At 72.9% G+C, this 56,225-nt stretch carries 50 protein-coding genes (2 of these 50 cut by a window edge); 25 read left to right on the top strand and 25 right to left on the bottom strand.

All coding sequences use genetic code 11. From position 1 onward, the window contains the following. The 3 genes from ABZ883_RS28500 to ABZ883_RS28490 all read right to left on the bottom strand — a co-directional run. Window positions 1-538 carry the start of a DUF5719 family protein gene (locus ABZ883_RS28500; RefSeq protein WP_360910997.1) on the bottom strand. The gene continues 944 nt to the left of window position 1, outside the view, so 538 of the gene's 1,482 nt are visible here — the first part of the coding sequence; the start codon lies at window positions 536-538; its stop codon lies off the left edge, out of view. Continuing rightward, entirely contained in the window at window positions 535-4,344 is a 3,810-nt protein-coding gene (locus tag ABZ883_RS28495; RefSeq protein WP_360910996.1) for a glycosyltransferase family 2 protein, read from the bottom strand. Before ABZ883_RS28495 ends, ABZ883_RS28500 begins: the two co-directional genes overlap by 4 nt. 140 nt (window positions 4,345-4,484) lie before the next feature. After that, window positions 4,485-4,748: a WhiB family transcriptional regulator gene (locus ABZ883_RS28490; RefSeq protein ID WP_018559705.1), complete on the bottom strand. Its 264-nt coding sequence runs from the start codon at window positions 4,746-4,748 to the stop codon at window positions 4,485-4,487. 593 nt (window positions 4,749-5,341) lie between these two features. On the opposite strand from ABZ883_RS28490, the gene ABZ883_RS28485 reads away from it, so the two are divergent. From ABZ883_RS28485 to ABZ883_RS28475, 3 genes are read left to right on the top strand one after another with little or no spacing between them, the layout of a single operon-like run. Beyond that, complete coding sequence (locus ABZ883_RS28485) at window positions 5,342-5,851, top strand: cysteine dioxygenase family protein (RefSeq protein ID WP_360910993.1); 510 nt, start codon at window positions 5,342-5,344, stop codon at window positions 5,849-5,851. A 25-nt stretch (window positions 5,852-5,876) separates the two neighbouring features. Continuing rightward, window positions 5,877-6,842, top strand: coding sequence for a 2-phospho-L-lactate transferase (cofD, locus tag ABZ883_RS28480; protein ID WP_360910991.1), 966 nt, complete (start codon window positions 5,877-5,879; stop codon window positions 6,840-6,842). Then, complete coding sequence (locus ABZ883_RS28475; protein ID WP_360910989.1) at window positions 6,839-8,149, top strand: coenzyme F420-0:L-glutamate ligase; 1,311 nt, start codon at window positions 6,839-6,841, stop codon at window positions 8,147-8,149. The genes cofD and ABZ883_RS28475 overlap by 4 nt, the downstream gene beginning before the upstream one ends. Here the strand turns inward: ABZ883_RS28475 and ABZ883_RS28470 are convergent. After that, window positions 8,146-8,541, bottom strand: coding sequence for a hypothetical protein (locus ABZ883_RS28470; RefSeq protein WP_360910987.1), 396 nt, complete (start codon window positions 8,539-8,541; stop codon window positions 8,146-8,148). The two genes, ABZ883_RS28475 and ABZ883_RS28470, sit on opposite strands and share 4 nt — an antisense overlap. A 110-nt stretch (window positions 8,542-8,651) precedes the next feature. Between ABZ883_RS28470 and ABZ883_RS28465 the strand changes: the two genes are divergently transcribed. Then, window positions 8,652-9,323: a GNAT family protein gene (locus ABZ883_RS28465; protein ID WP_360910985.1), complete on the top strand. Its 672-nt coding sequence runs from the start codon at window positions 8,652-8,654 to the stop codon at window positions 9,321-9,323. A gap of 12 nt (window positions 9,324-9,335) precedes the next feature. Here the strand turns inward: ABZ883_RS28465 and ABZ883_RS28460 are convergent, their stop codons facing one another. Further along, on the bottom strand, window positions 9,336-9,767 hold the full coding sequence (locus tag ABZ883_RS28460) for an ATP-binding protein (protein ID WP_360910983.1): 432 nt from the start codon (window positions 9,765-9,767) through the stop codon (window positions 9,336-9,338). A 112-nt stretch (window positions 9,768-9,879) separates the two neighbouring features. On the opposite strand from ABZ883_RS28460, the gene ABZ883_RS28455 reads away from it, so the two are divergent. Next, entirely contained in the window at window positions 9,880-10,746 is an 867-nt protein-coding gene (locus ABZ883_RS28455) for a helix-turn-helix transcriptional regulator (protein WP_360910982.1), read from the top strand. Continuing rightward, entirely contained in the window at window positions 10,743-10,928 is a 186-nt protein-coding gene (locus ABZ883_RS28450) for a DUF397 domain-containing protein (protein WP_360910980.1), read from the top strand. Before ABZ883_RS28455 ends, ABZ883_RS28450 begins: the two co-directional genes overlap by 4 nt. On the opposite strand, the gene ABZ883_RS28445 is transcribed toward ABZ883_RS28450, so the two are convergent. After that, window positions 10,925-11,536: a hypothetical protein gene (locus tag ABZ883_RS28445; RefSeq protein ID WP_360910978.1), complete on the bottom strand. Its 612-nt coding sequence runs from the start codon at window positions 11,534-11,536 to the stop codon at window positions 10,925-10,927. The two genes, ABZ883_RS28450 and ABZ883_RS28445, sit on opposite strands and share 4 nt — an antisense overlap. A 103-nt stretch (window positions 11,537-11,639) precedes the next feature. Between ABZ883_RS28445 and ABZ883_RS28440 the strand changes: the two genes are divergently transcribed. Beyond that, window positions 11,640-12,419 (top strand): hypothetical protein, encoded by a 780-nt coding sequence (locus tag ABZ883_RS28440; RefSeq protein WP_360910976.1) that lies wholly within the window; start codon window positions 11,640-11,642, stop codon window positions 12,417-12,419. A 79-nt stretch (window positions 12,420-12,498) separates the two neighbouring features. Here the strand turns inward: ABZ883_RS28440 and ABZ883_RS28435 are convergent, their stop codons facing one another. The 3 genes from ABZ883_RS28435 to ABZ883_RS28425 all read right to left on the bottom strand — a co-directional run bounded on the left by ABZ883_RS28435 (window position 12,499) and on the right by ABZ883_RS28425 (window position 16,139). Next, window positions 12,499-13,431, bottom strand: a complete 933-nt coding sequence (locus ABZ883_RS28435; RefSeq protein WP_360911041.1) for a DNA-3-methyladenine glycosylase 2 family protein — start codon at window positions 13,429-13,431, stop codon at window positions 12,499-12,501. An 86-nt stretch (window positions 13,432-13,517) separates the two neighbouring features. Further along, window positions 13,518-14,600: an NDP-sugar synthase gene (locus ABZ883_RS28430; RefSeq protein WP_360910974.1), complete on the bottom strand. Its 1,083-nt coding sequence runs from the start codon at window positions 14,598-14,600 to the stop codon at window positions 13,518-13,520. Between the two features lie 75 nt (window positions 14,601-14,675). Beyond that, window positions 14,676-16,139: an N-acetylmuramoyl-L-alanine amidase gene (locus ABZ883_RS28425; protein WP_360910973.1), complete on the bottom strand. Its 1,464-nt coding sequence runs from the start codon at window positions 16,137-16,139 to the stop codon at window positions 14,676-14,678. Between the two features lie 167 nt (window positions 16,140-16,306). On the opposite strand from ABZ883_RS28425, the gene ABZ883_RS28420 reads away from it, so the two are divergent. The 4 genes from ABZ883_RS28420 to ABZ883_RS28405 all read left to right on the top strand — a co-directional run bounded on the left by ABZ883_RS28420 (window position 16,307) and on the right by ABZ883_RS28405 (window position 22,678). Beyond that, a complete protein-coding gene (locus ABZ883_RS28420; RefSeq protein WP_360910971.1) occupies window positions 16,307-17,059 on the top strand; it encodes a TIGR03089 family protein in 753 nt (250 codons plus the stop codon). 159 nt (window positions 17,060-17,218) lie between these two features. After that, entirely contained in the window at window positions 17,219-18,469 is a 1,251-nt protein-coding gene (locus ABZ883_RS28415) for an LCP family protein (RefSeq protein ID WP_360910969.1), read from the top strand. 119 nt (window positions 18,470-18,588) lie between these two features. Beyond that, entirely contained in the window at window positions 18,589-20,349 is a 1,761-nt protein-coding gene (locus ABZ883_RS28410; protein ID WP_360910967.1) for an LCP family protein, read from the top strand. Window positions 20,350-20,821: 472 nt separating this feature from the next. Continuing rightward, window positions 20,822-22,678 (top strand): LCP family protein, encoded by a 1,857-nt coding sequence (locus ABZ883_RS28405; RefSeq protein WP_360910965.1) that lies wholly within the window; start codon window positions 20,822-20,824, stop codon window positions 22,676-22,678. 39 nt (window positions 22,679-22,717) lie between these two features. Here the strand turns inward: ABZ883_RS28405 and ABZ883_RS28400 are convergent, their stop codons facing one another. Next, window positions 22,718-23,758, bottom strand: coding sequence for a glycosyltransferase family 2 protein (locus ABZ883_RS28400; protein WP_360910963.1), 1,041 nt, complete (start codon window positions 23,756-23,758; stop codon window positions 22,718-22,720). A gap of 92 nt (window positions 23,759-23,850) precedes the next feature. On the opposite strand from ABZ883_RS28400, the gene ABZ883_RS28395 reads away from it, so the two are divergent. Further along, window positions 23,851-25,290, top strand: coding sequence for an LCP family protein (locus tag ABZ883_RS28395; RefSeq protein WP_360910961.1), 1,440 nt, complete (start codon window positions 23,851-23,853; stop codon window positions 25,288-25,290). Window positions 25,291-25,296: 6 nt separating this feature from the next. Here the strand turns inward: ABZ883_RS28395 and ABZ883_RS28390 are convergent, their stop codons facing one another. Next, the gene (locus tag ABZ883_RS28390) at window positions 25,297-25,839 is read right to left on the bottom strand and encodes an acyl-CoA thioesterase (RefSeq protein WP_360910959.1); all 543 of its coding nucleotides are present in this window, start codon (window positions 25,837-25,839) and stop codon (window positions 25,297-25,299) included. 136 nt (window positions 25,840-25,975) lie between these two features. Between ABZ883_RS28390 and ABZ883_RS28385 the strand changes: the two genes are divergently transcribed. Both ABZ883_RS28385 and ABZ883_RS28380 read left to right on the top strand, forming a co-directional pair. Further along, window positions 25,976-26,239: a DUF1876 domain-containing protein gene (locus ABZ883_RS28385; protein WP_360910957.1), complete on the top strand. Its 264-nt coding sequence runs from the start codon at window positions 25,976-25,978 to the stop codon at window positions 26,237-26,239. 118 nt (window positions 26,240-26,357) lie between these two features. Further along, on the top strand, window positions 26,358-27,590 hold the full coding sequence (locus ABZ883_RS28380; protein ID WP_360910955.1) for an LCP family protein: 1,233 nt from the start codon (window positions 26,358-26,360) through the stop codon (window positions 27,588-27,590). Window positions 27,591-27,642: 52 nt separating this feature from the next. Here the strand turns inward: ABZ883_RS28380 and ABZ883_RS28375 are convergent, their stop codons facing one another. Further along, window positions 27,643-28,695: an LCP family protein gene (locus ABZ883_RS28375; protein WP_360910953.1), complete on the bottom strand. Its 1,053-nt coding sequence runs from the start codon at window positions 28,693-28,695 to the stop codon at window positions 27,643-27,645. Window positions 28,696-28,907: 212 nt separating this feature from the next. Between ABZ883_RS28375 and ABZ883_RS28370 the strand changes: the two genes are divergently transcribed. Next, a complete protein-coding gene (locus tag ABZ883_RS28370; RefSeq protein ID WP_360910951.1) occupies window positions 28,908-30,251 on the top strand; it encodes a UDP-glucose/GDP-mannose dehydrogenase family protein in 1,344 nt (447 codons plus the stop codon). Window positions 30,252-30,850: 599 nt separating this feature from the next. On the opposite strand, the gene ABZ883_RS28365 is transcribed toward ABZ883_RS28370, so the two are convergent. Next, window positions 30,851-32,350, bottom strand: coding sequence for an oligopeptide:H+ symporter (locus ABZ883_RS28365; protein WP_360910949.1), 1,500 nt, complete (start codon window positions 32,348-32,350; stop codon window positions 30,851-30,853). Between the two features lie 345 nt (window positions 32,351-32,695). On the opposite strand from ABZ883_RS28365, the gene ABZ883_RS28360 reads away from it, so the two are divergent. Together ABZ883_RS28360 and ABZ883_RS28355 are read left to right on the top strand one after the other, a co-directional pair. Then, window positions 32,696-33,370, top strand: coding sequence for a response regulator transcription factor (locus ABZ883_RS28360; RefSeq protein ID WP_018559726.1), 675 nt, complete (start codon window positions 32,696-32,698; stop codon window positions 33,368-33,370). Between the two features lie 59 nt (window positions 33,371-33,429). Beyond that, entirely contained in the window at window positions 33,430-34,671 is a 1,242-nt protein-coding gene (locus tag ABZ883_RS28355) for an ATP-binding protein (protein WP_360910947.1), read from the top strand. A 13-nt stretch (window positions 34,672-34,684) separates the two neighbouring features. Here ABZ883_RS28355 and ABZ883_RS28350 read toward each other — a convergent pair whose 3' ends face one another. Further along, window positions 34,685-35,236, bottom strand: coding sequence for a GtrA family protein (locus tag ABZ883_RS28350; protein WP_360910945.1), 552 nt, complete (start codon window positions 35,234-35,236; stop codon window positions 34,685-34,687). Window positions 35,237-35,342: 106 nt separating this feature from the next. On the opposite strand from ABZ883_RS28350, the gene ABZ883_RS28345 reads away from it, so the two are divergent. The 3 genes from ABZ883_RS28345 to ABZ883_RS28335 are packed head-to-tail and all read left to right on the top strand — an operon-like array spanning window position 35,343 to window position 38,224. Next, window positions 35,343-36,482 carry a 5-(carboxyamino)imidazole ribonucleotide synthase gene (locus tag ABZ883_RS28345; RefSeq protein ID WP_360910943.1) on the top strand — a complete coding sequence of 380 codons (1,140 nt, stop codon included), beginning with the start codon at window positions 35,343-35,345 and terminating at the stop codon, window positions 36,480-36,482. Then, entirely contained in the window at window positions 36,479-37,009 is a 531-nt protein-coding gene (gene purE, locus ABZ883_RS28340) for a 5-(carboxyamino)imidazole ribonucleotide mutase (protein WP_360910941.1), read from the top strand. Before ABZ883_RS28345 ends, purE begins: the two co-directional genes overlap by 4 nt. Continuing rightward, window positions 37,010-38,224: a dipeptidase gene (locus tag ABZ883_RS28335; RefSeq protein WP_360910939.1), complete on the top strand. Its 1,215-nt coding sequence runs from the start codon at window positions 37,010-37,012 to the stop codon at window positions 38,222-38,224. A gap of 269 nt (window positions 38,225-38,493) precedes the next feature. On the opposite strand, the gene ABZ883_RS28330 is transcribed toward ABZ883_RS28335, so the two are convergent. Then, on the bottom strand, window positions 38,494-38,982 hold the full coding sequence (locus ABZ883_RS28330; RefSeq protein WP_360910937.1) for an ATP-binding protein: 489 nt from the start codon (window positions 38,980-38,982) through the stop codon (window positions 38,494-38,496). A gap of 142 nt (window positions 38,983-39,124) precedes the next feature. Continuing rightward, window positions 39,125-39,493 (bottom strand): STAS domain-containing protein, encoded by a 369-nt coding sequence (locus ABZ883_RS28325; RefSeq protein ID WP_360910935.1) that lies wholly within the window; start codon window positions 39,491-39,493, stop codon window positions 39,125-39,127. Window positions 39,494-39,712: 219 nt separating this feature from the next. Between ABZ883_RS28325 and ABZ883_RS28320 the strand changes: the two genes are divergently transcribed. Further along, a complete protein-coding gene (locus ABZ883_RS28320) occupies window positions 39,713-40,597 on the top strand; it encodes an RNA polymerase sigma factor SigF (protein ID WP_360910933.1) in 885 nt (294 codons plus the stop codon). A 354-nt stretch (window positions 40,598-40,951) separates the two neighbouring features. Here ABZ883_RS28320 and hutI read toward each other — a convergent pair whose 3' ends face one another. Genes hutI through hutU form a run of 4 tightly spaced genes read right to left on the bottom strand, consistent with a single transcriptional unit; the run spans window position 40,952 to window position 46,357 of the window. Continuing rightward, window positions 40,952-42,124, bottom strand: coding sequence for an imidazolonepropionase (gene hutI / locus ABZ883_RS28315; RefSeq protein WP_360910931.1), 1,173 nt, complete (start codon window positions 42,122-42,124; stop codon window positions 40,952-40,954). Further along, window positions 42,121-43,485, bottom strand: a complete 1,365-nt coding sequence (locus tag ABZ883_RS28310; protein ID WP_360910929.1) for a formimidoylglutamate deiminase — start codon at window positions 43,483-43,485, stop codon at window positions 42,121-42,123. Before ABZ883_RS28310 ends, hutI begins: the two co-directional genes overlap by 4 nt. Next, window positions 43,476-44,663: an allantoate amidohydrolase gene (locus ABZ883_RS28305; protein WP_360911039.1), complete on the bottom strand. Its 1,188-nt coding sequence runs from the start codon at window positions 44,661-44,663 to the stop codon at window positions 43,476-43,478. The genes ABZ883_RS28310 and ABZ883_RS28305 overlap by 10 nt, the downstream gene beginning before the upstream one ends. A 17-nt stretch (window positions 44,664-44,680) precedes the next feature. Continuing rightward, entirely contained in the window at window positions 44,681-46,357 is a 1,677-nt protein-coding gene (gene hutU / locus ABZ883_RS28300) for a urocanate hydratase (RefSeq protein ID WP_360910927.1), read from the bottom strand. 114 nt (window positions 46,358-46,471) lie between these two features. Between hutU and ABZ883_RS28295 the strand changes: the two genes are divergently transcribed. Beyond that, the gene (locus ABZ883_RS28295; protein WP_360910925.1) at window positions 46,472-47,743 is read left to right on the top strand and encodes a diaminopimelate decarboxylase; all 1,272 of its coding nucleotides are present in this window, start codon (window positions 46,472-46,474) and stop codon (window positions 47,741-47,743) included. Window positions 47,744-48,892: 1,149 nt separating this feature from the next. Here ABZ883_RS28295 and ABZ883_RS28290 read toward each other — a convergent pair. From ABZ883_RS28290 to ABZ883_RS28280, 3 genes are all read right to left on the bottom strand, one after another. Further along, the gene (locus ABZ883_RS28290; protein ID WP_360910923.1) at window positions 48,893-49,450 is read right to left on the bottom strand and encodes a hypothetical protein; all 558 of its coding nucleotides are present in this window, start codon (window positions 49,448-49,450) and stop codon (window positions 48,893-48,895) included. A 101-nt stretch (window positions 49,451-49,551) separates the two neighbouring features. Then, a complete protein-coding gene (locus ABZ883_RS28285; RefSeq protein WP_360910921.1) occupies window positions 49,552-50,406 on the bottom strand; it encodes a MurR/RpiR family transcriptional regulator in 855 nt (284 codons plus the stop codon). Window positions 50,407-50,469: 63 nt separating this feature from the next. Then, window positions 50,470-51,819 (bottom strand): acyl-CoA synthetase, encoded by a 1,350-nt coding sequence (locus ABZ883_RS28280; protein ID WP_360910919.1) that lies wholly within the window; start codon window positions 51,817-51,819, stop codon window positions 50,470-50,472. Window positions 51,820-51,912: 93 nt separating this feature from the next. On the opposite strand from ABZ883_RS28280, the gene ABZ883_RS28275 reads away from it, so the two are divergent. Further along, the gene (locus ABZ883_RS28275) at window positions 51,913-52,356 is read left to right on the top strand and encodes a hypothetical protein (RefSeq protein ID WP_360910916.1); all 444 of its coding nucleotides are present in this window, start codon (window positions 51,913-51,915) and stop codon (window positions 52,354-52,356) included. Window positions 52,357-52,368: 12 nt separating this feature from the next. On the opposite strand, the gene ABZ883_RS28270 is transcribed toward ABZ883_RS28275, so the two are convergent. Together ABZ883_RS28270 and ABZ883_RS28265 are read right to left on the bottom strand one after the other, a co-directional pair. Further along, on the bottom strand, window positions 52,369-53,187 hold the full coding sequence (locus tag ABZ883_RS28270; RefSeq protein ID WP_360910914.1) for an inositol monophosphatase family protein: 819 nt from the start codon (window positions 53,185-53,187) through the stop codon (window positions 52,369-52,371). A gap of 366 nt (window positions 53,188-53,553) precedes the next feature. Next, window positions 53,554-54,939 carry a cystathionine beta-synthase gene (locus ABZ883_RS28265; protein WP_360911037.1) on the bottom strand — a complete coding sequence of 462 codons (1,386 nt, stop codon included), beginning with the start codon at window positions 54,937-54,939 and terminating at the stop codon, window positions 53,554-53,556. Window positions 54,940-55,141: 202 nt separating this feature from the next. On the opposite strand from ABZ883_RS28265, the gene ABZ883_RS28260 reads away from it, so the two are divergent. Together ABZ883_RS28260 and ABZ883_RS28255 are read left to right on the top strand one after the other, a co-directional pair. Then, window positions 55,142-55,975 (top strand): LuxR C-terminal-related transcriptional regulator, encoded by an 834-nt coding sequence (locus ABZ883_RS28260; protein ID WP_360910912.1) that lies wholly within the window; start codon window positions 55,142-55,144, stop codon window positions 55,973-55,975. A gap of 106 nt (window positions 55,976-56,081) precedes the next feature. Further along, window positions 56,082-56,225 carry the 5' portion of an SGNH/GDSL hydrolase family protein gene (locus tag ABZ883_RS28255; protein ID WP_360911035.1) on the top strand. 906 nt of this gene lie beyond the right edge of the window, so only the first 144 of its 1,050 coding nucleotides appear in the window; the start codon lies at window positions 56,082-56,084; the stop codon falls past the right edge of the window.

The following is a 56,225-nucleotide window of genomic DNA, read 5'->3' as shown; positions in this document are numbered from 1 at the left end:
TGGTCAGGTGGACGTAGTCCTGCCGGTTCGCGGCCGTGCTGACGGCCGGGAACCAGAACTCGCTGTCCGGCACCGCGCAGGAGGTGCCGAGCACCGCGCGCGCCGGGCCGGCGTCGATGACGGTGGTCTGCTGCACGGTCCAGCCGGGGGCCAGGGCCCCGTCCGCGGTGCCGATGAGGGCCGGGGCGTCGGTGCGCTCGGTGGTCGCGGTGACGGGCTTGCCCGCCTCCTTGAGCGGGGCGACCGGCTTGGGCTTGCCTGCGGGCGCCTTGCCGTTCTGGCCCGCGGCGGGCAGCAGGGCGGCGGTGCCGGCGCCGCCGGCCGCGCCGCCCTTCGGCGTGAACGACGTGTACGTCGTCGTCGCGAAGTCCGAGTCGGACGGCGCGGGGCAGGTCAGCGTCGACCGTTCGACGGGCAGCCGGGCCGCGCTCGCGGCGGGCGCGGCCTCCGGGGTGCCCGCGCCGGTCAGGGTGGCGATGCCGGTGACGGCGGCGAGCGCGGCGGTGACGCCGATCAGGGAGAGGGCGCTGCGGTTCACTGCTGGTTTCTCCCGTCGCGGCGGTAGCCGTCCGTGTCGTACGCCGGGTCGTAGGGGGTGTAGGAGGGGTCGTAGGGCTGCTGCTCATAGCCCTGTTGCTGGTCGTAACCCTGCTGCCCGTAGCCCTGCTGCTGGTCGTAACCCGGCTGCTGCTGCTCGTAGCCCTGCTGCCCGTAGCCGTGCTGGGGCTGCGGCTGCTCCTGCTGCTCGCCGTAGCCGTAGGGGTCGTAGACGGGCGGCTGCTGCTCCTGCGGCTGCTGGGCGGGCTGCTCGTAGCCGTAGGTGCTCTGGTAGTCGGCGGCCCACTGCTCCTGGCCGTACGGGTCGTCCTGCTGGGGCGCGGCGGCGTAGGGGTCGTACTCCGGGTACTCGGTGTACTCGGCCGCCTGCTCCTCGGGGCCGTCGTGGCCGGTCGCGTCCGGGTCGGTGTCCTCGCCCTCGGCCTCGGCGGCGGCGCGCAGCCTGCGGGCGCGACGGCCGTCGCCGGTGGCCTGGGCGGGGATGTCGGCGACCGCGGCGGCGCCGGCGGGGACGGGTTCGGTCTCCGGCAGGTCGTCGTCGATCTCCCGGCGACGTCCGGGCAGGGCCATGACGACCAGGACCAGGGCGAGGAAGCCCTGGGCCCACACCCACACGACGTGGGTGAAGGGGTCGTCGTAGGTGAGGTCCAAGTGGCCGCCGGTGGCGGGGAGTTCGAAGCCCTGGGCCCAGCCGTCGACGGTGGTCGCGGTGAGCGCGCGGCCGTCGAGGGTGGCGTTCCAGCCGGGAGCGACGCTGTCCGCGAGGCGCAGGACGCGTCCCTCGGGGCCGGTGGGGATCGTGGTGTGCGCCTCGACCTTGCCGGAGGCGACCATGACCGGCTGGGTGCTCGCGGCGTCCGCCGGCTGCGTGCCCGTCGTGTCACCGGAAGCCGCGGGCTTGGGGACGATGACGAGGCGTGCCACATCGTTGTCGACCCGCCACAGCGCGCTGCCGTCGGCCTGGCTGAGCCGGGACAGGCCCGGGGTGCTGTCGAGGGTGCGGCTCATCTCGCGCGGTGCGCCCTGCTGGACGAGGACGTAGCGCACGGCGTAGCCGCCGAGTTGTGTCGCCTGGTCGGCGCCGGAACCGGCGACGAGGTTGGAGACGATCTTGTCCAGCCGGGTGTCGCCGCCCGCGGAGGCCGCGATCTCGGCGTCGCCGAGGCGCGCTCCGGCGCCCCGCACCAGGGCGTACGAGACACGGGCGGGCGTGCCCGACAGCACCAGGGTGCGGGCCTGGTCGCGGGTGGAGCCCTCCTCGGCGACGAACGCCGGGACCTGCGTCGGATCGCGGCGCTCCAGGGGGCCGTCGGCGCCGCCGGCCATCCAGCCGACCGCGGCGGACAGCGGGGCGAGGACGGCGGCGAGGGCGACGAGCGCGGCGGCGGGCTGGCGCCAGCCGAAGCCGGAGGCGGCGAGCCGTTCCTGTGCGTTCTCGGCGCCGACCGCGGCGGCGGCGAGCAGGGCGAGGCCGTACACCAGGGTGGCGGGTCCCGCCCACGCGGAGTTGTTGGCCGCGACCGCGAAGACCAGTCCGGTCAGGGCGGCCGCCCAGGCGCTGATGATGCTCAGCCGGCGCTCGCCGCGCAGCAGGGCGGCCAGCGCCGCCAGCACGATGCCGGCGAGCAGGAGGCCGCCGGCCGCGCCGGGGCCGCCGGGGTTGACCAGGACGAGGTCGGTGGCGGAGGCGGCGCGGGGGCCGTAGGGCAGGCCGGCCTCGAACAGGAACCGCTTGGGCTCGGTGAGCAGGTCCAGCGACCAGGGCGCGAGCACCACCATGGGGGCGCCGAGGATCGCGACGGCCCGCATCGCCAGCGGCACGACGAGGTGTCCCTGCCCGCGCACGAGGCGCAGCGCGACGGCGACACCGATGAGCACCAGCGCGATGGGCCAGGTGACCGGGGTGAAGGCGGTGGTGAGCGTCAGCAGCAGCGCGAAGGCCCAGGCGGCACGCCAGCCGGGGCGCACACCGCGGTCGACGGCGTCGCGGGACAGCCGCAGGCCCGCGGCGGAGACGGCGGCTCGTGCCATCAGCGGCAGCACGATGGCCAGCACGGCGGTGCCGAGCCGCCCGCCGGCCAGGGCGCCGGTCGCGGCGGGCAGGAAGGCGTACGCGACGGCCGCCCAGGCCCGCAGCAGCCGGGACTCGACCAGCGGCCGGGAGGCGAAGTACGCGCTGAGTCCGGCGAGCGGGACGGAGGCCACCAGGAGCACGGTCAGGGCGAGGCCGGTGCTGCCGAAGAGCACGTTCGACATGACCGCCACGATCGCCAGGTACGGCGGCGCGCTCGCGGTGCTGCCGGTGCCGAAGGCGTGCCAGGCTCCGAGGTAGGAGCCCCACAGGTCGCCCGCCCGGTCGGGGGCGGGCAGCAGCGCGCCGCCGGACAGGGCGCCGCCGCCGAGCAGCTGGCGGCAGGCGATGAGGGAGAACAGCAGCAGGACCGCGAAGAGCACGGGCGCGGGCTGCCGGGCGATCCGCTTGAGCAGGGCGAACTGCTCGATCTCCAGGTACTCGCTGTCGTCGTCGCCGCCGCTGGGGCCGGAGTCGAGGCCGCCGTGGCGGCCGGCGGAGGTGGCGTCGGCCTCGGCGCGGCCGGAGATGTTGCTGACGACCTGCTCGACGGTGGCCCGTACGGTCGCGCCGGGCGACGGGAAGAGCGGCCGCAGTTCGGCGGCCTCGACGGCGGGCCGGGAGCGCCGGCGGCGGGCGGCGAGGACGCGGCCGGGCCGCAGCAGCACCGACATCAGGCCGGTGATCTCGTCGACGGCCTGCTTGGGGACCTTGCCGACCAGGTAGGCCAGGGTGCGCAGCACGGTGCCGAGTACCAGGCGCGCGAAGACGTAGGGCAGCAGGGCGCCGCGGGTGTTGGCCAGCAGGGTGTAGACGGCGCCGGCCTTGTCGACGCGGTGCGGGTCGACCGCGGAACGGCCGGCGCAGTCGACGGGGCGGCGCTCGCGGGAGGCGGCCTCCGCGTGCCGCATGACGGCGTCGGGGGCGATGAGGACGGTGTGCCCGGCGGACTGGGCGCGCCAGCAGAAGTCGACGTCGTCCCGCATGAGGGGCAGCCGCCGGTCGAAGCCGCCGAGCTCCTCCCACACGTCGCGGCGCACGAGCATGCCGGCGCTGGACACCGAGAGCACCGGGCGCACCTGGTCGTGCTGGCCCTGGTCCTGCTCGCGGCGCTCCAGCCCGGTCCAGCGGCGGCCGCTGCGGGCGATGGTGACGCCGACCTCGAGGAGCTGGCGGCGGTCGTACCAGCTGCGCAGCTTGGGGCCGATGACTCCGGCGGAGGGTGCGGAGTCGGCGACCTTGAGCAGGCCGTGCAGGGCGTCGGGGGCGGGCTCGCAGTCGTCGTGGAGCAGCCAGAGCCAGTGCACCGGCTCGCCGTGGGGCTGCTCGGGCTCGTCGTAGGCGCCGTCGTCCCAGGTGCGCGAGGCCGGGTCCCAGCCGCTGCGGCGCTGGAGGTAGGGGAGCTCCTCGGCGGTCATCGGCGGCGCGGCGCGGACGCACTCCTCGACGGCGGCGCCGAAGCCGCTGCGCCGGGCGAGATGCAGGACGCGGTGGTCGCCGAGGGACTCGGCGAGCAGCCGGGCGGAGTCGTCGGCGCTGCCGGTGTCGGCGGCGATGACGTCCTGGACCGGGCGGTCCTGGGAGACCAGGCCCGCGAGCGCGTTGGGCAGCCACCGGGCACCGTCGTGGGCGACCAGCACGGCGGTGACGACGTGGCGCGGGAACTCCGGAGCCTGGGCGGCGTATTGAGTCCCTGCTGAGCTGTTCACGGACATCGAGGTTCGGGCCCCGGTTCGCTGGACTTCGGACGACGCCTCAGGCGTCTCGGACGGGCCCCCACACTAACGGTTGCGGGAGGCCGCCCTTCCGGGTCCGGAGCACATATGGGCACGAACACGACGTGCCGGGCGTGGGTTCAGACCACGCCCTTCTTCAGGCGGCGCCGCTCGCGCTCGGACAGGCCGCCCCAGATGCCGAAGCGCTCGTCGTTGGCGAGGGCGTAGTCCAGGCAGTCGGAGCGGACCTCGCAGGCGAGGCAGACCTTCTTGGCCTCGCGGGTGGATCCGCCCTTCTCGGGGAAGAACGACTCGGGATCGGTCTGCGCGCACAGCGCGCGCTCCTGCCACCCGAGCTCTTCGTCGGCCTCTTCGGCCAGCAACAGCTGGAACAGCTCGGTCATGCGCGCCCCTCGTCTGTTTTCGCTTCCCCGTGATGTTGCCGTTACCTGTGACGGTCGAACGACACGAGTGAAATTACAAGTGTGCCGATACGGGCCAGTCAAGCCGAGATCTGCTATTGGGCCCGTTATTCACCCTGCGGAACCAAGGTCTGACGGAAAGTGTTCAAATCAGTCCAAACGTCCGCATACGTCAATCGTGATCGACGTCCGCGGGGGACCGGCGATCACGATGAGATCACGAAAACACAACGACGTTTCCCGGGGAGACGTTCCTGCGTGCCCGTGGGTTGCGTCCGCACCTTCCCGGGGCGGGGATGCACAAACCTTTCACCTGGTCGAATAGCCGGATCAGGTGAAAGTTTTCCGACAAACCGGATGTCAAGTTGACAGACACCCCGGGGAGCCGGTGTGCTGGGGCGCATGCCAGTGACCCACGCGCCTCTCCGGATCCGCCGCCTCGGCGGCTTCCGTCGTGCCGTGGGAGCCCACTGTCGCTGTTCCAGCTGTTGCCGCTGACGCTCTTCCTTCCCAGCCTGCACAGCCTCATGCGCCCTGCCTGACGCTCCTCACTTCCCGTAGGAACTCCCGCACCCATGAACAGCGACGTCTCGATCGCCGGCGACCCGCTCGCCCTCCCGCACCTCCTGCCGCCCGTCCCCGCCCACCCCGTCACGGTGGCCGAGTTCGCCGGGCTGGCCCGCCGCATCGCCGGCGACCGCGCCCACTGGGCGCCGCGCGTGCGCTACGACGCCACCACGCGCTGGTACGACCGGCTGCGCACCGGCCCCGGTTACGAGATCTGGCTGCTGAGCTGGGTCCCGGGCCAGGGCAGCGGGCTGCACGACCACGGCCGCTCCAGCGGTGTGCTGACCGTCCTGGAGGGCACGCTGACCGAGCGCGCGCTGGGCGGCAACGGCGAGGTGCGCCGTTCACTCTCCGCCGGGCACCAGCGGGTGTTCGCCCCCGGCTACGTCCACGAGGTCGTCAACGACTCCCTGGAACCGGCGGTCAGCCTGCACGTCTACTTCCCGGGCCTGACCGAGATGACGCCGTACGCCTGCACCTCGCGGACCCCCGCAGCCGAGGGGACGTTCGCAGGCTGACAACCGCGGCTGCAAGACTGTCCGCATGCGAATCGTGGTACTGGCCGGTGGCATCGGAGGCGCCCGCTTCCTGCGCGGTCTCAAGGAAGCGGCGCCGGACGCGGACATCACCGTGATCGGCAACACCGGGGACGACATCCACCTGTTCGGGCTGAAGGTCTGCCCCGACCTCGACACCGTCATGTACACACTGGGCGGCGGCATCCACGAGGGCCAGGGCTGGGGCCGCGCGGACGAGACCTTCACGGTGAAGGACGAACTCGCCGCGTACGGGGTCGGCCCCGAGTGGTTCGGCCTGGGCGACCGCGACTTCGCCACCCACATCGTGCGCACCCAGATGATCGGCGCCGGCTATCCGCTGAGCGCGGTCACCGAGGCGCTGTGCGCGCGCTGGAAGCCCGGCGTACGGCTCATCCCGATGACCGACGACCGCATCGAGACGCACGTCGTGATCGACGACCCGGACGGCGGGGCCGGCCGCAAGGCCGTGCACTTCCAGGAGTACTGGGTACGGCTGCGGGCCTCCGCCGAGGCGTACGCGGTGCTGCCGGTCGGCGCGGAGGCCGCGAAGCCGGCGCCCGGCGTGCTGGAGGCCATCGCCGAGGCGGACGTCATCGTCTTCCCGCCGTCGAACCCGGTGGTGTCGGTCGGCACGATCCTGGCCGTGCCCGGCATCCGCGAGGCCATCGCCGAGGCGGGCGTGCCGGTCGTGGGCCTGTCCCCCATCGTCGGCGGCGCCCCGGTGCGGGGCATGGCCGACAAGGTCCTGGCCGCCGTCGGCGTGGAGTCCACGGCCGCGGCGGTCGCCGCGCACTACGGCTCCGGGCTGCTGGACGGCTGGCTCGTCGACACCGTCGACGCGGGCACGGTCGACGAGGTCGAGGCAGCGGGCATCCGCTGCCGGGCGGTGCCGCTGATGATGACGGACCTGGACGCCACCGCCGCGATGGCCCGCGAGGCGCTGAAGCTGGCAGAGGAGGTCCGGGCGTGACCGCCTCCGCTTCCTACCGCGTCTGGGCGGTCGGCGGACTGCCCGAGATCACGGCCGGCGACGACCTGGCGAAGCTCGTCGCCGCGGCCGCCGGATACCTGGAGGACGGCGACGTCCTCGTCGTCACGTCGAAGATCGTCAGCAAGGCGGAGGGGCGCGTCGTCCACGCCGACGACCGCGAGGCCGCCATCGACGCGGAGGCGGTCCGGCTGGTCGCCCGGCGCGGCCCGACACGGATCGTGGAGACCCGGCACGGCTTCGTCATGGCCGCGGCGGGCGTCGACGCCTCCAACACGGCGCCCGGCACGGTGCTGCTGCTCCCCGAGGACCCGGACGCCTCCGCGCGGACGATCCGCGCCGGCGTGCGCGAGGCCCTCGGCGTCAACGTCGGCGTCGTGGTCACCGACACCTTCGGGCGCCCCTGGCGCGAGGGGCTCACCGACGTCGCCATCGGCGCGGCCGGGGTCCGCGTCGTCGACGACCTGCGCGGCGCGACCGACTCCCACGGCAACGAACTCGCCGTCACCGTCACGGCGCTGGGCGACGAACTGGCCGCGGCCGGCGACCTCGTCAAGGGCAAGGCGGGCAACACCCCGGTGGCCGTGGTCCGCGGCCTGGACCGCGTGGTGCTCCCGCCCGAGGAGAGCGGCAGCGGCGCCCGCGCACTGGTGCGGTCCGCCGCCGACGACATGTTCCGGCTGGGCACGTCCGAGGCGGTGCGCGAAGCCGTCTCCCTGCGCCGCACGATCCGCGACTTCTCCGACGTCCCCGTCGACGGGGACGCGGTACGGCGGGCCGTGGCGCTCGCCGTCACCGCCCCGGCGCCGCACCACACGACGCCGTGGCGCTTCGTGCTGCTGGAGACCGAGACCGCCCGGGTGCGGCTGCTGGACGCGATGCGCGACGCGTGGATCGCCGACCTGCGCCGCGACGGCCGCAGCGAGGAGTCGATCGCCAAGCGCGTCCGCCGCGGCGACGTCCTGCGCCGCGCGCCCTACCTGGTCGTCCCGTGCCTGGTCGCCGACGGCGCGCACGACTACCCCGACCCCCGGCGGTCGGCGGCCGAACGCGAGATGTTCGTGGTCGCCATGGGCGCGGCCGTGGAGAACTTCCTGGTCGCCCTCGCCGGCGAGCAACTCGGCTCCGCCTGGGTGTCGTCCACGATGTTCTGCCGCGACGTGGTCCGCGAGGTGCTGGACCTGCCGGACGGCTGGGACCCGATGGGCACCGTCGCGATCGGCCGCCCCGCGGTCCCGCCGAAGGACCGTCCGGCACGGGGCGCTGAGGCGTTCATCGCCGTGCGCTAGGCGTCCCTCGGGACGCCGTTGCGGATGTGGTCGGTCCGGCTCAGGACGCCGGTGACGCTGTCCCGGTACGGATGCCGCTCCGTCCGGGGCAGGGACACCTCGGTGAGCCTGCCGTCGTACATCATCCACAGGCCGCAGCAGTGGTCCTCCTCGTCGTGGATCAGGACCTGCAGAGAGTCGGGGACGGGCCACGGAAGGGACTCCAGATGCGTCAGCAGGCCCTTCCAGTTGAGACGCCAGAACTCCACGACCCACATCCCGACGCCGAACAGACCGGGCTGGACGCGCTCGAAGCACTGGTGCCACTGCCGTTCGTCGTCGGGACGGGTCAGCGGCTCCATGACCTCGGCGGCGTCCTGCGCGATCACGACGACCTGGGCGAATCTGCTCATGGGCCGCAGTGTGCCGGGCGTACACGATGTCCGCGCAAGCCGTTTTCGCGGGCGCCCGGCGCGCGGGAAAACCGGTCGACGCCGGGTCGGGCGCGGGGCAGGCTCCGGGCATGGAAGAACATGTGTGGCCCCTGTACGGGCTCCGGATCACCACGCCGCGGCTGGAGTTGGGCCTGCCGGACCTGGCGGGACTCGTGCGGCTGGCGGGCGTCGCCGCCGCCGGCGTCCACGACGAGGCCCGCATGCCCTTCACCGTCCCGTGGACCGACGCCCCTCCGCGGGAGCGTGAGCGGGCCACGTTCCAGCAGGTGCTGGGGACGGTGGCCGCGTGGCGTCCGGAAGCGTGGACGCTGAGCCTGGCCGTGCGGTGCGAGGGAGAGGTCGTCGGACGGCAGGACCTGTGCGCGGACGACTTCTCGGTCACCCGCGAGGCCCGGACCGGCTCGTGGCTGGGGCTGGCCCACCAGGGCCGCGGCATCGGCACGGAAATGCGGGCCGCGGTGCTGCACCTGGCCTTCGAAGGGCTCGGTGCCCACTGCGTGACGTCGGCGGCGATGACGGACAACCCGGCTTCCCGTCGGGTCTCCGACAAGCTCGGGTACCGGTTCGACGGCGTGTATGTGGCGGCCGTGCAGGGCTCCGCCCGGACCCTGCACCGGCTCCGCCTGGACCGCGCGGACTGGGAGGCACACCGGTCCGTTCCCGTCGAGATCCACGGACTGGAGCCGTGCCGGGACCTCTTCGGCGCCGGGGACGGCCTACGCGGCCAAGCAGTGCTCTGACATAGACGTCGGTCAGTCACCACAAGGAAGTTCGACGTCGGCCCGCACCGTCTTGCCGGGAGATCGGTCCACGACGTCCCACCGGTCCGCCAGCGCCTCCACCAGCAGCAGGCCGCGCCCCGATTCCGCCTCCGGACCCGGGGCGGCGGCCGGCAAATACGGCATCCGCTCACCACGGGTGTCGCCGACTTCGACGCGGAGCCGCCGCGCGGTGAGGATCAGGCTGAGCTCGAAGCAGCGGCCTCGCACCCGGCCGTGGGTGACGGCGTTGGCAGCCAGTTCGGCGACGATCGCCGCGGCCCGGTCGGAGACGTCGCTGCCGCGCGGGATGCCCCACTCTTCGAGCCTGCGCAGCGTCAGGTGGCGGGCGAGACGGGCCCCTGCACGGGTGGCACTGATCAGCTGCCCGAACTCGGCGGCGGGAGTGATGATTTCGGCGTTCACCTCACCGAGCGTGGCCGCCGCGGCCTACCCTGACCAGCAGCGGCGCCGGTACAGAGCGTGCCTGTACGGGTGCACTGTGTCGCCGGTACGGGTGTCCGGGGAACGAGGACGCATGGACGATGTCGTACGGGAGGAGCGCCCGCCGCCCGCGGAGGACGCGGATGCGTCGGCCGATCTGTTCCGGGCGCTCGGCAAGCAGGTCAAGCTGCTGCGCGAGCGGGCCGGGCTCACGCAGCGCGAACTGGGCGAACGCCTGGGGTACGGCGAGGAGCAGATCTCGTCGCTGGAGCGCGGCCGCCGGGTCCCGCAGCCGGATTTCCTGGCCGCCGCGGACGAACTGCTGGGCGCGGGCGGGCTGCTGCGGGCAGCGACGGAGGACGTCGTTCGCGCCAGGGCGAAGACCCGCGTCCGGCACCCGTCATGGTTCCGGGACTACGCCCGCCTGGAAGCGGAGGCGGTGGAGCTGCACTTCTACAGCAATCAGGCAGTACCTGGGCTGCTCCAGACCGAGGGGTACGCGCGCGCCATCTTCGCCATGCGGCGTCCCTTGCTGGACGAGGAAACCATCGAGCGCCGTGTCGCCGACCGTCTGGCCCGGCAGGAGATCCTCGGCCGGTGGCCAGCGCCGACCACCGGCTTCGTACTGGAGGAGGTCGTACTGCGGCGGCCGATCGGCGGCCCCGCCGTCCAGGCCGCGCAGCTCCAGCAGTTGCTGTCGGTGGGGCGCCTCCGCACGGTGGAACTCCAGGTGATGCCGACGGACCGCGAGGAACATCCCAGCATGGCGGGCCCCTTCACTCTGCTGACTCCCAAGGGGAGAGCTCAGGTCGCATATACGGAGGTGCAGAACGTGAGCCGTCTGATCACCGACTCGGAAGAGGTCCGCGTCATCGCCTCCCGGTATGGCATTCTCCGAGCGCAGGCACTGACGCCGCGCGAGTCTCTGGCCCTGATCGAGAAGACACTGGGAGAGCTATGAACACTGAAGCGCTTGCCTGGTTCAAAAGCAGCCACAGCAGCGGCGAGGGCGGCGAATGCGTCGAGGTCGCCGTCGGGCAGGGGATCGTGCACGTGCGGGACTCCAAGGACCCGGACGGGCCGAGGCTGGGCTTCACCTCCGCCGGGTGGGCCGACTTCGTCGGCTTCGCCGCCGGGCTCTAGACCGCGATCGCCCGGCCGCCCTCCGGGTCGACCGGCGCCGGGAAGCCGAGCCGTTCCAGGAGGATGGCGAAAAGTTCCTCGGCGAATGTCTCCTTCGACCGCAGGACGTCCTCGACGGCCTCGGCCGTCACGCCCTCGCCGAATCCGGCGGAGCGGGCCCAGGCCAGGACGGCGCGGGAGGCATCGGGGATGCCGGCCTCCAACTCGGCACGGGTTCGGGCCATCGCCGCCTCGAACTCCGCTGTGACGTAGTAGTGGATGGGATCGTCGACGTCGTCGGGGGCGTGCGTCAGCAGGGCGGCCGCATTCCCCACGTTCAGCCATGCCTCCCAGCGTTCGGCGCCGGGTGCGAGGCCGAGCACCCAGGCGAGATCGCTGTCGAGCACCGAGGCGACGCAGGCCGGCGCCCCGGTCCAGTGGACAACCTCGCGCAGGACCTCGTCCAGGTCGTCCAGCACCTCGTGGTGGAACTCGGCGGTCTGCCAGCCTCCGGGCCTCGGCCAGAGGGTGACCACGGAGTCGCGGTCGTCCCGGACCGCGTCGAACAACGCCGTGTCCAGCAGCGGCCGCTGACTGCGGGCGACGACCAGTACGCGCGAATATCCCATGGTGGCTCCCCTCCGGCTCCCTGTCCCGGCACACTACGGCCGGCCACTGACAATGGCGTGGCCAAGCGTTCGAGCCTCGTGATCTCATACCGGCATGGCGGGGATGAGCATCACAGTGTGCCTACCGGGCGCGGTGGCGGATCGGTTGGATGCGGCGGTCGCAGAGGCGTTGGCGCCGTTCGAGATCGACGGTTCGGCAGGAGATGAGCTGGACATCTGGGACGCCTGGTACATCACCGGTGGCGAGAAGAACGGGAACGGCTTCAATGTTCTGCCCGGCTGTGAGCGGGATCCGCGACTGATCCAGTCGCGGATGTGGGACAGACCGTCCGAGGTGCTCCCGAACGCCTTCGGCTGGTGCGCCGGCGGTCCCCGCGAACTCCTCGACTTCTCCGCATCGCACGAGGAGGCACGCCGGCTGGCCGATGCCGCGTGGCGGCGGTGGCACGAACTCGCGGCCGAACTCCCGCCCGCCCAGCCGTGGTCGGTGTTCCACGACCGCATGGTGACCGAGGACGCCCCCTCGGACGACTACCGTGCCCAGCCGCTCGTGACGGCCTTCGACCGCTATGTGGAAACGCTGCCGACCGAGCGCTACTGGCTCTGGTTCCTCCACTTCCTGGATCCGGTCGTCGACGTCGGAAGCGTCGAGCGCGAGGAGTTCGTCGAGCAGGGGGTCGCCTTGTCCCTCCTCAGGCGCAACGTCCTCACGCTGGACGGCTGGTGGTACGAGGACGGTGAACCCGGAATCCACGGGGCGTGCCAGAGCAGGGCGACGTGTCCGCACGCGCCCGCACTGCCCGCGGGCCAAAAGCACATGGACGGGTATCTGCGTGACCTTCCCGGTGACACACTCCTGGTCAACGTCAAGTGCCACGTGTGACGCTGCAAGCCCGGCAGGGGCGCGTACAGGACCGCTCCCGCAGCCGCTGACCGCAGTTGACGGGCGTGGGCCCTGGCCGTCAGAGCGGGACGATGTTGCCCGGGGCCATGCGGGGGGCGCGGCGCGGGGGGCGGCGGCCGGTCAGCAGGATGAGGCGGGCGGCACGGTGGCGCTGGCCGGCGTAGGGCTCCAGGAGCTCCAGCATGGTGGCGTCGTCGGTGCGGTGGGCGCCGGTGAGTGCGTAGCCGACGGTGTGGGGCAGATGGAGGTCGCCGACCGTGACGGCGTCGGGGTCGCCGTTGCTGCGCTGGAGGGTCTCGGCGGCGGTCCAGGGGCCGATGCCCGGGATCGCCTGGAGGCGGGCGGACGCCTCGGCGGGGCCGAGTCCGGTGGCCTGCTCCATGCGGGCGGCCGCGCGGGCGGCGCGCACGGCGGCCGCGGAGCGCTTGCCGTCGACGTTGGCGCGGTGCCACTCCCAGGAGGGGATCATGGCCCAGCCGCGGGCGTCGGGCATGACGCGCATGCGCAGTTCCTCGCCGGGGCCGGGGGCGGGCTCGCCGAAGCGCCACAGCAGGACGCGCCAGGAGCGGTACGCCTCGTCGGAGGTGACCTTCTGCTCCAGGATCGCGGGCACGAGCGATTCCAGGACCAGGCCGGTACGGGTCAGGCGGAGCCCGGGGTTGCGGCGGTGGGCCTCGTGGACGATCCGGTGGCGTGCGGTGAACGCGTCGGGCTTGTCGGCGTCGCCGAGCAGTTCCGGCAGCCGGTCGAGCAGCCAGTCGGCGCCGGGACCCCACGCCTCGGCCTCGACCTCGCCGCCGGCGGGGTGGGCGATGCGGAGGGTGCCGGGGCCCTCGGGGGTGCGTGAGGCGCGGTAGACCGCGCCGTCGGAGCCCACCCGGAAGGCGGGGTCGCCGGGGCCGCGGCGCAGGGGTCCGAGGGTCAGGCCCAGGTCCAGCGGTCCGCGCGGGGTCCACCGGCGGATCCGGCCCTCGGTGCGCGGGCCGGGCACGCGTGCCGTCGCGCCGCGGAGGAGTCGGGTCTGCTCGGGATGCACGCCCCGAGCCTACGCGCCGCCGCTCGCCGTACCGGCCGGAATCACTGGTCCGACGAGAAGCGCAGCGCCCCGTCGGGGATGACCGCCCCGCACCAGACCCGCGCGCCGAAGCGCAGTTCGTTGTCCGCGCCGATGCGGGCGGAGTCGCCGATGACCGCGGTGTCGAGGACGGTGCGTTCGCCGATGACGGCGCCCTCGCCGATGAGGGAGTCGGTGACGACCGCGCCGGGGTGGACGACGGCTCCGGCCAGGACGGTGCTGCCCTCCACGACCGCACCGGCGCCGATGACCGCGCCTGCGGACACGGCCGTGCCGCCGGTGAGCTTGGCGTCGTCGGCGACGCGGGCGCCTTCCAGGACGAGGCGTTCGCCGCAGCGGCCCGGCACCGCCGGGGACGGGGCGCGCCCGAGGACGAGGTCGGCGGAGCCGCGCACGAAGGCGTGCGGTGTGCCGAGGTCGAGCCAGTACGTGGAGTCGACCATGCCCTGGAGGTGCGCGCCGGCGTTGAGCAGGCCGGGGAAGGTCTCGCGCTCGACGGAGACCGGGCGGCCGGTGGGGATGGAGTCGATGACGGAGCGGTTGAAGACGTAGGCGCCCGCGTTGATCTGGTCGGTGACGATCTCCTCGGGGGTCTCCGGCTTCTCCAGGAAGGCGGCGACCCGGCCGTCGGCGTCGGTCGGCACCAGTCCGTACGCGCGCGGGTCGTCGACCCGGGTGAGGTGGAGGGAGACGTCCGCGCCGCTGCGGCGGTGGGTGGCGACCAGGCCGGCGATGTCGAGGCCGGTGAGGATGTCGCCGTTGAAGATCAGGACGGGGTCGCCGGGCGCGGAGTCGAGGCGGTCCGCGACGTTGCGGATGGCGCCCCCGGTGCCCAGGGGCTCCTCCTCGGTGACGTACTCCAGGCGCAGCCCGAGGTCGGAGCCGTCGCCGAACCAGGGCTCGAAGACCTCGGCGAGGTAGGAAGTGGCGAGAACGATGTGCTCGACGCCCGCGGCACGGGCCCTGGCCAGCTGGTGGGTCAGGAAGGGGACACCCGCCGCGGGGACCATCGGCTTGGGGGTGTGCACCGTCAGCGGCCGCAGCCGCGTGCCCTTTCCGCCGACCAAGAGGATCGCTTCAGTCACCTGTGTTGTCTCCGCTTCCTGGCGGGGCCGAACGTACGAGCGGCCAATCCTATGCGGGTCTCGTCGCGGCTCCCATCAGCGACCCTGAAGGGCCGCCGCCTTGCGGCGGATGTAGCCGAGATCGTCGTACAGCACCGTTCCTGGGCACTCGGTGGCGAAGCCGTCGCGGTGCCCGGAGATGGAATTGAAGCTGACCCGGACACCCTTCCTGTACTTGTTGCTCCCTCCTGACAAGAGATATGCCGTACCCGCCGGATTGTGTCCGTAGATGCCGAGTTTCCATGCGGCGAGTCGGGCGACCGCGTCGAGTGCCGCACGGGAGGGCTTCTCGTCGCTGAACGTGCCGAGCACCGCGACGCCCGTGCTGTCGGCGTTGAAGCCGAGGGTGTGCGCGCCGAACACGGACTTGGCGACGCCGCCGCCCCGGCCCTCGTAGATGGTTCCGCACTTGTCGACGAGGAAGTTGTAGCCGATGTCGCGCCATCCGCTGCTTTTGATGTGGTAGCGGTAGATACTGCGGATGAGCGACGGCGCGTCGGAGCAGTCGTAGTCGTTGCCCGTGGCGCTGTGGTGGACGAAGACCGCGTCGACGTTGTCGGTGAAGAGGAAGTCCTCGGTGCGCAGGGACTCGTCGGCGTTCCAGCCGGCGCGGGTGACGATGCGGGGACGGGCGCCGATGTACTGGCGGCCGGTGAGGGCCTCGGTCTCGCTGCGGGTGAGGGCGGGGACGACGGGGAGTTCGTCGTCGGTGCCCGAGGTGTCGGTCGGGTCGGTCGCGTCGGGGGCCCCGGACTCGTCGTCCGGATCGTCGGTGCCGTCGGTGCCGTCCGGGTCGTCCGTGCTGTTCGTGTCCCCCGTGCCCGTGTCGCCCGTGTCGCCCGTGGTGCCGGTGTCGGCCGGATCGCCGCCGCCCGGGGAGTCCTGGTCGCCGGGCCGGTCCTGACGGCCCGGCAGCGCGGGGCCGTCGGCGGGGTCCGCGGAGGCCGGCGGCGCGCCCGCGGTGGACGGCGCCGCCGAGGGCGCCCCCGGCGGATCGTCCCCCGGGTCGATCATGTCCAGCCGCAGTCCCTTGGGCAGGGCGGGCAGCGCGCCGCGCACGCCGCCGGTCCGCCGGGGCACCACGCGCACCTCGACCCCGTCGCAGCGGCCGACCCACAGCGGGGCGGTGGCTCCGCGCACGCCCGCCTCCGTCGCTTCCGGGGAGCCGGCGTCGGGGGCGTCCTCGGAGTGCGACTCGACGTCCTGCCAGGCCGACCACGTGCCGGTGCCGACGGAGCGCGTGCGCACCTGGACCGTTCCCTCCAGGTCGGTGCGGGCGTCGTCCCAGGTCACGCCGAGCAGGGAGAACGGCTTGACGGAGCGCTCGGAGAGCCCTTCGGCGAGGGGCGAGCCGAGGGCCCGGCCGGACGTCGCGAGCGGGGCCAGCATCAGGGTGTGGGTGCTCCCCGACGGGACGTCGGGAGCGGCCGCCCGGTACGGGGTGTGGATCGTCGCGGTGGCACCGGAGGGGAGCGCGAGCGGGAGGGCAAGAGCCGCCATGCACGCGCAGCCGACGGAAGTGGCGATAAATGCACGCATGAGAAAAACACTTACATAAGGCCCATAAACCCGCAGCCGGGATCTGACGGACGTTCCGCTCCGGGGCGGCGGCCTGCCGGTCCCTCAGCAACGCCCGTGCGCAGGGCACCTGACGTAGCCTGGGCCGCGTGACATCGACTGCCCGTACGCCCGCCGACCTGCTGCGTTCCGCGCTCGCGACGGACCCCGCCCGCCCCCTGGTCACCTTCTACGACGACGCCACCGGTGAGCGCGTCGAACTGTCCGTGGCCACCTTCGGCAACTGGGTGGCGAAGACCGCCAACCTCATCCAGGACGAGCTCGGCGCCCAGCCGGGTGACCGGGCCGCGCTGCTGCTGCCCGCCCACTGGCAGACCGCGGTGTGGCTGCTGGCCTGCTTCTCCACCGGCGTCGTGGCGGTGCCCGGCGGGGACCCGGCCGGCGCCGACTTCGCCGTCTCCGGCCCGGACACCCTGGATGCGGCCCTGGCCTGCCCCGGCGAGCGGGTGGCGCTGGCGCTGCGTCCGCTGGGCGGGCGCTTCCCGCAGCCGCCGGCCGGGTTCGCGGACTACGCGGTGGAGGTGCCGACGCAGGGCGACCGGTTCTCCCCGTACGCGCCCGTGGACCCCGGCGCCCCGGCGCTGGAACTGCCGGGCGGCGAGGTGCTGACCGGCGCCGGGGTGGTGGAGCGGGCGGCCGCGTCGGCGGCGTCGCTCGGCCTGGGCGCGGGCTCCCGGCTGCTGTCGGGCCGGTCCTGGGGCGACTGGGACGGGCTGGCGGCCGGGCTGCTGGCTCCGCTGGCCGCCGGCGGTTCGGTGGTGCTCTGCCGTCACCTGGACCGGCTGACCCCCTCCGGCCTGGACAAACGCCGGGAGAGCGAGCGCGTCACCCACATGGCGTAAGCAGCCGCGGGGCCACCGCTCCCCGGCGGCGGCCCCGCGGAGGCCGGGCGCCGGGGAAGGCCGAACGCACAAATGAACAACTCCACACAACCGACTGCGTAATTCAACTGTCTGTACGGGTGAGAAGAAAGCCACATCATCCGAAGGACGGGGCTGTACGTGACCACGCCAGTCGATTCGCCGGAGTCGAAGGACACCTCTCCCGGCTCGGTGCCGCCGCCGGCGCTTCCGCGGCGCAGGCGGTGGGTCCGCGTGCTGGCCGGCGTCACCTCGCTGGCGCTGCTCGCCGGCGCGGGCGTCGCCTGGCACCTGTACCGGCAGCTGGACGGGAACATCCAGACGGACAACGACACCTCGCGCGAACTGCTGCGCGTCCAGTCCGAGCGGCCCAGCGCGCTGCCGCAGGCGACCTCCGCCGAGAACATCCTGCTGCTCGGCTCCGACAACCGGGGCGGCGGCAACGGCGAGTACGGGCAGGACACCGGCACCCAGCGCTCGGACACCGCGATCCTGCTGCACCTGGCCGCCGACCGGAAGACGGCGACGGCGGTCAGCCTGCCGCGCGACCTGATGGTGCACATACCCTCCTGCCGGCGGTCCGACGGCAGCATGTCGAACGCCCAGTTCGCCCAGTTCAACTGGGCCTTCGAGTTCGGCGGGGCGGCGTGCACGATCCGTACCGTCGAGAAGCTGACCGGGATCCGGGTCGACCACCATCTCGTCGTGGACTTCAGCGGGTTCAAGAAGATGGTCGACGCGGTCGGCGGCGTGGAGGTCTGCGTCCCGCACGACGTGCACGACCGCGACGCACACCTGGACCTGAAGGCCGGCCGCCAGGTGCTGCACGGCGAGGACGCCCTCGGCTACGTCCGCACCCGCCACGGCATCGGCGACGGCAGCGACACCCAGCGCATCGACCGGCAGCAGGAGTTCCTGGCCTCGCTGGTGAAGAAGGTCGACAGCTCGGGCGTGCTGCTCAACCCCACCAAGCTCTATCCGCTGCTGGACGCGGCGACGTCCTCGCTCACGGCCGACCCCGGACTGGACTCGCTGCGCGAGCTGTACGACCTCACCCAGACCCTGCGCCGGACGCCGGCGGGGCAGGTGCGCTTCCTGACGGTGCCGCGCCGCCCCTACACCCCGGACCCGAACCGGGACGAACTGGTGCAGCCCGCAGCCGAGAAGCTCTTCACCACGCTGCGCGAGGACGGCACCGTGGCGGTGCAGGAGGACGACCCGGGTTCCGGCCCGGACAGCAGCCGGAGCGACAGCCCGAGTGACAGGCCCAGTCCCGGCGGAACCGCGTCCCCCACTTCCGCATCTCCCTCTGCGACGGGGACCGCGACCGACGCCCCCTCCTACCGCGGCACGACCGCGGACCGCGATGTCTGTGGAGGCAGTGGGGATTGAACAGTTTGTCCAGGTGTAGCGACCGGAATTTGTCAGCTGCGCCCCTGGACGCTGAACTGTGGGGTTAGTGTGGGCGATCCGCCCTGACGCAGCGGCCGAGACGGAGGACTCGATCAACCGTGGACACGCAAGGCCGTAGGCAGCACGTCGACCCGGCGGACCAGTGGGTGTTCGATCCCGAGACGGGCAGCTACGAGCTGCGGCTGGACCCGGGAGCGCCCGCGGACCGCCCCGTTCCGTCCCAGGGCGGCCGCCGGACGCCGCGCGATCCCCAGCGGAGCGGGAGCCGTCATCAGGGTGAGGCCGGTCAGGGCCGCCCCGGCAAGGAGCAGCCGCCCGGCCCGCGCCGGCAGGCCCAGCGCGCGGGGCAGGGCGGACGGCGGGGCGCGGTCCCGGAGACCGCGGGCGGCCGTGCGGCGACCCGCGCCGGCCGGCGCAAGGCGCAGTCGCGCAAGTCGGGCCGGAAGAAGGCGCTGCTCTGGACCGCCGGCACGCTCGGCGTCGTGGTCGTGGCCGCGAGCGTCGGCGTCTACGCCCTGTACCAGCAGCTCAACGGCAACATCAACACGGTGGACACCGGCATCGGCTCCAGCAGCGCCACCACCGACGGCCCGGTCGACATCCTCGTGATCGGCACCGACAGCCGGCAGGGCCTGAAGGGCAAGTACGGCGACACGGCGAACGTCGGCCACGCGGACACCACGATCCTGTTCCATGTCTCCAAGGACCGCTCCAACGCGACCGCGTTGAGCATCCCGCGCGACATCATCACCAACATCCCGGACTGCCCGACGAAGCAGGCGGACGGCTCCACCAAGCTCATCCCGGGCGAGGAGGGGGTCCGCTTCAACACCAGCCTGGGGCAGTACGGGCGCGACCCCGGCTGCACGATGCGCACGGTCCAGGCGATGACCGGGATCATGCCGGACCACTTCATGATGGCCAACTTCGACGCCGTCAAGGACCTGTCCACGGCGGTGGGTGGCGTCGAGGTGTGCCTGGCCAAGGACATCGACGACCCGGACTCGCACCTCAAGCTGCCCAAGGGCCGGCACAAGGTGCAGGGCGAGCAGGCGCTGGCGTTCGTCCGCACCCGGCACAGCGTCGGCTTCGGCGGCGACCTGAGCCGTATCCAGTTGCAGCAGCAGTTCCTGGGCTCGATGGTGCGGGACATGAAGTCGGGCGACACGCTGACCAGCCCGACGAAACTGGTGAAGCTGGCGAACACCGCGACCAGGGCGCTCACCGTGGACACCGGCATCGGCAGCGTGACGAAGCTCGCCGACCTGGCGAAGGACCTGAGCCGGGTGAACACCAAGAACATCACCTTCGCCACGGTCCCGGTGATAGACAACCCCGCCGAGAAGGTGCACACGACCGTCGTGCTGGACAAGACCAGGGCGCCGCAGCTGTTCACCATGGTGCGCCAGGACATCTCGCTCACCGAGGTGAAGAAGAAGGAGAAGGACGCGGCCGCGGCCAAGCTCAAGGGCCCGAAGGCCGACCCGGTCAACGTGCGGGTCGAGGTGTTCAACGGGAGCGGGGTCTTCGGCGCGGCCCAGGACACCGTGAACTGGCTGCAGAACTCGGAGGGCGTCAGCCGTTCCACCAACGGCGGCAACGCGCCCGCCGAGGTGAAGAAGACGACGCTGGAGTACGCCCCCAACCAGGCCGACCAGGCACGGCGGCTGGCCGAGATGATGGGGCTGCCCGCCTCCGCCCTCACGCAGGGCACCGAGAACGCGGCGCCGCGCGCCAACATGACGCTCACCCTCGGCAAGGACTTCACCGCCGCGGGGACGCCGATCACGGCGCCCACCAAGGCGCCCGAGGGCATCCAGAAGGTCGAGGCGGACGACGAGAGCGTCTGCGCCAAGTAGTCGGGCCGCCGGGCGGGCTTCCCCCCTCCGGCGGCCCGGAACCCGGCTCCGGCGGCCGCGGCGCGCTCCCGCGCGACACCCGGACGTTGCGTCCGTCACACTCGCGGTCGGCGCGGACCGGTATACGGGGACGTCCCGCGCGGGTGGCGCCGATCCCGGCACGAAGCCCCCCGACAGCGCCGGAGCCCTCAACGGCTCGGACACATCCACGTGCACGGGGGTGAAAGCGCCCTATCGGTGCCAGTCGGGAACGCCCCCCTTTGGGGATACGGGGGCGATCGTTTTACATGACTGATAAGAAGCGAAGGCCTGGACAGTTGTCGTCGTTATGTATCGTGGCTCCAACCATCCGCGAGCATCTCTGTCGGACCCCACAGGGCTTTGACAGTCGCGCAGCTGAGAATCACCCACGATGCGCGGCGCCTCGGCGCGGCAGTCGACCGGAGTGTCCAGCGCGCCATGGGAGGCCTGAATGCGCCACGGCAGCGCCCCTGGGGGGCTCAACGCCCCTCGCGAACCTCATGAACCCGGGTGGGGCAACGCTCCGTACAGAGGCGGTGACGGAGCACCGTACATTCCGCAGCAGCCCTCGTACGGCGGCGGTTACCAGCAGCAGCCGCAGCCTCAGCCGCAGGGGCAGCAGCAGTACGCCCCCTACGACACCACGGCGTACCAGCCCTCGGCCTTCGACCACGAGGTGTACCGGCCCGAGCCCGAGCCGTACGCCCCCGAGGAGGAGTACGACGACGACTCCGCCGCCACCGACCCGCGCACCGGCGGTCCGGGTGACGGCGACGGCGACGACGACGCAGGGGGCGCCGGCGGTCCGGGCCGGCGCGGCAACCGCCGCCGCAAGAAGGGCAAGCGGCGCACGCTGCGCTGGGTGGCGATCGTCACATCGCTCGCGATAGTCGGGTCGGCCGGCGCCGCCTGGGCCTACTACGAGCACCTGAATGCGAACATCCGCAAGGACGCTCTCAACCTCGGCGACAGCAAGGTCGACAAGAGCAAGGCGAACGCGGCCGGGCAGACACCGCTCAACATCCTGCTGCTGGGCTCGGACAGCCGGGCCTCCAAGGAGAACCAGAAGCTCGGCGGGGCCAAGGCCGACGCGAACCGCAAGCCGCTGGCCGACGTCCAGATGCTGCTGCACGTCTCGGCCGACCGCAGCAACATGACCGTGGTCAGCATCCCGCGCGACACCCGGGTCACCATCCCCAAGTGCACCGACCCCGACGACGGCACGGTCTACCCCGAGACCAGCGCGGAGACGATCAACGCCAGCCTCGGGCACGGCGGTCCGGGCTGCACCGTGGCCACCTGGGAGAACCTGACCGGTATATCCATCGACCACTTCATGATGATCGACTTCGCCGGCGTGGTGTCCATGGCCGACGCGGTCGGCGGCGTCCCGGTCTGCGTCAAGAGCAACGTCTGGGACAAGAAGTCCGGGCTCAAGCTCACCGCCGGCGACCACACCATCAGGGGCCAGCAGGCCCTGCAGTGGCTGCGCACCCGCCACGGCTTCGAGGACGGCAGCGACATCGGCCGCACCCACGCCCAGCACATGTACATGAACGCGATGGTGCGCCAGCTGAAGTCCGGCACGAAACTCACCGACCCGGGGGCGCTCACGGGCCTCGCGGAGAGCGCCACGAAGGCGCTGACGGTCGACACCGGCCTCGGCACGGTCAAGAAGCTCTACGACCTCGGCAACGACCTCAAGGGCGTCCCCACCGGCCGGATCACGATGACCACGATGCCGTGGGGCGCCGACCCGCAGGACCCGAACGCCCACGTCGTGCCGACCCCCGCGGCGACCAAGCTCTTCACGCTGCTCCGCAACGACCAGGCGGTCGACGGCAAGGCGAGCGAGAAGAAGAAGCCGACGGCCACCCCGACCGCGAAGCCCGACGCCAAGACGGACATCGCGGTCACCGTCGAGAACGGCACCGGCACGGCCTCCCAGGCCGCCGTCCCCGGGCGGGCCAAGGCGATCTCCGACCGCCTCCTCGCGCTGGGCTTCACGCAGGCGGCCGCCGAGAGCACCCCGCAGTCGCAGTCCGGCTCGACGGTGACCTACGCCTCCGACGACCAGCAGGCGAACGCCCTGGAGGTCGCGAAGTCGCTGGGGATGCCGACGAGTTCGGTGAAGAAGTCCGACCAGGCCTCAGGGATCACGCTGGTGGTCGGGGCCGACTGGACGACCGGCACGAGCTACCCGAAGCAGAGCTCGTCCGACACCAAGGAAGTGCTGGACAGCGCGAACGCGCTCAACGCCTCCGACAAGTCGGCGTGCATGAAGGTCAACCCGTACTACCGCTGGTAGGACGCGAAGGCCGGGCCCCGCGGGGCCCGGCCTCGGGTGTCACGCGTCGGCGTCGGCCGTCGCCCGCACCGCGGGACGGCGGCTGGCGATGACCCGGCGGGCCAGCGAACGCGGGCTGGTGAGGAAGCCGAAGCCCCAGGACATGTGCATCGTGGCCAGCGCGACCGGGATCTGTGCCCGCGCCGCGAGGGGCAACCCCTTGCCGGCCGGCAGCGACCCCAGCGCGATGGCGGCCAGGTAGCCGCCGGGGACCACGAAGCCCAGCGGGGTGACGGCCGCGCCGACGACGACGCCCGCGGCGATCGCCAGGACGGCGCCGGGGGCCGCGAGGTAGCGCAGGTTGACCGAACCCTGGTGGTAGCGGGTGACGACGCGGCGCCACCGGCCGTAGTCCTTGTACTGCTTGGCCAGCGCCCGCACGCTCGGCCGCGGCCGGTAGGAGACCCGCAGCTCGGGCGAGAACCAGATCAGGCCGCCGGCCTCGCGGATGCGGTAGTTCAGCTCCCAGTCCTGGGCGCGGATGAACTCCTCGTTGTAGCCGCCCTGCTGCTCCAGCACCTCGCGGCGGAAGACGCCCAGGTAGACGGTGTCGGCGGGGGCCGCCTGGCCGCCGGTGTGGAAGGCCGCGTTGCCGACGCCGATCTTCGAGGTCATGGCGGCGGCGACGGCGCGCTCCCAGTCGGTCTCGCCCTCGGCGTGCATGATGCCGCCGACGTTGGCGGCCCCGGTCTCGTCCATCAGCCGCACCGCGGTCTTGATGTAGTCCGGGGAGAGCATGCCGTGGCCGTCGACCCGGACCACGACGGGGTGCCGGGAGGCCTTGATGGCCGCGTTCAGGGCGGCGGGGGTGCGGCCCGTGGGGTTGGGCACGGTGTGCACCCGGGGGTCCTCGCGCACGAGCTCGGCGGCGATCTCGTCGGTGCGGTCCGTCGAGGGGCCGAGGGCGATGACGACCTCCAGCTCGCCCGCGTAGTCCTGCTCCAGGATGTGCCGGACGGAGGCGCGCAGATGGCGCTCCTCGTCGAGCACCGGCATGATCACGGAAACGGCGGGCGGCAGGTGGGGGGTCGCAGCGTTCACAGCCGCACACGTTACCGCGAACGGATGACAGCGGTGTGCAGGCCCGGGCGAGGCTCATACCGTAGGACGGTATGACTGTTTAACGTGCCGTTATGACCGCCGCTCGCCGCCGCCCGCCGGCGCCCGCCGCCCGCCGGCCCCCGGTGCGCCGCGGGATGCGCCTCCTCGGCGCGGTCTCGCTGGTCATCCTGACCGCCAGCGGGATCGGGCACGCCGTGCTCGCGCACATGGACAGCCGTCTCGCGCACGTGGACGCCCTCGGCGGGCAGCGCAGCCGCGCCGGATCCACCAAGGGCACCAACTACCTGATCGTCGGCACCGACCTGCGCCGCGGCCTCACCGCGGCCCAGCGCAGCCGCTGGCACCTGGGCGGCCGGCCCTGCAACTGCTCGGACACGATGATGCTCGCGCACGTCTCGCGGGACGGCCGCCGGATCAGCGTGGTCGGCCTGCCGCGGGACTCCTACGCCGAGCTCCCCCGCCCCGGCAAGCTGAAGTGGGCGTACGGGGACGGCGGCCCCGCGCTGACCGTCGGCGCCGTCGAGAAGCTGACCGGGCTGCGGGTCGACCACTACGCCGAGATCGACTTCGGGCGCTTCATGAAGGCCGTCGACCTCGTGGGCGGCGTCGACGTGTGCACCGCGCATCCGCTGAGCGACCGCTACACCGGGATCGACCTGCCCGCCGGCACCGTCCGCATGAACGGCGGCGCCGCGCTCCAGTACGTCCGCTCCGGGTTCGGCCAGGACGCCATGGACGTGACCCGCATGGGCCACCAGCAGCGCTTCCTGGCGGCCCTGGTGCGCCGGGCGACCGAGACCGGGCTGCTGCGCAACCCGGCCAAGCTCGAACAGGTCGCCACCGCCGCGCTCGGCTCGGTGCGCACCGACCGGCAGACCACACCGGACGACCTGATCTCGCTGGTCACCGGATTGCGCGGCGGCTTCGGGGTGGGGTCGCTGGAGTTCGCGACGGTACCGGTGGAACCGACGCCCTTCCGGGTCCAGGGGGTCGGCTCGACCGTGCGCTGGTCCACCGAGGGCGCCAAGCGGCTCTTCGACGCCCTGCGGGCGGACCGGCCCCTGGCCGGCCCGGCCGCCGCCCCCGCGAGCGGGACGCCCGCACCCTCGCGCAGTCCCGAGCGGGTGGACGTGCCGCCCGGCTCGATCCACGTCCAGGTCAACAACGGCACCGCCGTCACGGGCCTCGGCGCCCGCGCCGACAAGGACCTGCGCGGCACCGGCTTCCGCACCACGGGGATGCCGGGCAACACCACGCGGCACGACGCGGAGTACACCGTCATCCACTACGACCCCGGCTGGGACCGCTCCGCGGCCGCCCTCGGCACCGCGCTGCCGTACGCGGAACTGCGGGCCGTGCCCGGGCTCGGGCCGGTGCTGCGGGTGATCGTGGGCGCCGACTACCGGGGCGTCACGCCGGTACGGGCCGGGGAGCCCGCCCCCGCGCCGCAGCCGCGGCCCGAGCCGGTGGGCATCAGGCCGGTCCGGGGCGACCGCATGCTGTGCGGCTGACCGCGGTCAGTCGTCCAGCCCCTCGGCGGCCCGCTTCTGGCGCAGCTCCATGATCGCCCGGCGGCGGGCCAGCCGGTGCGTGCGCCGGATCTGGGCCTCCTGGTAGCGGCGGCGGTCCCGGTCGGTCTCCAGGAGCAGTTCCGGCACCGAGCGCGGCTTGCCCTCGGCGTCGACGGCGACAAAGACCAGGTAGGCGCTGGCCACCTGGGTGCCCGGTCCCGACTCGTTCCAGCGTTCGGCGACCACCCGCACGCCGACCTCCATGGAGGACCGGCCGGTCCAGTTGACCTGAGCCTGCACCTTGAGCAGGTCGCCGACCCGCACCGGCTCCAGGAACGCCATCTCGTCCATGGCGCCGGTCACGGCCGGGCCCTCGGAGTGGCGGCCGGCGACGGCGCCCGCGGCGTCGTCCACCAGCTTCATGACCACACCGCCGTGCACGGTGCCCAGGAGGTTCGTGTCGTTCTGGGTCATGATGTGCGCCAGCGTGATCCGCGAGGCGGAGGTCGGCTTGGCCGCGACGGGGTGCGGGGCAGGCTCTTCGAACATGGGCCCAGCCTATGCAGTGGCCCGCGGCGCCCTCCGCCCGGCACACCTTGCCCGGGGACGGGGGCGGGCGGATGCTGTCAAAAGGGGATGTTCTTGTTGAAACCCGCCATCCGAGCGTGTCCTTGAGGTGAGCGCCATGGAGAAGACCTGGACGATCAAGCTGACCCTGGAGGAGGACGGCAACCGCACCGCCTGCACCGCGTCGCTGGCCGGCGACGGCGCCCCGGGAGTCGTGGGGCACGGGTACTCCCGGCGCAATCCCGGCGACGAACCGGACCTGCGCATCGGGGAGGACGTGGCCGCGTCCCGGGCCTGCTCCAACCTGGCGCACGAACTGCTGGAGCAGGCGGCCGGGATGATCGAGACGCACACGGACCTGCCCACCCACCTCACGGGATGAGGCGGGACGGGCGCATTGGGTCACAGCGAAGCGGCAGTCCTGTGACCTTTGCATCAGCTCTGCTGCAGAAGCGGAACCGATCTCCTGCTCGGCCCTCGGAACGGGCACACTGCCGTACATGAACGCATGGCCCGACGGCTGGTCCGACAACAGGAACCAGCGGCAGCAGCAGACGCCCGAGCCCCCGCTGCCCCCCGAGCTCTCCCCGCGCCGCGCGGCGGCGGGCCCCGGCAGCGTCCCGCGCCAGCAGGGGTACGGCAGCCCTGCCGCCCCCGCGCCCGCCTACGGCGGCGGCGGTGGGTACGGCGGCGACGGGGGCGGTTACGGCCCGCCCACGACCGCCGGCCGGCCTCCCCGCCCGGGCAGCCGCGCACGCCGGGTCAAGGTGACCCTGCTGGCGCTGGTGGTGGTCGTGCTCGCCTGGTCCATCGGCACCTACATATGGGCCGACGGCAAGGTGCGCCGCGAGGTCGACCTCGGCACGGTGATCGACCGGCCGGAGACCGGCAAGGGCACCAACTACCTGATCGTGGGCTCCGACAGCCGCGAGGGCCTGTCCGGCGACCAGAAGAAGCAGCTGCACACCGGCTCCGCCGCGGGCAAGCGCACGGACTCCATGATGATCCTGCACGTCGGCGACAACGGGAACTCGCTGATCTCGCTCCCGCGCGACTCCTACGTCACGATCCCGGACTTCAAGGGATCCGAGTCGGGCAAGACGTTCAAGTCCCCCGGGCAGAACAAGCTGAACGCCGCCTACTCGGTCGACGGCCCGACGCTGCTGGTGCGCACCATCGAGTACAACACCGGCCTGCACATCGACCACTACGCGGAGATCGGCTTCGCCGGCTTCGCCAACATCGTGGACGCGGTCGGCGGCGTCGAGCTGGACATCCCGCGCGACATCAACGACAAGAACTCCGGCCTGCACATCAAGAAGGGCACCCAGACCCTCAACGGCGACGAGGCGCTCGCCTTCGTCCGCCAGCGGTACCAGGAGGCGGAGGGCGACCTCGGCCGGACCAAGAACCAGCAGAAGTTCCTGGCGGCCCTCGCGTCCCAGACCGCGACCCCGGGCACGGTGCTCAACCCGTTCAAGCTCTACCCGGTGATGGGCTCGGGCCTGGACACCCTGATCGTCGACAAGGACATGAGCCTGTGGAACCTGGTCTCGATGTTCTGGGCGATGAAGGGCGTCAACAGCGGTGACGGCCTGTCGATGAACATGCCGACCGCCGGCTCGATCAACACCAGCGCGGGCAGCTCCCTGAAGTGGGACATGCCGAAGGTGAAGCAGCTGATCTCCGAGCTGAAGAACGACGAGAAGGTCACCGTCACCCCCGACTCGTGAGCCGGGCACGACGACCGGGACCGAGGGCCGGGAAGCGGGCGCTTCCCGGCCCTCACGGCGTACTGGCGCCCAGCCGGTCCAGGGAGTGGCCCGCGACGTAGTCGGCCATGGTGTCGTTGCGCAGGGCCTCCCACAGCTGGGAGCTGCCGCTCTCGTCGAGCAGCACGACCGACTGGCCCTTGATCATGTCGAGCCCGCCGACGGGCGCGTTCATGAAGACCATGTCGGAGGCCCGGACGTCGCGCATCTTCCACATCAGGTCGCGCAGGTCGCCGTCGGAGAGCCGGTCGTCGACGCTGACCACCCCGGTGACCTGGTCCAGCAGGTGCTTGGCCTTGAGCGGGCTGCTCATCGTCGACGGGGTGAGCGTCTTGGCGATCACCGCGCGGAGGAAGGCCTGCTGGCGGTGGGTGCGGTCCAGGTCGCCGCGGGGCAGGTGGTAGCGCTCGCGGACATAGGTCAGGGCCTGGTCGCCGTTCATGTGCCGGCCCGCGAGGTCGACACCGCCGATGGCGTCGGTCAGGGTCCGGAAGCCGCTCCAGTCGATCACCGCGAGGTGGTCGACCTTGACGTCGGTCAGCCGCTGCACGGTGTCGATGAGCAGCGGGGGACCGCCCCAGGAGAAGGCGGCGTTGAGTTTGGCCTTGCCGTTGCCGGGGACGGTGACCCAGCTGTCGCGGGGCAGCGAGACCACGTAGGCGTGCCGGTGGTCGGCGGGCAGGTGGACCAGCATCATGGTGTCGCTGCGCTGGGCGCCGCGCCTCCACTCCGGCGCTTGCGCGTTCTCGCCGGTGGTGGGCAGGTCGGAGCGGGCATCCACGCCGACCAGGAGGAACGTTTCACCGCCCTTGGCGGGAGCCGGCTGCTCGCTCGCGGGCACATTGGTGGGAAAGACGTTCGGGATCCGGCTCACCTTGCCGGTGTAGTGGTCCACCGCCCACCACAGTGTTCCCGCCACCGCGACCACCCCCGCCGCCAGCAGCGTCAGCGCCCCCAGCAGGACCCTGCGGGTGCGGCGGCGCCGCTTGCGGCCGCGCGCGGCCCCGTCCCCCGGCGTTTCCTCAACAGTCGTGTCCTTGTGACCGACCGGATCCGTCGTCGTCACGCCCCACCCCCACACTGTGCACCCGCTCCCCACGCGTGCGTACGGGGCATTGTGGCGCGCCGAGGCCGTCCATGGCCATGCCCATGGCACCCGTCCCGTCACACGGGCACCACACACCCGCCAACCTCGACGCACCGGGCGGACGGGAGGACGTCACCCCCCGCGGTTATGCTCGGCAGCACAGACCGGCCACCACCAGGGAGGGAGCCTCCATGGCCCTCAAGCTCACCGTGATCGGCACCGGCTACCTGGGCGCCACGCACGCCGCCGCGATGGCGGAGCTGGGCTTCGAGGTGCTGGGGCTGGACATCGACCCCGCCAAGATCGAGACGCTGTCGGCGGGCCGGGTCCCCATGTACGAGCCGGGCCTGGAGGAACTGCTGGGCCGCCATGTCGCGGGCCTGCCCGGCGCGAGCGGCCGGCTGCGCTTCACGACGTCGTGGGAGGAGGTCGCCGCCTTCGGCGACGTCCACTTCGTCTGCGTCAACACCCCGCAGAAGCACGGCGAGTACGCCTGCGACATGAGCTACGTCGAGTCCGCCTTCGACCTGCTCGCCCCGCACCTGACCCGTCCCGCCCTCGTCGTCGGCAAGTCGACGGTGCCGGTCGGCAGCGCGGCGCGGCTGGCCGGACGGCTGGCCGAACTCGCCCCCGCGGGCCACCAGGCGGAACTGGCGTGGAACCCGGAGTTCCTGCGCGAGGGCTTCGCCGTCGAGGACACCCTGCACCCCGACCGGATCGTGGTCGGCGTCGCCTCCGAGCACGCCGAGAAACTGCTGCGCGAGATCTACGCGACCCCGGTCTCCGAGGGCACGCCGTTCGTCGTCGCCGACTACCCCACCGCCGAACTGGTCAAGACCGCGGCGAACGCCTTCCTCGCCACCAAGATCTCCTTCATCAACGCCATGGCCGAGGTCAGCGAGGCCGCCGGCGGCGACGTCATGAAGCTCGCGGAGGCCATCGGCCACGACGAGCGCATCGGCAAGAAGTTCCTGCGGGCCGGCATCGGCTTCGGCGGCGGCTGCCTGCCCAAGGACATCCGGGCCTTCATGGCCCGCGCCGGCGAACTCGGCGCCGACCAGGCCCTGACGTTCCTGCGCGAGGTCGACTCCATCAACATGCGGCGCCGGGCCCACATGGTCGAACTGGCCCGCGAGGCCTGCGGCAGCGGCGGCTTCCTCGGCAAGCGCGTCGCGGTGCTGGGCGCGGCCTTCAAGCCGGACTCGGACGACGTACGGGACTCCCCCGCGCTCAACGTCGCCGGGCAGATCCACCTCCAGGGCGGCCAGGTCACCGTCTACGACCCCAAGGCGATGGACAACGCCCGCCGCCTCTTCCCCACGCTCGGCTACGCGCCCAGCGCGCTGGAGGCGGTACGCGGCGCCCAGGTCGTGCTGCACCTGACGGAGTGGCAGGAGTTCCGCGAGCTCGACGCGGGGGCGCTGGGGGCCGTGGCGGGGCAGCGGCACATCATCGACGGGCGTAACGCGTTGGACGCGGCGGCGTGGCGGGATGCGGGGTGGACGTTCAGGGCGATGGGCCGCCCCAACGCGTAGCCCTGCGGGCGGCATGCGGGCCCCTGACGCCTCCGGTCCGGAGTTCCTTTTCCCCGCCCTCCCGCCCGTGTGCCCGGCAAGGTCTGGGCGCCCCGGCGCAAGTTGTGTGGGGGCCGGGTTCGGGGCCTCCGGGGCTGCACGTCCTGGACTGGATATTTACGTGCGTTTCCAGTGCCTTCGACTGTTCGCCCCGGGTGCCGCACACAAATATGCCGAACGTCCAGCACATCCACCCCTCCGACCCCGCCCCCTCCGTCTCGCCATGCGCCTGATCCCCGGTGGGTGGTGTAGAGGCGGCACCGTGCTCGGGCACCCGTAGGCGCAGCGCCGTCCAAGTGCGCAGCCGTCACCGCCCACAGCACCCCCACCGGCCGTAAGCCGCCCCAGCCGACCCCGGGAGGGGGTGCGCCGGGGTCCGCCCGCAGGGGACGAGCGGAGACCGCGGTGCGCAACACGTTGGCGTAGACCGCGAGCCCCGAGGACGGACTTCGGAGCGGCGCCGAACCCCCCAACGTACGCAGCGGGGCCCGCACTTACCGCGCCGGGCAATCGGGAGGGAGGGCGGGGAAAAAACCCAGGCGGCCAGCGCAGCGGAACCGCTAGTGCACGTCGCCCATCAGGGCGACCACCCGCTTGCGGTAGAGCACGAACGCCACACCCGCCGCCAGCGCCACGCCGCCCTGAATCGCGAAGGCCGTCTCCGACAGGAACCCCTCCCCGATGACCAGCTGAAGAATCGCCGCCACGCAGTCGCCCGCCGTCACGGCGAGGAACCACAGGCCCATCATCTGGCTGGCGTACTTGACCGGGGCCAGCTTCGTGGTCACCGACAGGCCCACCGGGGACAGGCACAGCTCCGCGGCGGTCTGGATGAGGTAGACCACGGCGAGCCACAGCGGGGTGACCCGGGTGTCGCCGGAGGCGGCGGCCTGGGCCAGCATCATCACGACGAAGGAGGCGCCGATGCCGACGAGGCCGAGCGCGAACTTCACGGTGGTGCTGGGGTTCCTCCGGCCCAGCTTCATCCACAGCAGGGCGAAGACCGGGGCCAGGGCCATCACGAAGAGCGGGTTCAGCGACTGGAACCAGCTCTCGGGGAAGTGGAAGCCCCACAGCTTGGACGCGGTGTGGTCGGAGGCGAAGACCGTCAGGGTCGAGCCGGACTGGTCATAGATCATCCAGAAGACGGCGGCGACGACGAAGAACCAGATGTAGCCGGTCACCTTGGTCTTCTCGTCCGAGGTGAGCTCCTGGTCGCGGCGGATGCGCGTGAAGTAGTACGCCGGCAGCGCCAGGCCCAGCAGCGAGAGCGGCCACAGCACCCAGTTGATCGTGAAGTGGCCGCTGAAGGTGACCACGCCGTAGAAGACGACCGCGGCGGCCAGCCAGAGCAGGGCCTTCTTCAGCAGTCCGGCGCGCTCGGCGGTGTCCAGGGGCGTGGGGACCACGCTGGAGACCGGCGCGAGGTGCTTGGTGCCCAGCAGGAACTGGCCGAGGCCGAGGCCCATGCCGACGCCGGCGAGGGCGAAGCCCAGGTGCCAGTCGACGTTCTGGCCGACGGTGCCGATGACCAGCGGCGCGAGGAAGGCGCCGAGGTTGATCCCGATGTAGAAGATCGTGAAGCCGCCGTCGCGGCGGGGGTCGTTCCGGTCCGGGTAGAGCTGGCCGACCATCGTGGAGATGTTGGACTTCAGCAGGCCGGAGCCGACGGCGATGAAGACCAGGCCGACGAAGAACGAGGCCCGGACGGGCACCGCCAGCAGGAAGTGGCCGATCATGATGATCGTGCCGCCGATGGCGACGGTGCGGCGCGGGCCCCACAGGCGGTCGGCGAACCAGCCGCCGGGCATGGCCAGCAGGTACACGGTGGCGGTGTAGACGCTGTAGATGGCGCCGGCGGTGGCGGCCTTCATGCCGAGGCCGCCGTCCGCGACCGAGGCCGTCAGGTAGAGGACGAGCAACGCCCTCATGCCGTAGTAGCTGAACCGCTCCCACGTCTCGGTCATGAAAAGTGTGGCCAGGCCGCGGGGGTGGCCGAGGAAGCTGCCGCCGGAACTGCTGTTCCGTGCGGCGAGGCCCTCAGTCAGGCTGGACGCCATGGGCTTTCCTTGCTGCTCGGGACGCGCCGCGCGAGGGGGGCGCGCCCGGGTGGGGGGTGACCGGCACCGGCGCACGCGAAGGCGCGCCGGGATCCACGGCCGCCGCCTTCCCAGGCGGCGGCCCCGGCCTACAGGTCAATGACTGATGCTGGTGGGGACCAGCCCCGTGGCAGTAGGGCCCCTTGACGTCACATGAACGCCAAAGGTCCCACGGGGGAACCGATACGGGCTTTTCGTTACTTTATGACAGCTTCACATGTGTTATATGGGGCGACTTGAGACGCGTCTCACAGCACGCGCGGCCCGCCCGGCGTGCGGTTTCTCCGAGCGGACTACCATCAGCGCATGACCCGCGTACTGCTCGCCGAGGACGACGCATCCATCTCGGAACCGCTCGCACGCGCGCTGCGCCGCGAAGGGTACGAGGTCGAGGTGCGTGAGGACGGACCGGCGGCGCTCGAAGCCGCCCTGCTCGGCTCCTTCGATCTGTTGGTGCTCGACCTGGGGCTGCCCGGAATGGACGGGCTCGAGGTGTGCAGGAGGCTGCGCACCGAGGGCCATGGATTCCCGGTGCTGGTGCTGACCGCCCGCGCCGACGAGGTGGACACGGTGGTCGGCCTGGACGCCGGCGCCGACGACTATGTGACCAAGCCCTTCCGGCTGGCCGAGCTGCTGGCCCGGGTGCGGGCCCTGCTGCGGCGCGGCACGGCGGAGGCGCAGCATCCCTCGACCCAGGGGGTGCGGATCGACGTCGAGTCGCACCGCGCCTGGATGGGCGACGAGGAGCTGCAGCTCACGGCGAAGGAGTTCGACCTGCTGCGTGTGCTGGTGCGGGACGCCGGGCGGGTGGTCACCCGTGAGCAGCTGATGCGCGAGGTGTGGGACACCACGTGGTGGTCCTCCACCAAGACGCTCGACATGCACATCTCGTGGCTGCGCAAGAAGCTCGGCGACGACGCGGCCGCGCCGCGCTACATCTCCACCGTCCGCGGCGTCGGTTTCCGGTTCGAGAAGAACTGAACGAACCGAACGCGATGCCCGCGGACCTGTCCGCCCCGGAAAGCTGAGACGCTTCACTCATGCGCCGCCGTCTCATCCAGTCCACGCTCGCCGTGGTGCTCGTCGTCATCGCCGTCTTCGGTGTCTCCCTGGTCATCGTGGAGACCCGGACGATCGAGAACAGCGCCAGGGAGAGCGTGGACTCGGAGGCGGTCCGGCTGATCGGCATCGTCGAGAGCCGGATCATCGGCGACGAGCGGATCAGCCGCGCGGTGCTGTCCCAGCAGATCGCGCCGGACCGCTACGCGCGGGTGACGATCCCGGGCGAGACCCCGATCGTCATCGGCACGCGGCCGACGGGCAAGGTGATCTCCTCCCAGCAGACGGGCGAGCACGGCGAGACCGTCGTCGTCCAGGAGTCGCGGAGCAAGGTCAGCCAGGAGATCGGCCGCACCCTCCTGATCATCCTCGCGGTGGCGCTGCTGGCGGTGCTGGCCGCCGTGGTGCTGGCGGTGCGGCAGGCGCGCCGGCTGGGCAGTCCGCTGACCGATCTGGCGGAGACCGCGGAACGGCTGGGCTCGGGCGACCCGCGGCCCCGGCACCGCCGCTACGGGGTGCCGGAGCTGGACCGGGTCGCCGACGTGCTGGACCGCAGCGCCGAGCGGATCGCCCGCATGCTGACCGCGGAACGGCGGCTGGCCGCGGACGCCTCGCACCAGCTGCGCACCCCGCTGACCGCGCTGTCGATGCGGCTGGAGGAGATCATCGCCACCGCCGACGACCAGGAGACGGTCAAGGAGGAGGCGACGATCGCGCTCGGCCAGGTCGAGCGGCTGACCGACGTCGTGCAACGGCTGCTCACCAACGCGCGGGACCCGAGGACGGGTTCCGCGGTGGTCTTCGACATCGACGACGTGATCAAGCAGCAGGTCGAGGAGTGGCGCCCGGCCTACCGCAGCGCGGGGCGGGTCATCACCACGGGCTCCGACCGGATGCGCGCGGTGGGCACGCCGGGCGCGGTCGCGCAGGTGCTGGCCACGCTGCTGGAGAACGGGCTGATGCACGGCGCGGGCACGGTGGCGATCTCCACGCGGGTCACCGGCAACCAGGTGGTGGTGGAGGTGACGGACGAGGGCCAGGGCGTGCCGCCGGAGCTGGGGGCCCGGGTCTTCGAGCGCACGGTCAGCGGGCGCAACTCCACGGGCATCGGTCTGGCCGTCGCACGGGACCTGGCCGAGGCGGACGGCGGCCGGCTGGAACTGCTCCAGCAGCGTCCGCCGGTCTTCGCGCTCTTCCTGGCCCGCCAGGAACCGCCGGTGTGACGTCGGGCGGCGGCTAGCCCGCGCGTCCGACGCGGGCGCCGGGCACTTCGCCGACGGTCTCGCCCTCGGCTTCGGCCAGGAACGATTCTGCCTGCCGTACGGCGCCGTGGCTCGGCAGGGCCTTGAAGACCCAGCTGCGGTAGGACCAGAAGCGGAAGAGGGTGGCGACCCCGATGCCGAGGAACTTGAAGACGTTGCTCTGCAGCGGGCTGTCCCAGTGGAAGCCGTAGGTCGCCATGTAGAGCAGGCCGTTCTCGATCACCAGCCCGATCGCGCTGAAGAGCAGGAACAGCCCCAGCTCGCGGGTGCGGCCGCCCTTGTCACGGTCGCGGTAGGTGAAGTAGCGGAAGCCGACGTAGTTGAAGACGATGGCCACGACGGTCGCGATGACGCTGGCGCGCACCACCTGGAGGTCCGTGAGGTGCCGGACGAGGTTGAAGACGCCGATGTTGACCAGCACGCCCGCGCCGCCGACCGCGCCGAACTTGGCGACCTCGCGAGCTATCCCCCACAGGCGGTCGGTGAGCACCGCCGGCCGGGCGCTGTGCCCCGTCACTTCGCCCATGTGATCGCCCGGTCCCGTCTGTCTTCGGTCAGAGGCCTTCATGCTAGCCGGGGGGCCGGTGGGACAGGGGTCGGGGCGTCATTCGTACCCAGATATCCTGGTGACTGTGACATTCCCGGTAGTCGGCATGATCGGCGGCGGCCAGCTCGCCCGTATGACCCATGAGGCGGGCATCCCGCTCGGCATCAGATTCAAGCTCCTCAGTGACACCCCCGTGGACTCCGCGGCCCTGGTGGCGGGAGACGTCGTCATCGGCGACTACCGCGACCTGGAGACGCTGCGCGCGTTCGCGGCCGGCTGCGACGTGATCACCTTCGACCACGAGCACGTGCCCACCGAGCACCTGCGGGCCCTGGAGGCCGACGGCATCGCCGTCCGCCCGGGGCCGGACGCCCTCGTGCACGCCCAGGACAAGGGCGTCATGCGGGCGAAACTGGACTCCATCGGCGTGCCGTGCCCGCGGCACCGCATCGTGGCCGACCCGGCGGACGTGACGCGCTTCGCGGCGGAGGGCGCCGGGTACCCGGTGGTGCTCAAGACCGTGCGCGGCGGCTACGACGGCAAGGGCGTGTGGGTGGTCCGCGACGAGGCGGGCGCCGCCGAGCCGTTCCGGGCCGGGGTGCCGGTGCTCGCGGAGGAGAAGGTCGACTTCGCGCGGGAGCTGGCGGCGAACGTCGTGCGGTCCCCGCACGGGCAGGCGGTGGCCTACCCGGTGGTGGAGTCGATCCAGGTCGACGGCGTGTGCGACACCGTGATCGCGCCCGCCCCGGACCTGCCCGAGGCGCTGTCGGCGCAGGCTCAGCAACTGGCCCTGACCATCGCCAGGGAACTGGGCGTCGTCGGCCACCTCGCGGTCGAGCTGTTCGAGACCCGGGACGGCCGGATCCTGGTCAACGAGCTGGCGATGCGCCCGCACAACAGCGGCCACTGGACCCAGGACGGCGCCGTGACCTCGCAGTTCGCCAACCACCTGCGGGCGGTGCTGGACCTGCCGCTGGGCGACCCGCGCCCGCGGCAGCCGTGGACGGTGATGGCGAACGTCCTCGGCGGCGACTACCCCGACATGTACCAGGGCTATCTGCACTGCATGGCCCGGGACCCGCAGCTGAAGATCCACATGTACGGCAAGGACGTGAAGCCCGGCCGCAAGGTCGGTCACGTCAACACCTACGGCGCCGACCTGGCCGATGTGCGCGAGCGCGCCCGGCACGCCGCCGACTACCTGCGAGGGACGATCACCGAATGAGCAGCAGCCCCCTGGTCGGCATCGTGATGGGTTCCGACTCCGACTGGCCGGTCATGGAGGCCGCCGCCCAGGCACTCGACGAGTTCGAGGTGCGCTACGAGGTCGACGTCGTCTCCGCGCACCGCATGCCGCGCGAGATGGTCGCGTACGGCGAGCAGGCCGCCGGGCGCGGCCTCAAGGCGATCATCGCGGGCGCCGGCGGCGCGGCCCACCTGCCGGGCATGCTCGCCTCGGTGACGCCGCTGCCGGTGATCGGCGTTCCGGTGCCGCTGAAGTACCTGGACGGCATGGACTCGCTGCTGTCCATCGTCCAGATGCCGGCCGGGGTGCCGGTCGCCACCGTCTCGGTGGCCGGCGCGCGCAACGCGGGCCTGCTGGCGGTGCGGATGCTCGCCGCGCACGACACCGACCTGCTGGAGCGGATGCGGCACTTCCAGGAGGAGCTGAACCAGCAGGCGACCGAGAAGGGCAAGCGCCTGCGTGCCAAGGTGGAGGGGTCGGCCGGCTTCGGTTTCGGAGGCAAGTAGATGAGCACCGGGGACGAACTGCTCGCGCGGGCACGGGAACTGCTCGATGCCGATCCCGTCGTGGACGGGCACAACGACCTCCCCTGGCGGCTGCGCGAGCAGGTGCGCTACGACCTCGACCTGCGGGACATCGCCGCCGACCAGTCGGCGCACCTGCACACCGACCTCCCCCGGCTGCGGGCCGGGCGGGTCGGCGCCCAGTTCTGGTCGGTGTACGTGCGCAGCGGCCTGGCCGGCGGGGACGCCGTCGCCGCCGTGCTGGAGCAGATCGACTGCGTCCGGCGCCTGATCGGGCGCCACCCCGGCGACCTGCGGGCCGCGTTCACCGCCGACGACATGGAGTCCGCCCGCGCCGAGGGCCGCATCGCCTCGCTGATGGGCGCCGAGGGCGGGCACTCCATCGCCAACTCCCTCGGTGTGCTGCGGACGTTGTACGCGCTGGGTGTGCGCTACATGACGCTCACCCACAACGACACCATCGACTGGGCGGACTCGGCCACCGACGCGCCCCGGCACGGCGGTCTGACCCCCTTCGGCGAGGAGGTCGTCCGCGAGATGAACCGCCTCGGCATGCTCGTCGACCTCTCGCACGTCTCGCCCGACACGATGCGCGCGGCGCTGCGGGTGTCCCGGGCGCCGGTGCTGTTCTCGCACTCCTCCGCGCGGGCGGTCTGCGACCACGTGCGCAATGTGCCCGACGACGTGCTGGAGCGCCTGCCGGACAACGGCGGGGTCGCCATGGCGACCTTCGTGCCGCAGTTCGTGCTGCCCGCCGCGGCCGAGTGGATCGTCGGAGCCAACGCCGAGATGACCGCGCACGGGCTGCACCCGCTGGACCAGACGCCGCAGGCACTGGCGGTCCAGCGGGCCTACGAGGACGCCAACCCCCGGCCGGTCGCGACCATCGGCACCGTCGCCGACCATCTGGACCACATGCGTGAGGCGGCCGGTGTCGACCACATCGGGCTCGGCGGCGACTACGACGGCGTCTCGTACCTGCCCGAGGGCCTGGGCGACGTGTCCGGCTACCCGCGGCTCTTCGCCGAACTGCTGCGCCGCGGCTGGTCGCGGGAGGACCTGGCAAAGCTGGCGTGGCGGAACGCGGTACGCGTCCTGCGGGACGCGGAGTCGGTGGCGGCGGACCTGCGGGACGAGCGGCCGTCCAACGCCTCCATCGAGGAACTGGACGCCTCCGCCGCCCCCGGCAGGGAATGACACCGGCCACCGACGAACAACCGCAAGAAGCGCGGTCCTCACCGTCCGCACGCGTCGGCCGCCTCCGCGGCCTCCTCGCCGAACTGCCGCGCCGCGGCCGGTCGCAGGAGGACCTGGCGAAGCCGGCATGGCACAACGCGGTGCGCGTCCTGCGACCCTGACGGGCCGTCACGTGGCGCGGGGCGGCCGAGGTCGTCGCCCCGGTCGCACGAAAACCGACGCACCGCGGGATGCGCCGGGATGGGGAACGGTGGAGGTCGGGGAGCCGGCTACGCGGGAGCCGCGACCTCGGCCCAGACCGTCTTGCCGGGCTGCCCGTCCATGCCGCGCAGCACACCCCAGTCCAGGCAGAGCCGCTGCACGATGAACATGCCGTGCCCGCCCGGCCGGCCGGCGCGGTGCGGGGTCCGCGGGGCGGGGTCGCCCACGCCGCCGTCGGCGACCTCCAGACGGAGCGATTTGGGCTGCCGGTGCAGCCGCAGTTCCTCGGGGCCGCCCGCGTGCAGGCAGGCGTTCGTCACCAGCTCGGAGACGACCAGCAGGACGTCCTCGGCGGCGGCCCGCCGGTCCGCGGAGTCGGCCGGGAGCCAGCCCCAGTCGTTCAGGGCCTGCCGTGTGAAGTCACGTGCCATGGGCACGGCGCCCGCGACACCCGACAGATGGAGTCTGCGCACCTGGGCCTCCCCCGGTCCGGAGGGCAGCGCGTCCGCGCCGCCCGAGTTGCGGTCGTCCGCCGCAGGGGGCCGCGTGGTGCTCATCAGCGCCTCCACTCACCGATGTCCGCCAGTGTCAGATGTGATCCCGAGGTGTCTCCTGCCCTGCCCTCCCCGCGGGACACATCCGGATTGCCGGGCGACCAGGGCACGCCGCACGGGCCCCCGCGCGGGGCCCGCCGGAGGATCACTCCTTGAGCGCGTCGTCCAGCGTGTCGTGCACGGTGAAAACGGCCTCGGCACCGGTGATCGAAAAAACCTTGGCCACGGCCGGCCGCATCCCCGCCAGGTGGACGGAACCACCGGCCGCCTCCGCCTTCAGACGGGCGCCGAGCAGCACGTTCAGTCCGGTGGAGTCGCAGAACTCCAGACCGGTGCAGTCCACGACGAGCGTGCTGTGACCGTCCTCGACGAGCTGGTCCAGCGGCTCGCGCAGCAGGTCCGCCGTGTGGTGGTCGAGCTCACCGGTGGGCGCGACGACCGCGCTCGTGCCCGAGCGGCTCACAGCGACACGCAGCCGGTCACGGCCGGTCGTCCCGACCATCTCGCGGTCCATGCGCACTCCTCCCGGATGAATCGGCCATGCGCATCTCGCACCCTACGCGCTTTCCTGACCTCGGTGGTAGTCGCTCCGGGAGACCTGCGGCCCCTGCCGGGACCGCGCCAGGACAGGACCGGCCCGAGTTGCAATATCCGCGCCAAACGGGGTAGGCGTGGAGTGTGGGCTGAATTCCTGGTTCCGCATGCCCCCGTCACCGCACCGAGGGAGGAGAGCATGGCATCCCGGCTCGACGCGCGCGACGCGTCGGCGACTACGGAGACCACCGTTCACAAGGAGTACGGGACCCCGGAGGGCCTGGAGGACCTGCCGGAGATCCCGCCTTACGACGAGGTGGGGCCGGTGGACGCACGGGCGCTGTCCAAAACGCTCTTCCAGCGACTGGAGACGCTGGAGGAGGGCACCCACGAGTACAGCTATGTGCGCAACACCCTGGTCGAGCTCAATCTCGCCCTGGTGAAGTTCGCGGCGTCCCGGTTCCGCTCCCGCAGCGAGCCGGTCGAGGACATCGTCCAGGTCGGCACGATCGGGCTGATCAAGGCCATCGACCGCTTCGAGATGAGCCGCGGCGTCGAATTCCCCACCTTCGCCATGCCGACGATCATCGGCGAGATCAAGCGGTTCTTCCGCGACACCTCCTGGTCCGTGCGCGTCCCGCGCCGGCTGCAGGAACTCCGCCTGGACCTGGCCAAGGCCGGTGACGAACTGGCCCAGAAGCTGGACCGCGCGCCGACCGTCGCGGAACTCGCCGAGCGGCTGCAGATCAGCGAGACCGAGGTCGTCGAGGGCATGAGCGCCAGCAACGCGTACACCGCGAGCTCACTGGACGCCCAGCCCGAGGAGGACGACTCCGAGGGTGCGCTCGCCGACCGGATCGGCTACGAGGACCACGGTCTGGAGGGGATCGAGTACGTGGAGTCCCTCAAGCCCCTGATCGCCGAGCTCCCCTACCGCGACCGGCAGATCCTGTCGCTGCGCTTCGTGGGCAACATGACACAGTCCGAGATCGGCCAGGAACTGGGCATCTCGCAGATGCACGTGTCCCGGCTGCTGACCCGCACCCTCGGACGGCTCAGGCGCGGCCTGCTCGTGGAGGACTGACCCCCTCCAGCTCTCTCCTGCGGAACGGCCCCCGCCCCTCTCACCAGGCGCGGGGGCCGTTCTGCTGGGTTCGCTCACCCGGACCGCCTTCACACCCCCCACCGGGGATCAGGCGCTTGCAGCTACGGAGGGGGCGGGGTTGGAGGGGTGGTGTTCTGGACTGTGGAGCATATTTGGGTGCACAACCCGGGGCACGCAGCCGACAGTGCTTGAGGCACCTAAATGTGCTGTCCAGAATGGCAGCCCCGGAGGCCCCGAACCCGGCCCCCACACAACGCGCGTCGGGGCGCCCAGACCGTGCCGGGCACACGGGCGGGCGGGCGGGGAAAAAACCCGGTACAGCAAAGCGCAGCGCTACGCCGGGACCCGCACCCCCCGCCGCCACACGGCGGAGACCAGCGGCACCCCGGGCCGGTAGGCCAGGTGCACGTGCGAGGGAGCGTCCAGCAGCACCAGGTCCGCCCGCGCCCCCGGCGCCAGGTGCCCGACGTCCTCGCGGCGCAGCGCCCGCGCCCCGCCCCACGTGGCCGCCCGCACCGCCTCGTCCGGGGTCATGCGCATGTCCCGCACGGCCACGGCCACGCAGAAGGGCATCGAGCTGGTGAAGGAGGAGCCGGGGTTGCAGTCCGTGGACAGCGCGACCGTGACGCCCGCGTCGATCAGCCGCCGCGCGTCGGGGTAGACCGCGCGGGTGGAGAACTCGGCGCCGGGGAGCAGGGTGGCCACCGTACGGCCGCCCGCCAGGGCGTCGACATCGGCGTCGGTGAGGTGCGTGCAGTGGTCCGCCGAGGCGGCGTCCAGCTCCACGGCGAGCTGCACACCGGGGCCGTGGCCGAGCTGGTTGGCGTGGACGCGCGGGACCAGGCCGCGGGCGGCGCCCGCGGTGAGGATCGCGCGGGCCTGGTCGCCGTCGAAGGCGCCGCGCTCGCAGAAGACGTCGACCCAGCGGGCGTGCGGGGCGCAGGCGTCGAGCATCGGGCCGGTGACGAGGTCGACGTAGCCGGCGGGGTCGTCGGCGTACTCGGGGGCGACGATGTGAGCACCGAGATAGGTGACCTCGTCGGCGTGGTCGCCCGCGATCCGCAGCGCGCGGGCCTCGTCGTGCGGGGTGAGGCCGTAGCCGGACTTGGTCTCGATGGTGGTGGTGCCCTGGCGCAGCGCCTCGGCGACGTAGCGGGCGACGTTGGCGTGCAGTTCCTCGTCGCTCGCGGCCCGGGTGGCGGCGACGGTGGTGCGGATGCCGCCCGCGGTGTAGGCCTGGCCGGACATGCGGGCGTTGAACTCGCGGGTGCGGTCGCCGGCGAAGACCAGGTGGGAGTGGGAGTCGACGAAGCCGGGGACGACCGCCCGTCCCGCCGCGTCGTACGCCTCGTCGGCGGCGGGCGCCTGCGCGCTGGGGCCGACCCAGGCGACGTGCTCCCCGTCGATGACGACGGCGGCGTCCTCCAGCAGGCCGAGCGGGCCCTCGCCGAGTGCCGGGTCGTTGGTGACCAGGCTGCCGATGCCGGTGATGACACTGCTGCTCATGAGGGGCTTCCTTCGACGGCGGAGAGTTCGGCGATCGCGGCGGCCAGCGCCCCGCCCACGTCGCGCACGAACTGGTGGGCCCCGTCGCGCACGATGTGGCGCCCGCCGACCACGGTGTGCCGGACATCGGCGTTGGTGGCGGCGAAGACCGCCGTCTCCACACCCAGTCCGGGCGGCGGTCCCGCGGTGCGGGCGGAGTCCAGGGCGACGGTGGTGAAGTCGGCGAGGGCGCCCGGCTCCAGCCGGCCGCCGTCCGCCCAGCCGAGCGAGGCGTGCCCGTCGGCGGTGGCGGCTGCCAGCAGGGCGGCGGCCGTCCAGTGGCCGCGGGTGCGGGTGCGCAGGCGCTCGTCGAGCTCCATCGCGCGCGCCTCCTCGAACAGGTCGATCACCGCGTGACTGTCGCTGCCCAGGCTCAGCGGGCTGCCCGCTTCCTGGAGCGCCCGGGCGGGGCCGATGCCGTCGGCGAGGTCGCGTTCGGTCGTGGGGCACATGCAGATCGTCGTGCCGGAGCCGCCGAGCAGCGCGATGTCCTCCTCGGTGAGGTGCGTGGCGTGCACCGCCGAGGTGCGCGGGCCGAGCACGCCGTGGTCGGCGAGCAGCCGGGTGGGGGTGACGCCGTACGCGGCCAGGCAGGCCTCGTTCTCCGCGGGCTGCTCCGACAGGTGCACATGCAATGGGGCCTGCCGGTCCCGCGCCCAGCGCACGACGGTGCCCAGCTCCCCCGCGGGAACCGCCCGCACCGAGTGCACGGCGGCGCCGATCCGTACCTGCGGGCCGTCGCGCAGCACGGCGGCGCGCTCGGCCCAGGACTCCGCGTCGCCGTCGCTGAACCGCAGTTGGTGCGGCTCGGGGGCGGCGCCGAAACCGGAGGAGAGGTAGACGGTGTCCAGCAGCGTGATGCGGATGCCGGCCTCGTGGGCGGCGGCGATCAGGGCCTGACCCATCGCGTTGGGGTCGGCGTAGGGGGCGCCGCCGGGCCGGTGGTGCACGTAGTGGAACTCGCCGACGCAGGTGATGCCGGCCAGCGCCATCTCCGCGTACGCGGCCTTGGCGAGGGCGAAGTAGTTCTCGGGCGTGAGCCGCCCGGCCACCGCGTACATCACCTCCCGCCACGTCCAGAACGTGCCGGCGCCCGCCTGCACGGTGCCGCGCAGCGCCCGGTGGAAGGCATGGCTGTGCGCGTTGGCCAGGCCCGGCAGGGTCAGCCCGCGCAGCGCGACCGCACCCACGGGCGGCGCCGGCACATCGGTGCGCAGCGCGGCGATCCGGCCGTCGGCGGTGGCCTCCACGACCACGCCCGCCCGGACCCGGCCGCCGGTCCAGGCGTACTCGGCCCAGTAGCTCTGCGGGGTCAGTGACACGCCAGGCCCTCCAGTACGTCGGCGAGCGCGGTCACCCCGGCCGCGCAGTCGTCCTCGGTCGCGGTCTCCGCCGGGGAGTGCGAGACCCCCGTCGGGTTCCGTACGAACAGCATGGCGGTCGGCACCGCCTCGGAGAGGATGCCGGCGTCGTGTCCCGCGCCGGTCGGCAGCACGGGAGCGCCACCGAGCAGCTTGGCGAGTGCGTCGCGCAGGTCGTGGGCGAACTCCACGACCGGGGTGAACGACTCGCGGGTCATGGTGACGGCGACGCCGTCCCGCCCGCCCCGCTCCACCGCGGCCCGCTCGATCTGCGCGACGAGCGCGGCGAGGGTCGCCTCGTCGGCCGCGCGCGAGTCCAGCCAGCCGCGCACCAGGGAGGCGATGGCGTTGACGCCGTTGGGTTCGACGCCGACCTTGCCGAAGGTGGCCAGCGCCCCGGCGGACCGGGCCTCTTCGCGGGCCGCGAGCACGGTGGCGGCGTACGTCAGCATCGGGTCGTGGCGGTCGTCCAGGCGGGTGGTGCCCGCGTGGTTGGCCTCACCGTGGAAGTCGAACCGCCAGCGGCCGTGCGGCCAGATCGCGGAGGCGACGCCCACCGCGTGGGGGGTGTCGGCGAGGAAGCGGCCCTGCTCGACGTGGAGTTCGACGAACGCGCCGATCCTCGCGAGGCGTTCGGGGTCCGGGCCGATCGCCTCGGGGTCGTGCCCGGCGCGTTCCATGGCCCGCGCGAGGGTGACGCCGTCGCCGTCGCGCAGTTGCCGGGCCTTGTCCGGGGTGAGCTGCCCGGCGGTGAGCCGGGAGCCGACGCAGGCCAGTCCGAAGCGCGCGCCCTCCTCGTCGCCGAAGTTGACGATCGCCAGGGGCTTGTCCGGGCGGGCGCCGCGGGCGCGCAGTTCGTCCAGCGCCGCGAAGGACGAGACGATGCCGAGCGGGCCGTCGAAGGCGCCGCCGTCCGGCACCGAGTCCAGGTGCGAACCCGTGACGACGGCATCCCCCGCTGCGGGGTCGCCGAGCCAGGCCCACTGGTTGCCGTTGCGGTCCAGCTCGTAGGCCAGGCCCCGGCTCTCGGCCTGCGCGCGGAACCAGGCGCGGCAGTCGGTGTCCGCGCCGGTCCAGGCGTGGCGGCGGTAGCCGCCGGAGCCGGAGTCGCGGCCGATCGGCCGCAACTCCGTCCACATCTCGTGGAACGAGGAGGTCACGCGGTTCCGTCCTCGCGCATCGGGACGCGCACCCCGCGCTCGGCCGCGACCTCCTCGGCGCGGTCGTAGCCCGCGTCGACGTGCCGGATGACACCCATGCCGGGGTCGTTGGTGAGCACGCGGCGGATCTTCTCGCCCGCCAGCTTGGTGCCGTCGGCGACGGTGACCTGGCCGGCGTGGATCGAGCGGCCGATGCCGACGCCGCCGCCGTGGTGGATGGAGACCCAGGAGGCGCCGGAGGCGACGTTGACCATGGCGTTGAGCAGTGGCCAGTCGGCGATGGCGTCGGAGCCGTCGAGCATGGCCTCGGTCTCGCGGTACGGGGAGGCCACCGAGCCCGCGTCGAGGTGGTCGCGGCCGATGACCACCGGGGCGGCCAGGGTGCCGTCGGCGACCATCTCGTTGAAGCGCTCGCCGGCCTTGTCGCGCTCGCCGTAACCGAGCCAGCAGATGCGGGCGGGCAGGCCCTGGAAGTGGACGCGCTCACCGGCCATCTTGATCCAGCGGGCCAGCGACTCGTTCTCCGGGAAGAGCTCCAGGATCGCCTTGTCGGTCTTGGCGATGTCGGCCGGGTCGCCGGACAGCGCCGCCCACCGGAAGGGGCCCTTGCCCTCGCAGAACAGCGGGCGGATGTAGGCGGGGACGAAGCCGGGGAAGGCGAACGCCCGGTCGTAGCCCGCGAGCTGGGCCTCGCCGCGGATGGAGTTGCCGTAGTCGAAGACCTCGGCGCCGGCGTCCATGAAGCCGACCATGGCCTCGACGTGCAGGGCCATCGCCTCGCGCGCCCGCTGGGTGAACTCGGCGGGCTTCTCGGCCGCGTAGGAGGCCATGTCCGCGAAGTCGACGCCGACCGGCAGGTACGCCAGCGGGTCGTGCGCGGAGGTCTGGTCGGTGACGATGTCGATGGGCGCGTCCATGGCCAGCAGCTGCGGCACCAGTTCGGCGGCGTTGCCCAGCACGCCGATGCTGAGCGCCTTGCGCCGGTCGCGGGCCTCGGTGGCCAGGGTGAGGGCGTGCTCCAGGGAGTCGGCCTTCACGTCCAGGTAGCGGTGCTCGATACGGCGCTCGATGGCGCGCGGGTCGACGTCGATGCAGATGACGACGCCGCCGTTCATGGTGACGGCGAGCGGCTGGGCGCCGCCCATGCCGCCGAGCCCGGCGGTGAGGGTGATGGTGCCCGCGAGGCTGCCGCCGAACTTCTTCTCGGCGACGGCGGCGAAGGTCTCGTACGTGCCCTGGAGAATGCCCTGGGTGCCGATGTAGATCCACGAACCGGCCGTCATCTGGCCGTACATGGTCAGGCCCAGCGCTTCCAGGCGGCGGAACTCCTCCCAGGTGGCCCAGTCGCCGACCAGGTTGGAGTTGGCGATGAGCACACGCGGCGCCCACTCGTGGGTCTGCATCACGCCGACCGGGCGGCCCGACTGGACGAGCATCGTCTCGTCCTGTTTCAGGCCCTGGAGGGTGCGGACCATCGCGTCGAAGGAGCGCCAGTCGCGGGCGGCCTTGCCGGTGCCGCCGTACACGACGAGCTTCTCGGGGTGCTCGGCGACCTCCGGGTCGAGGTTGTTCTGCAGCATCCGCAGCGCGGCCTCCTGCTGCCAGCCCTGTGCGGTGAGCGCGCTGCCGCGCGGTGCGCGCACGGTCCTCGGTCCGCTGCCGGTTGCGGTCATGCCCCTGCCTCCTCGCGACTGGATTGAATCATTCACATCCTTGCCTGGTGAATAGCCCCAGTCAACCGGGTCTCTTCCCCTGAGGGAATTGTCCGCCCGCGCCACCATGGAGGCATGAGCCGACGGGGGAACGTCCTGCGCGCCGCCGTGGAACACGGACTGGTCGGACCGGAGCAGCCGGTGGCCGGCCTGCTGGACCTGGACGGGATCCGCGCCTCCGCCGCGGCCCTGCGGGAGGCGTTCGCCGTGCCCGGCACCGAGGTCACGCACACCTTCGCCGTCAAGGCGGCCTCCCTCGTACCGGTGCTGCGGCTGCTGGCGGAGGAAGGCATCGGGGCCGAGGTCGCCAGCCCCGGCGAACTCGCCCTCGCCCGGGCGGCGGGCGTCCCGGCGGACCGCACCGTCCTGGACTCCCCCGCCAAGACACCCGCCGAACTCGCCGAGGCCCTCGCCCTCGGCATCGCCGTCAACGCCGACAACTTCCAGGAACTCGCCCGGCTGGACCGGCTCGTACGGCCCGGAACGGCCCCGCCCCTCGGACTGCGCGTCAACCCGCAGGTCGGCGGCGGCAGCATCGGCGCGATGAGCACCGCCACCGCCACCTCGAAGTTCGGCGTCGCCCTGCGCGACGAGGGCGCCGCCGACCGGGTCGTCCGGGCCTTCCTCGACCGCCCCTGGCTCACCCGCCTCCACACCCACACCGGCTCCCAGGGCGTCCCCCTGGAACGCATGGCGGCCGGCGTCCGGGCCACGTACGAACTCGCCGAGCGCATCAACCAGGCGGCCGGACGACAGCAGGTCCGCGTCATCGACATCGGCGGCGGCCTGCCGGTCGACTTCACCACCGACGAGGTACGGCCCACCTTCGCCGAGTACGCCGGGATGCTGCGGGCCGCCGTTCCGGGGCTCTTCGACGGGCGCTACGGGCTCGTCACCGAGTTCGGCCGCTCACTGCTGGCCCGGCACGGCACGGTCCTCGCGCGGGTCGAGTACACCAAGTCCGCGGGCGGCCGGGCCATCGCGGTCACCCACGCCGGCGTGCAGGTCGCCACCCGCACCGTCTTCGCCCCGCAGTCCTGGCCGCTGCGGGTGCTGGCGCTCGACGCCAAGGGCGTCGCGAAGCAGGGTGAGCCCGTGCTCCAGGACATCGCCGGCCCCTGCTGCTTCGCGGGCGACCTCGTCGCCTCCGCGCGCGCCCTCCCCCTACTGGAGGAGGGCGATTTCGTCGCCCTCCTCGACACCGGCGCCTACTACTTCTCCACGCACTTCGCCTACAACTCCCTCCTCCGCCCCGCCGTCCACGGCCACACCGGCGACCCCCCGCGCTTCCGCACCCTGCGCCGCGCCCAGACCCTCGCGGAACTCGTCACGGAATCCGGCGGCTGAGCGGCGGCGCGGGGCGCCGCACCACCGGGCCGACCGCGCCCGTGCCCCCCCACCCGCCGGCGGTGCCGGGCCCTCCGGGCCGACCCACGCCCCGGCGACGTTCTCCTCGTCCCCACCGAACTCGCGCCTGCGGCGCCCGGCCAGCGGGCCGCAGCTGCGCCACGCGGAACGCCACCGCGGCCGAGCCAACCCGGCTCGGACGGCTGCGCCCGGGCCGAAGCCGCCGCACGCCCGCCGGCATCGCCCGGTCGACGTCGCGCAACTGCGCCGCTGGGCACGGCCCCGGGGAACACCACCGTGGCCTGGCGGGTCGGCTGAGCGCCGGAACTGCACGAGCGCGGGACGAGCCCGACCCGGACCGCCGCACGACCACGGCTGCACGCGCCGGCCCCGAGCCGCACGCAACACCACAGGGCCCGAAGCGGGCGCGGGGCCGGACGACCGCACCAGGGCACCCCGGGCCGAAGCCTCCACACACCCGGCAACCCCGCCACGGCCGCACCGATCCAGCGCCTGCCTCTCGGACTGCCGCACCACAGGGCCCTCCGGCGCCCGTCAACGACTCCCCGTCCGCACCGAACTCGTGCCCGCGCCCCGCGCCACCAGGACCGGGGACGAACACGAACTGGACGACCAGATCGACACGACGGGCGGACTGCGCCTGCACCGCACGCAACACCACAGGGCCCGAAGCGGGCGCGGGGCCGGACGACCGCACCAGGGCACCCCGGGCCGAAACCTCCACACACACCCGGCAACCCCGCCACGGCATCGCCCGGCCAACGGACGACAGCCGAGCCGCACAGACCCCGCGGAGCGATGCCGGGGCCGAACCGCCCACGCGTCCGGCGGCAGCACTCACGCCTGTATGGCCAGGTCAACGACCGACGGCTGAGCCACACAGGATGCCGCACCATGGGTCCCTCCGGGCCGAACGCACGCCCACCCGGCCGGACGGCGCGGGACGCCGCACCGCCGCGGCACCTCGGGCGGAACCGCCCGCGAGGTCGGTCGGCGACGTCACCGCGAGCCAAGGTCACCCGGCGATCGTTGCGCAGGCCCGCGCAGCAGGCCGCACGGGAACCGGTGGACGGCGGCACAGGGCTCGACCGCCCGCACGGGACGCGCGGCCCCGCGGCCGGAGGCCGGTCAGCGGCGGGTGCCGCCGGGGGCGGCGTCGCCGGCGGCCGGGCCGGTGGCCTCGTAGGACGGGACGGACGGCGCGGCGGGGCCGCGGCCCGCGTGCTCGGGGCGGACCCAGATCAGTTCGTCGTGCGCGCGCTCCCACCGGCCTATGCCGACCGCCTTGGCCCACAGGCCCGCGCCGAGGCCGGCGAGCAGCATGCCGCCCGCCGCCGGGACGGCGACGCTGGAGGCGAGAGCGACGGCGAAGGCGCCCAGCAGCCACCAGCGGCGGGAGCGCGCCCAGCCGCGGGCCGTGACGCGGCGGTCCTGGAGAAACACCGACCTCGGGGCGCGCTCCGCCCGCCCGGCCAGGGCCGCGTAGCGGCGGCGTCGGACGAGGAAGGCGGCGAAGGCGGCCACGACGAACAGGGCGGCGCCGCCGAGGACGCCGATGCGCCGCCCGGTCAGGCCGGGGACGAAGACCCCGATGCCCGCCGCGAGGACCCCGAGCCACCACAGCCAGCGTGCTTCCGTCCGTACCAGGACCGCGACCCTTGCCAGCACATACGTTCCGCGTACCACGTCCTGCCCCTCCCTCGCGTTCCGTCACATGTCGAGGGGGGAGGTTACTCGGCGAACTTCAAGATTCCGTGAGGAGAACGGGAGCCTTTTCCGGCCCGCCGTCATTCCACGAACAGGCCCGCGGCCGCCGCCTTCGCGTCGAACTCCTCCAACCGCGCCTGGGCGTCGGGCAGCCCGTCGCACATGGCCTCCAGCAGCATCCGCCCCAGCAGCATCGGGGCGCACGCGGTGTCGAAGGCGAGGCCGGTGCCGACCGCCGCCGGGAGCAGGATGTCGGAGTGCGCCGCGACCGGCGCGAAGGCGCTGTCGGCCACGGTCACGACGGTGAGCCCCGCCCCGCGGGCGTACGCCAGCGCCTCGACGACCTCGCGCGGGTGCCGCGGCAGGGCGAAGCACAGCAGCGCGCTCGCGCCGGCCAGCACCGCCGCGTCGACGCGGTCGGCGAGCATGCTGCCGCCCTCGTCGAGCAGGCGCACGTCGGGGTGGACCTTGCCCGCGAAGTAGGCGAAGCCGCGGGCCTGGGCGGCGGCGGCGCGCAGGCCGAGCACGAGCAGCGGCCGCGATCCGGCCAGCAGCGCGCCGGCCCGGGCGACGGGCGCCGGGTCGGCGAGGAGGGCCGCGAGATGCCGCAGGTTCTCGATCTCGGCCTGGACGGCCTCCTGGTACTCGTTGTACGTGTCGCCCGCCGGCCGGCCCTCGGGCACCGCGGCGGGGACGACCTCCCGCAGGTGGCGGCGGAGCGCGGGGTAGCCGTCGAAGCCGAGGGCGACGGCGAAGCGGGTCACGGAGGGCTGGCTGACGCCGGCGAGTTCGGCGACCTCGACACTGGACAGGAAGGGCGCGTCGACCGCGCGCCGCACCAGGCAATGGGCGATGCGGCGCTGGGTGGGTGTGAGGCGGTGGGCCTCGAACAGCTTCATCAGACGCGCCGACGCGGTGTCGTTGTCCGTCGACATCTGGTCTCTCCCCGTCCGTTGCCGCTCCTCCGGCAAGCGTGCCATGCCGTGCGGCCCGCGCACCTACGCGGGCGGCAGCAGCTTCTTCTGGGGCTTGCCCATCGCGTTGCGCGGCAGTTCGGCCAGGAAGCGCACCTTGCGGGGGCGCTTGTGCACCGACAGGTGCCCGGCGACGAAGTCGATCAGCTCCCGCTCGGTCACCCCTTCGGCGACGACGTACGCGACGATCTCCTGGCCGAGGTCCGCGTGCGGCGCGCCGACGACCGCCGCCTCCCGCACCGCGGGGTGGTCCAGCAGCGCGTTCTCGACCTCGCCCGCGCCGATGCGGTAGCCGCCGGACTTGATCAGGTCGGTGGAGGCCCGGCCGACGATGCGGTGCATGCCGTCGGGGTCGACCGCCGCGATGTCGCCGGTGCGGAACCAGCCGTCCTCGGTGTAGGAGGCGGTGGTGGCCTCGGGGCGGCCGAGGTAGCCGTCGAAGAGCGTCGGACCGGTCAGTTGCAGTTCCCCGATCTCCTCGCCGGGCTGGGCCGCGATCCGGGTGCGGATGCCGGGCAGGGGGAGGCCGACTGACCCGGGCCGCCGCTCGCCGGAGGCGCGGGTGCTCACCGTGATCAGGGTCTCCGTCATGCCGTAGCGCTCGACGGGCCGCTGCCCGGTCAGCGCCTCCAGGTCCCGGAAGACCGGCGCGGGCAGCGGCGCGCTGCCGGAGACCAGCAGCCGGGCGCCGGCGAGCGCCTTGGCCGCCTCCGGCTCGGCGGCCACGCGGCCCCAGACGGTGGGGACGCCGAAGTACAGGCTGCCGCCCGCCTCCGCGTACGCCTGCGGGGTCGGGCGCCCGGTGTGGACCAGGCGGCTGCCGGTGCGCAGCGCGCCGAGCACGCCGAGCACCAGGCCGTGCACGTGGAACAGCGGCAGGCCGTGGACGAGGGTGTCCTGCGCGGTCCACTCCCACGCCCCGGCGAGGGCGTCCAGGTCGGCGGCGATCGCGCGGCGCGGCACGAGGACGCCCTTGGGGGCGCCGGTGGTGCCGGAGGTGTAGAGCAGGAGGGCGGTGGTGTCCGGTCCCGGCTCGGGGCCCTCGAAGGCCGCGCTCTCCGCGAGGTCGACCGGGGGCGCCTCGACCGCCCCGGAGTCCGCGAGGATGTGCCCGCGCTCGGCCGGGCCCGCGTCGGGCGGCACCGGCACCACCGGCACTCCCGCGAGCAGTCCGCCGACGACCGCGACGACCGTCTCCAGGGTCGCGGTCGCGTGCACGGCCACCGCGGGGGCCCCCGCGATCCGCCGTGCCACGGCCCCGGCCGCGGCCAGCAGCCCTTCGCGGGAGGTGGCGGACCCCGCGACGACGAGTGCGTCGGGGCGGTCGCCGTGGTCGCCGTACAGCGCGGTCAGCAGGGGCCTGGATGCGGTCACGGCACGACCCTACTGGGGAGGGGGGAGCGCCCCTGAGAGAGTTCGGGGGTTTCCCCCAGTGCCCCGGCGCCCCGCCGTCCGTACGGTGGCGTCATGGACGCCCGCGACCCAGAGCTGAAGAAGGAATTCGCCGCCACCCTTCAGGCGCGCAAGGACCTCGGCGAGGAGTACGAGTCGGCGCTCGTCGACTCCTTCCTGGAGAAGATCGACCAGCGCATCGACGCCCAGGTCGAACGGCGCGTGCGCCGTGAACTCGCCGAGCACCAGACGGCGTTCGCCCGCGCCGGCCGCCAGGTCGGGCCGCGCGGCGACGAGGGCCGCAGCCGCTTCGGCGCGCGCTACGGCTTCGCCGGCTTCTCCCTCATCATGGCCATCCCGCTCTCCGCGATCGGCGCGAGCGAGCACCTGCCCGGGCTGCTCATCGCCTGGGCCGGGATCGTGGGCGTGAACGTCGCCCAGTCGATGGGGTTCCTGTTCGCCGAACGCGAGCAGGACCGGCGCGCCCGCCGCAGGAACCCGGACGCCTGGGAGGACTGACCCCGAGGAGCGTCAGCGCGCGAACAACGCCACGACCCGCTCCGCCGCCGCCTTGTCGCGGGCCGCCGCGAACTGCTGCGGCCCGCCCGCCATACGGAAGGGCAGCCCGTCCGCGGACAGCACCGTGCCGCCCGCCTCGGTGACGAGGAGCACGCCCGGGGAGTGGTCCCAGGGGTTGTCGTAGGCGTACGTGGCCGCGTCGAGCCGGCCCAGGGCCACGTCGAGGTAGTCGCAGCCGGCCGAACCGCTCGCGCAGGGCTTGATGCCGTGCCCGGGGCCGAGGTCGTACAGGGCGCGGTGCTGGCCGGGGGTGAGGTTCGCCGGGCGGGCCCCGGCGACCAGCAGCACCTCGTCCGGTGCGTCCGGGGCGGCCGGCAGCCGCAGCGGGCGCCCGCCGGACCGCGCGCCCTCGCCGCGCCGCGCGGTGGCCAGGACACCGTCCACCGGCCGGTAGACCCAGCACGCCAGCAGCTCGCCGCGGGCGGCGAGCGCGACCTGGGTGACGAAGGAGGCGTCGCCGCGGACGAAGTTGGAGGTGCCGTCGACCGGGTCGACGATCCAGACCGGGGCCTCGCCCAGCCAGGCGTCGAGCAGCCCGGGGTCGCCGTGCACGGCCTCCTCGCCGATCACCGCGGAGCCGGGGAGCAGGTCGGTGAGGATCCGCGTGAGGCGTTCCTCGACCCGGCGGTCGGCGACCGTGACCAGGTCCCGCGGCCCCTTCTTCTCGCTGATGTCGCCCGCGGCGAGTCTCCCGAAGCGGGAGAGCGCCTCCTCGTCGGCGACGGCGCGGACGGATTCCTCGACGGCGGCGAACACGTGTGCGTTGATCACGCGGACTCTTTACCAGAAGAGCGGCCCGCGTCGTGACGCGGGCCGCTCCTGGACGCCTTGCGCGGGGACCGCCGCACCCCCGGTCGCCCGGGGGGCGGGACGACGGCGGTCCCCGCGAGGGACGTGGGCCGGGTCAGGGCCTGGCCATGCACGTCCTGGGGTCACCAGGGGAAATCCGGGAGCCGCTCCGGAGGTCCGAGGTGCCACATCCACGCTGCCGGCGGGCCGTCCGGGGGCTGCCCGTCCGTCCTGCCGACATCCACCAATGTGCCGGAGCCGTGTTAAGACCGTGCTGCGCGGACGTGACGCGGATGTACCACTTCTGCAAAACCCTCGCCGCTCCCGCGCAAGGCCCCCGCCATGCGGCTACTTGGCGGTCCCGGCGAGGAACGCCAGCAGGTCCTGCCTGCTCACGACGCCCGTGGGCTTGCCCTCGACCAGGACGACGGCCGCGTCGGCGGTGCCGAGGACGGCCATCAGGTCGGCGACCGGCTCGCCCGAGCCGACCTGCGGCAGCGGCGCGCACATGTGCCGCTCCAGCGGGTCCTCGAGGGTGGCGCGCCCGGTGAACAGCGCGTCCAGCAGCTCGCGCTCCACGACGGAGCCGATGACCTCGGCGGCCATGACGTCGGGGTGGCCGGCGCCCGGCTTGACGATCGGCATCTGCGAGACGCCGTACTCGCGCAGCACCTCGATGGCCTGGCCGACGGTCTCCTCGGGGTGCATGTGCACCAGGTGCGGCAGGCCGCCGTCCTTGCGGTCCAGGACGTCGGCGACGCGGGCCTGGCCGCTGCCCTCCTCCAGGAAGCCGTAGTCGGCCATCCACTCGTCGTTGAAGATCTTCGACAGGTAGCCGCGGCCGGAGTCCGGCAGCAGCACGACGACCACGTCGTCCGGGCCGAGGCGCTCGGCGACCCGCAGCGCCGCGACGACCGCCATGCCGCAGGAGCCGCCGACCAGCAGGCCCTCCTCCTTGGCCAGGCGCCGGGTCATCTGGAAGGCGTCCTTGTCGGAGACGGCCACGATCTCGTCGGCGACGGTGCGGTCGTAGGCGGTGGGCCAGAAGTCCTCGCCGACGCCCTCGATCAGGTACGGGCGGCCGCTGCCGCCGCTGTAGACGGAGCCCTCGGGGTCGGCGCCGACGACCTTGACCGCGCCGTCGGAGGCGTCCTTGAGGTAGCGGCCGGTGCCGGAGATGGTGCCGCCGGTGCCGACGCCCGCCACGAAGTGCGTGATCCGGCCCTCGGTCTGCTCCCACAGCTCGGGGCCGGTGGAGTGGTAGTGGGAGGCCGGGTTGTTGGGGTTGCTGTACTGGTCCGGCTTCCAGGCGTTCGGGATCTCACGGACCAGGCGGTCGGAGACGTTGTAGTACGAGTCGGGGTGCCCGGGGTCCACGGCGGTGGGGCAGACCACGACCTCGGCGCCGTAGGCGCGCAGCACGTTGATCTTGTCGGTGGACACCTTGTCGGGGCAGACGAAGACGCACTTGTAGCCCTTCTGCTGGGCCACGATCGCCAGTCCCACGCCCGTGTTGCCGGAGGTCGGCTCCACGATCGTGCCGCCCGGCTTGAGCTCGCCGCTCTTCTCCGCGGCCTCGATCATGCGCAGCGCGATCCGGTCCTTCACCGAGCCGCCGGGGTTGAAGTACTCGACCTTGGCCAGGACGGTGGCCTGGATCCCTGCGGTCACGCTGTTGAGCCTCACGAGCGGGGTGTTGCCGACGAGGCTGATCATCGAGTCGTGGAACTGCACCATTGTCTCCGGGTTCTCCGAGATTGTGAGGCCAGGGTAAGCGGTTTTCGGGCGTGGCGGCCGCTCCCCCGGGAGCCGGTCGCCGCACGCTTCACACGGGTGTTACGTACGCCCCGGAAGGTCCGGAGGTAGAGTCGCACCGTGGCGCGATCACGACACGTCGCACCTACGACACCGGGCCAGTACAACCGGGGGGTGAGCCATGACCGAGCGGCACCCGAACCGCACCGGGGCCGGCCCGGACACCGCCGACTACGCCGCCGCGCTCAGCGGTCTGGCCGCGGTGGAGTCCGGCCTCGCCGCCGTGCGCGAGCGGCTCACCGCGCTCGCCGCCGCCCGTCCTTCGCGACCGGCCGAACCGGTGATGCCCGGGGGCATCGCCGAGGTCGTCCACGGCGAGGCCGAGCAGCAGCACATCATCGAACAGCTCCAGCGCGAGGCGCGCAAGGAGGTGCTGACCTTCGTGCGGCCGCCGTACGTCTCCTCCGAGGGCAACTTCGTGCAGAAGGAGCGGCTGGCCTCCGGGGTCGAGTACCGCTCGCTGTACGAGACGACCGCGCTGGTCTACCCGGGCGCGGCCGACATGCCCGGCTTTGTCGAGCCCGGCGAGCTGGCGCGGGCCGCGCCGACCGTGCCCATGAAGCTGATGATCGTCGACGCGGAACGAGCGCTGCTGCCGCTGTCCGGGGGCCGCGACCGGTCGGTGGTCTCGTCCGCCGGGCTGCTGCTGCTGCACCCGTCGGTACTGGTGGACGCCCTGCTGGAGCTGTTCGAGGACCGCTGGCTGCGCGGCACGCCGCTGCGGATGCCGGTGGTGGGCGACGCGGAGGAGGACCCGGAGTTCCCCGGCTCCCCCGAGCTGGACGAGCAGCTGCTCTCGCTGCTGATGTCGGGGCTGCCCGACAAGGCGATCGCCTCGCAGCTCGGCATATCCCTGCGCACGCTGCAGCGCAGGATCCGGTCGCTGATGGAGTCCACGGGCACCGCCAACCGCACCCAGCTGGCCTGGTTCGTCGCGCAGCAGCGCCTCACCTGAAGAACGGTTGCGCCGGGCATCGGACGGGGCAACAAGGTGTTGTAAGCATTGCGGGCCGACGGGGGCCCGTGCGCGGCACGGGAGGTGGACCTTGTCCAGGGCAAGGGTGGCGCGGCGGATCGCGACGGCCGCCGCGTACGGAGGAGGCGGGATCGGGCTCCTGGGCGGAGCGGCGGTCGGCCTGGTGCTGACCGAGGCCGCGCTCGCCCGTCGCGTCGTCGGCGGCTCGGACGCCATCCCCCCGCGGGCG

This window comes from Streptomyces sp. NPDC046977 (assembly GCF_040644455.1).
In the GTDB taxonomy this organism is placed as follows: Bacteria; Actinomycetota; Actinomycetes; order Streptomycetales; family Streptomycetaceae; genus Actinacidiphila.
The sequence above is the reverse complement of the archived record's forward strand: the minus strand, read 5'-3'. Positions and strand labels throughout refer to the sequence as shown.

Coding starts and splice junctions, on each gene's coding strand:
- ABZ883_RS28495 (WP_360910996.1), bottom strand. CDS start 4,344: ATGTCCGTGAACAGCTCAGCAGGGACTCAATACGCCGCCCAGGCTCCG.
- ABZ883_RS28490 (WP_018559705.1), bottom strand. CDS start 4,748: ATGACCGAGCTGTTCCAGCTGTTGCTGGCCGAAGAGGCCGACGAAGAG.
- ABZ883_RS28485 (WP_360910993.1), top strand. CDS start 5,342: ATGAACAGCGACGTCTCGATCGCCGGCGACCCGCTCGCCCTCCCGCAC.
- cofD (WP_360910991.1), top strand. CDS start 5,877: ATGCGAATCGTGGTACTGGCCGGTGGCATCGGAGGCGCCCGCTTCCTG.
- ABZ883_RS28470 (WP_360910987.1), bottom strand. CDS start 8,541: ATGAGCAGATTCGCCCAGGTCGTCGTGATCGCGCAGGACGCCGCCGAG.
- ABZ883_RS28465 (WP_360910985.1), top strand. CDS start 8,652: ATGGAAGAACATGTGTGGCCCCTGTACGGGCTCCGGATCACCACGCCG.
- ABZ883_RS28455 (WP_360910982.1), top strand. CDS start 9,880: ATGGACGATGTCGTACGGGAGGAGCGCCCGCCGCCCGCGGAGGACGCG.
- ABZ883_RS28450 (WP_360910980.1), top strand. CDS start 10,743: ATGAACACTGAAGCGCTTGCCTGGTTCAAAAGCAGCCACAGCAGCGGC.
- ABZ883_RS28445 (WP_360910978.1), bottom strand. CDS start 11,536: ATGGGATATTCGCGCGTACTGGTCGTCGCCCGCAGTCAGCGGCCGCTG.
- ABZ883_RS28440 (WP_360910976.1), top strand. CDS start 11,640: ATGAGCATCACAGTGTGCCTACCGGGCGCGGTGGCGGATCGGTTGGAT.
- ABZ883_RS28425 (WP_360910973.1), bottom strand. CDS start 16,139: ATGGCGGCTCTTGCCCTCCCGCTCGCGCTCCCCTCCGGTGCCACCGCG.
- ABZ883_RS28405 (WP_360910965.1), top strand. CDS start 20,822: ATGCGCCACGGCAGCGCCCCTGGGGGGCTCAACGCCCCTCGCGAACCT.
- ABZ883_RS28395 (WP_360910961.1), top strand. CDS start 23,851: ATGACCGCCGCTCGCCGCCGCCCGCCGGCGCCCGCCGCCCGCCGGCCC.
- ABZ883_RS28390 (WP_360910959.1), bottom strand. CDS start 25,839: ATGTTCGAAGAGCCTGCCCCGCACCCCGTCGCGGCCAAGCCGACCTCC.
- ABZ883_RS28385 (WP_360910957.1), top strand. CDS start 25,976: ATGGAGAAGACCTGGACGATCAAGCTGACCCTGGAGGAGGACGGCAAC.
- ABZ883_RS28380 (WP_360910955.1), top strand. CDS start 26,358: ATGAACGCATGGCCCGACGGCTGGTCCGACAACAGGAACCAGCGGCAG.
- ABZ883_RS28370 (WP_360910951.1), top strand. CDS start 28,908: ATGGCCCTCAAGCTCACCGTGATCGGCACCGGCTACCTGGGCGCCACG.
- ABZ883_RS28365 (WP_360910949.1), bottom strand. CDS start 32,350: ATGGCGTCCAGCCTGACTGAGGGCCTCGCCGCACGGAACAGCAGTTCC.
- ABZ883_RS28360 (WP_018559726.1), top strand. CDS start 32,696: ATGACCCGCGTACTGCTCGCCGAGGACGACGCATCCATCTCGGAACCG.
- ABZ883_RS28355 (WP_360910947.1), top strand. CDS start 33,430: ATGCGCCGCCGTCTCATCCAGTCCACGCTCGCCGTGGTGCTCGTCGTC.
- ABZ883_RS28350 (WP_360910945.1), bottom strand. CDS start 35,236: ATGGGCGAAGTGACGGGGCACAGCGCCCGGCCGGCGGTGCTCACCGAC.
- purE (WP_360910941.1), top strand. CDS start 36,479: ATGAGCAGCAGCCCCCTGGTCGGCATCGTGATGGGTTCCGACTCCGAC.
- ABZ883_RS28335 (WP_360910939.1), top strand. CDS start 37,010: ATGAGCACCGGGGACGAACTGCTCGCGCGGGCACGGGAACTGCTCGAT.
- ABZ883_RS28330 (WP_360910937.1), bottom strand. CDS start 38,982: ATGAGCACCACGCGGCCCCCTGCGGCGGACGACCGCAACTCGGGCGGC.
- ABZ883_RS28325 (WP_360910935.1), bottom strand. CDS start 39,493: ATGGACCGCGAGATGGTCGGGACGACCGGCCGTGACCGGCTGCGTGTC.
- ABZ883_RS28320 (WP_360910933.1), top strand. CDS start 39,713: ATGGCATCCCGGCTCGACGCGCGCGACGCGTCGGCGACTACGGAGACC.
- hutI (WP_360910931.1), bottom strand. CDS start 42,124: ATGAGCAGCAGTGTCATCACCGGCATCGGCAGCCTGGTCACCAACGAC.
- ABZ883_RS28305 (WP_360911039.1), bottom strand. CDS start 44,663: ATGTGGACGGAGTTGCGGCCGATCGGCCGCGACTCCGGCTCCGGCGGC.
- hutU (WP_360910927.1), bottom strand. CDS start 46,357: ATGACCGCAACCGGCAGCGGACCGAGGACCGTGCGCGCACCGCGCGGC.
- ABZ883_RS28295 (WP_360910925.1), top strand. CDS start 46,472: ATGAGCCGACGGGGGAACGTCCTGCGCGCCGCCGTGGAACACGGACTG.
- ABZ883_RS28285 (WP_360910921.1), bottom strand. CDS start 50,406: ATGTCGACGGACAACGACACCGCGTCGGCGCGTCTGATGAAGCTGTTC.
- ABZ883_RS28275 (WP_360910916.1), top strand. CDS start 51,913: ATGGACGCCCGCGACCCAGAGCTGAAGAAGGAATTCGCCGCCACCCTT.
- ABZ883_RS28260 (WP_360910912.1), top strand. CDS start 55,142: ATGACCGAGCGGCACCCGAACCGCACCGGGGCCGGCCCGGACACCGCC.